This is a genomic window from Bacillus sp. FSL E2-8887 (genome assembly GCF_038007205.1).
GTDB classification, from domain to species: domain Bacteria; phylum Bacillota; class Bacilli; order Bacillales; family Bacillaceae_G; genus Bacillus_A; species Bacillus_A mycoides.
This window is the reverse complement of record NZ_JBBOWS010000001.1, coordinates 5,082,501-5,140,171: the sequence shown is the minus strand read 5'-3', so window position 1 is coordinate 5,140,171 and position 57,671 is coordinate 5,082,501. Positions and strand designations below refer to the sequence as shown.

54 protein-coding genes, 3 tRNA genes, 5 rRNA genes, 1 other RNA gene and 1 other annotated feature (2 of these 64 cut by a window edge) are annotated in these 57,671 nt (G+C 38.0%); of the genes, 5 read left to right on the top strand and 58 right to left on the bottom strand.

Annotation, left to right across the window (positions count from 1 at the left end):
• From ftsH to metG, 30 genes are all read right to left on the bottom strand, one after another.
• Positions 1-4, bottom strand: the start of a protein-coding gene (gene ftsH, locus NSQ08_RS26485; protein WP_002091565.1) for an ATP-dependent zinc metalloprotease FtsH. The gene continues 1,898 nt to the left of window position 1, outside the view; 4 of the gene's 1,902 nt are visible here — the first part of the coding sequence; it begins with the start codon at positions 2-4; its stop codon lies off the left edge, out of view.
• Between the two features lie 85 nt (positions 5-89).
• Positions 90-632, bottom strand: a complete 543-nt coding sequence (hpt, locus tag NSQ08_RS26480) for a hypoxanthine phosphoribosyltransferase (RefSeq protein ID WP_002124550.1) — start codon at positions 630-632, stop codon at positions 90-92.
• Positions 629-2,059: a tRNA lysidine(34) synthetase TilS gene (tilS, locus tag NSQ08_RS26475; protein WP_340779904.1), complete on the bottom strand. Its 1,431-nt coding sequence runs from the start codon at positions 2,057-2,059 to the stop codon at positions 629-631. Before tilS ends, hpt begins: the two co-directional genes overlap by 4 nt.
• A 203-nt stretch (positions 2,060-2,262) precedes the next feature.
• Positions 2,263-4,734 carry a stage II sporulation protein E gene (gene spoIIE / locus NSQ08_RS26470; RefSeq protein WP_002091571.1) on the bottom strand — a complete coding sequence of 824 codons (2,472 nt, stop codon included), beginning with the start codon at positions 4,732-4,734 and terminating at the stop codon, positions 2,263-2,265.
• Between the two features lie 261 nt (positions 4,735-4,995).
• Positions 4,996-5,067, bottom strand: a tRNA-Glu gene (locus NSQ08_RS26465).
• A 13-nt stretch (positions 5,068-5,080) separates the two neighbouring features.
• Positions 5,081-5,154, bottom strand: a tRNA-Met gene (locus NSQ08_RS26460).
• Between the two features lie 159 nt (positions 5,155-5,313).
• Positions 5,314-5,799, bottom strand: a complete 486-nt coding sequence (locus tag NSQ08_RS26455; protein ID WP_002009683.1) for a S1 domain-containing RNA-binding protein — start codon at positions 5,797-5,799, stop codon at positions 5,314-5,316.
• 87 nt (positions 5,800-5,886) lie between these two features.
• On the bottom strand, positions 5,887-6,246 hold the full coding sequence (gene divIC, locus NSQ08_RS26450; RefSeq protein ID WP_002091572.1) for a cell division protein DivIC: 360 nt from the start codon (positions 6,244-6,246) through the stop codon (positions 5,887-5,889).
• Entirely contained in the window at positions 6,243-6,896 is a 654-nt protein-coding gene (gene yabQ / locus NSQ08_RS26445; protein ID WP_002091573.1) for a spore cortex biosynthesis protein YabQ, read from the bottom strand. The genes divIC and yabQ overlap by 4 nt, the downstream gene beginning before the upstream one ends.
• The gene (yabP, locus tag NSQ08_RS26440) at positions 6,893-7,201 is read right to left on the bottom strand and encodes a sporulation protein YabP (RefSeq protein ID WP_001059101.1); all 309 of its coding nucleotides are present in this window, start codon (positions 7,199-7,201) and stop codon (positions 6,893-6,895) included. The genes yabQ and yabP overlap by 4 nt, the downstream gene beginning before the upstream one ends.
• 58 nt (positions 7,202-7,259) lie before the next feature.
• Positions 7,260-7,535, bottom strand: a complete 276-nt coding sequence (locus tag NSQ08_RS26435) for an RNA-binding S4 domain-containing protein (protein ID WP_002009677.1) — start codon at positions 7,533-7,535, stop codon at positions 7,260-7,262.
• A 14-nt stretch (positions 7,536-7,549) separates the two neighbouring features.
• On the bottom strand, positions 7,550-9,010 hold the full coding sequence (gene mazG, locus NSQ08_RS26430) for a nucleoside triphosphate pyrophosphohydrolase (protein WP_002009675.1): 1,461 nt from the start codon (positions 9,008-9,010) through the stop codon (positions 7,550-7,552).
• Between the two features lie 12 nt (positions 9,011-9,022).
• Positions 9,023-10,624 (bottom strand): putative polysaccharide biosynthesis protein, encoded by a 1,602-nt coding sequence (locus tag NSQ08_RS26425; RefSeq protein WP_340779893.1) that lies wholly within the window; start codon positions 10,622-10,624, stop codon positions 9,023-9,025.
• Positions 10,625-10,855: 231 nt separating this feature from the next.
• Positions 10,856-11,392: a stage V sporulation protein T gene (gene spoVT / locus NSQ08_RS26420; RefSeq protein ID WP_002009670.1), complete on the bottom strand. Its 537-nt coding sequence runs from the start codon at positions 11,390-11,392 to the stop codon at positions 10,856-10,858.
• A 135-nt stretch (positions 11,393-11,527) separates the two neighbouring features.
• Positions 11,528-15,058 carry a transcription-repair coupling factor gene (gene mfd, locus NSQ08_RS26415; RefSeq protein ID WP_016102352.1) on the bottom strand — a complete coding sequence of 1,177 codons (3,531 nt, stop codon included), beginning with the start codon at positions 15,056-15,058 and terminating at the stop codon, positions 11,528-11,530.
• 105 nt (positions 15,059-15,163) lie between these two features.
• On the bottom strand, positions 15,164-15,388 hold the full coding sequence (locus NSQ08_RS26410; protein ID WP_002091576.1) for an anti-sigma-F factor Fin family protein: 225 nt from the start codon (positions 15,386-15,388) through the stop codon (positions 15,164-15,166).
• Positions 15,389-15,458: 70 nt separating this feature from the next.
• The gene (pth, locus tag NSQ08_RS26405; protein ID WP_002144538.1) at positions 15,459-16,019 is read right to left on the bottom strand and encodes an aminoacyl-tRNA hydrolase; all 561 of its coding nucleotides are present in this window, start codon (positions 16,017-16,019) and stop codon (positions 15,459-15,461) included.
• A 72-nt stretch (positions 16,020-16,091) separates the two neighbouring features.
• Positions 16,092-17,045: a ribose-phosphate diphosphokinase gene (locus NSQ08_RS26400; protein ID WP_002091580.1), complete on the bottom strand. Its 954-nt coding sequence runs from the start codon at positions 17,043-17,045 to the stop codon at positions 16,092-16,094.
• An 18-nt stretch (positions 17,046-17,063) separates the two neighbouring features.
• Complete coding sequence (glmU, locus tag NSQ08_RS26395) at positions 17,064-18,443, bottom strand: bifunctional UDP-N-acetylglucosamine diphosphorylase/glucosamine-1-phosphate N-acetyltransferase GlmU (RefSeq protein ID WP_002166365.1); 1,380 nt, start codon at positions 18,441-18,443, stop codon at positions 17,064-17,066.
• Positions 18,444-18,767: 324 nt separating this feature from the next.
• On the bottom strand, positions 18,768-19,061 hold the full coding sequence (gene spoVG, locus NSQ08_RS26390; protein WP_000454042.1) for a septation regulator SpoVG: 294 nt from the start codon (positions 19,059-19,061) through the stop codon (positions 18,768-18,770).
• A gap of 152 nt (positions 19,062-19,213) precedes the next feature.
• The gene (locus NSQ08_RS26385; protein ID WP_000869819.1) at positions 19,214-19,588 is read right to left on the bottom strand and encodes a RidA family protein; all 375 of its coding nucleotides are present in this window, start codon (positions 19,586-19,588) and stop codon (positions 19,214-19,216) included.
• 123 nt (positions 19,589-19,711) lie between these two features.
• The gene (purR, locus tag NSQ08_RS26380; protein WP_002091587.1) at positions 19,712-20,560 is read right to left on the bottom strand and encodes a pur operon repressor; all 849 of its coding nucleotides are present in this window, start codon (positions 20,558-20,560) and stop codon (positions 19,712-19,714) included.
• A gap of 54 nt (positions 20,561-20,614) precedes the next feature.
• Positions 20,615-21,484, bottom strand: coding sequence for a 4-(cytidine 5'-diphospho)-2-C-methyl-D-erythritol kinase (gene ispE / locus NSQ08_RS26375; RefSeq protein ID WP_012260164.1), 870 nt, complete (start codon positions 21,482-21,484; stop codon positions 20,615-20,617).
• A gap of 196 nt (positions 21,485-21,680) precedes the next feature.
• Positions 21,681-21,860, bottom strand: coding sequence for an acid-soluble spore protein SspF (gene sspF, locus NSQ08_RS26370; protein ID WP_002094215.1), 180 nt, complete (start codon positions 21,858-21,860; stop codon positions 21,681-21,683).
• Between the two features lie 91 nt (positions 21,861-21,951).
• Positions 21,952-22,215: a biofilm formation stimulator Veg gene (gene veg, locus NSQ08_RS26365; RefSeq protein WP_002009653.1), complete on the bottom strand. Its 264-nt coding sequence runs from the start codon at positions 22,213-22,215 to the stop codon at positions 21,952-21,954.
• Between the two features lie 238 nt (positions 22,216-22,453).
• Positions 22,454-23,317 (bottom strand): sporulation peptidase YabG, encoded by an 864-nt coding sequence (gene yabG / locus NSQ08_RS26360; protein ID WP_002009651.1) that lies wholly within the window; start codon positions 23,315-23,317, stop codon positions 22,454-22,456.
• A 117-nt stretch (positions 23,318-23,434) separates the two neighbouring features.
• A complete protein-coding gene (gene rsmA / locus NSQ08_RS26355) occupies positions 23,435-24,313 on the bottom strand; it encodes a 16S rRNA (adenine(1518)-N(6)/adenine(1519)-N(6))-dimethyltransferase RsmA (RefSeq protein ID WP_002091590.1) in 879 nt (292 codons plus the stop codon).
• Positions 24,310-24,867 carry a ribonuclease M5 gene (gene rnmV / locus NSQ08_RS26350; protein ID WP_002029323.1) on the bottom strand — a complete coding sequence of 186 codons (558 nt, stop codon included), beginning with the start codon at positions 24,865-24,867 and terminating at the stop codon, positions 24,310-24,312. Before rnmV ends, rsmA begins: the two co-directional genes overlap by 4 nt.
• A gap of 260 nt (positions 24,868-25,127) precedes the next feature.
• Positions 25,128-25,895 (bottom strand): TatD family hydrolase, encoded by a 768-nt coding sequence (locus tag NSQ08_RS26345; protein ID WP_002009645.1) that lies wholly within the window; start codon positions 25,893-25,895, stop codon positions 25,128-25,130.
• Positions 25,896-26,060: 165 nt separating this feature from the next.
• The gene (metG, locus tag NSQ08_RS26340; RefSeq protein ID WP_002029324.1) at positions 26,061-28,043 is read right to left on the bottom strand and encodes a methionine--tRNA ligase; all 1,983 of its coding nucleotides are present in this window, start codon (positions 28,041-28,043) and stop codon (positions 26,061-26,063) included.
• A gap of 521 nt (positions 28,044-28,564) precedes the next feature.
• Here metG and NSQ08_RS26335 point away from each other — a divergent pair.
• The gene (locus NSQ08_RS26335; RefSeq protein WP_000843037.1) at positions 28,565-28,849 is read left to right on the top strand and encodes an AbrB/MazE/SpoVT family DNA-binding domain-containing protein; all 285 of its coding nucleotides are present in this window, start codon (positions 28,565-28,567) and stop codon (positions 28,847-28,849) included.
• A gap of 20 nt (positions 28,850-28,869) precedes the next feature.
• Here the strand turns inward: NSQ08_RS26335 and rsmI are convergent, their stop codons facing one another.
• The 19 genes from rsmI to tadA all read right to left on the bottom strand — a co-directional run bounded on the left by rsmI (position 28,870) and on the right by tadA (position 44,970).
• The gene (gene rsmI / locus NSQ08_RS26330; protein WP_113710296.1) at positions 28,870-29,745 is read right to left on the bottom strand and encodes a 16S rRNA (cytidine(1402)-2'-O)-methyltransferase; all 876 of its coding nucleotides are present in this window, start codon (positions 29,743-29,745) and stop codon (positions 28,870-28,872) included.
• Positions 29,714-30,004, bottom strand: coding sequence for a GIY-YIG nuclease family protein (locus NSQ08_RS26325; RefSeq protein WP_002130207.1), 291 nt, complete (start codon positions 30,002-30,004; stop codon positions 29,714-29,716). The genes rsmI and NSQ08_RS26325 overlap by 32 nt, the downstream gene beginning before the upstream one ends.
• Positions 29,991-30,731 (bottom strand): tRNA1(Val) (adenine(37)-N6)-methyltransferase, encoded by a 741-nt coding sequence (locus tag NSQ08_RS26320; protein WP_340779872.1) that lies wholly within the window; start codon positions 30,729-30,731, stop codon positions 29,991-29,993. Before NSQ08_RS26320 ends, NSQ08_RS26325 begins: the two co-directional genes overlap by 14 nt.
• 120 nt (positions 30,732-30,851) lie before the next feature.
• Positions 30,852-31,202: a DNA replication initiation control protein YabA gene (gene yabA / locus NSQ08_RS26315; protein ID WP_002009639.1), complete on the bottom strand. Its 351-nt coding sequence runs from the start codon at positions 31,200-31,202 to the stop codon at positions 30,852-30,854.
• A gap of 14 nt (positions 31,203-31,216) precedes the next feature.
• Positions 31,217-32,044 (bottom strand): PSP1 domain-containing protein, encoded by an 828-nt coding sequence (locus NSQ08_RS26310; protein WP_002009637.1) that lies wholly within the window; start codon positions 32,042-32,044, stop codon positions 31,217-31,219.
• Between the two features lie 5 nt (positions 32,045-32,049).
• Positions 32,050-33,033, bottom strand: coding sequence for a DNA polymerase III subunit delta' (gene holB, locus NSQ08_RS26305; RefSeq protein ID WP_113938530.1), 984 nt, complete (start codon positions 33,031-33,033; stop codon positions 32,050-32,052).
• 35 nt (positions 33,034-33,068) lie between these two features.
• On the bottom strand, positions 33,069-33,695 hold the full coding sequence (gene tmk / locus NSQ08_RS26300; protein ID WP_002009634.1) for a dTMP kinase: 627 nt from the start codon (positions 33,693-33,695) through the stop codon (positions 33,069-33,071).
• Between the two features lies 1 nt (position 33,696).
• Positions 33,697-35,118 (bottom strand): aminotransferase class I/II-fold pyridoxal phosphate-dependent enzyme, encoded by a 1,422-nt coding sequence (locus tag NSQ08_RS26295; protein WP_061689479.1) that lies wholly within the window; start codon positions 35,116-35,118, stop codon positions 33,697-33,699.
• Positions 35,119-35,197: 79 nt separating this feature from the next.
• Complete coding sequence (locus NSQ08_RS26290) at positions 35,198-35,377, bottom strand: sigma factor G inhibitor Gin (protein WP_002091596.1); 180 nt, start codon at positions 35,375-35,377, stop codon at positions 35,198-35,200.
• Between the two features lie 199 nt (positions 35,378-35,576).
• Positions 35,577-35,692, bottom strand: a 5S ribosomal RNA gene (gene rrf / locus NSQ08_RS26285).
• Between the two features lie 49 nt (positions 35,693-35,741).
• Positions 35,742-38,663, bottom strand: a 23S ribosomal RNA gene (locus NSQ08_RS26280).
• A 146-nt stretch (positions 38,664-38,809) separates the two neighbouring features.
• Positions 38,810-40,361 (bottom strand): 16S ribosomal RNA (locus NSQ08_RS26275).
• The 16S, 23S and 5S rRNA genes sit together here, the layout of an rRNA operon.
• Positions 40,362-40,580: 219 nt before the next feature.
• A complete protein-coding gene (locus NSQ08_RS26270; protein ID WP_002009632.1) occupies positions 40,581-40,850 on the bottom strand; it encodes a pro-sigmaK processing inhibitor BofA family protein in 270 nt (89 codons plus the stop codon).
• Between the two features lie 262 nt (positions 40,851-41,112).
• Positions 41,113-41,334: a YaaL family protein gene (locus NSQ08_RS26265; RefSeq protein WP_002009631.1), complete on the bottom strand. Its 222-nt coding sequence runs from the start codon at positions 41,332-41,334 to the stop codon at positions 41,113-41,115.
• 14 nt (positions 41,335-41,348) lie between these two features.
• Positions 41,349-41,945, bottom strand: a complete 597-nt coding sequence (gene recR / locus NSQ08_RS26260) for a recombination protein RecR (RefSeq protein ID WP_002009629.1) — start codon at positions 41,943-41,945, stop codon at positions 41,349-41,351.
• 14 nt (positions 41,946-41,959) lie between these two features.
• Entirely contained in the window at positions 41,960-42,286 is a 327-nt protein-coding gene (locus NSQ08_RS26255; RefSeq protein ID WP_170935248.1) for a YbaB/EbfC family nucleoid-associated protein, read from the bottom strand.
• A 25-nt stretch (positions 42,287-42,311) separates the two neighbouring features.
• Positions 42,312-44,000, bottom strand: coding sequence for a DNA polymerase III subunit gamma/tau (gene dnaX / locus NSQ08_RS26250; RefSeq protein ID WP_340779860.1), 1,689 nt, complete (start codon positions 43,998-44,000; stop codon positions 42,312-42,314).
• Between the two features lie 132 nt (positions 44,001-44,132).
• Positions 44,133-44,397, bottom strand: an RNA gene (ffs, locus tag NSQ08_RS26245) — signal recognition particle sRNA large type.
• A 78-nt stretch (positions 44,398-44,475) separates the two neighbouring features.
• Positions 44,476-44,970: a tRNA adenosine(34) deaminase TadA gene (tadA, locus tag NSQ08_RS26240; protein ID WP_002029304.1), complete on the bottom strand. Its 495-nt coding sequence runs from the start codon at positions 44,968-44,970 to the stop codon at positions 44,476-44,478.
• Positions 44,971-45,076: 106 nt separating this feature from the next.
• On the opposite strand from tadA, the gene NSQ08_RS26235 reads away from it, so the two are divergent.
• From NSQ08_RS26235 to NSQ08_RS26225, 3 genes are all read left to right on the top strand, one after another.
• Positions 45,077-45,616, top strand: coding sequence for an isochorismatase family cysteine hydrolase (locus NSQ08_RS26235; protein ID WP_002130738.1), 540 nt, complete (start codon positions 45,077-45,079; stop codon positions 45,614-45,616).
• Positions 45,617-45,739: 123 nt separating this feature from the next.
• Complete coding sequence (locus NSQ08_RS26230; protein ID WP_002009621.1) at positions 45,740-46,375, top strand: deoxynucleoside kinase; 636 nt, start codon at positions 45,740-45,742, stop codon at positions 46,373-46,375.
• A gap of 2 nt (positions 46,376-46,377) precedes the next feature.
• Positions 46,378-47,046 carry a deoxynucleoside kinase gene (locus NSQ08_RS26225; RefSeq protein ID WP_002009620.1) on the top strand — a complete coding sequence of 223 codons (669 nt, stop codon included), beginning with the start codon at positions 46,378-46,380 and terminating at the stop codon, positions 47,044-47,046.
• Positions 47,047-47,081: 35 nt separating this feature from the next.
• Here NSQ08_RS26225 and NSQ08_RS26220 read toward each other — a convergent pair whose 3' ends face one another.
• The 7 genes from NSQ08_RS26220 to guaB all read right to left on the bottom strand — a co-directional run bounded on the left by NSQ08_RS26220 (position 47,082) and on the right by guaB (position 54,036).
• Positions 47,082-47,477, bottom strand: a complete 396-nt coding sequence (locus tag NSQ08_RS26220) for a DUF3797 domain-containing protein (protein ID WP_002029297.1) — start codon at positions 47,475-47,477, stop codon at positions 47,082-47,084.
• 166 nt (positions 47,478-47,643) lie between these two features.
• Positions 47,644-47,736 (bottom strand) — tRNA-Ser (locus NSQ08_RS26215).
• 154 nt (positions 47,737-47,890) lie between these two features.
• Positions 47,891-49,165 (bottom strand): serine--tRNA ligase, encoded by a 1,275-nt coding sequence (serS, locus tag NSQ08_RS26210; RefSeq protein ID WP_002009617.1) that lies wholly within the window; start codon positions 49,163-49,165, stop codon positions 47,891-47,893.
• Positions 49,166-49,216: 51 nt separating this feature from the next.
• Positions 49,217-49,437: a binding site (T-box leader), on the bottom strand.
• Between the two features lie 54 nt (positions 49,438-49,491).
• Positions 49,492-50,082, bottom strand: coding sequence for a pyridoxal 5'-phosphate synthase glutaminase subunit PdxT (pdxT, locus tag NSQ08_RS26205; RefSeq protein ID WP_002009616.1), 591 nt, complete (start codon positions 50,080-50,082; stop codon positions 49,492-49,494).
• Positions 50,083-50,100: 18 nt separating this feature from the next.
• Complete coding sequence (gene pdxS, locus NSQ08_RS26200) at positions 50,101-50,988, bottom strand: pyridoxal 5'-phosphate synthase lyase subunit PdxS (RefSeq protein ID WP_002009615.1); 888 nt, start codon at positions 50,986-50,988, stop codon at positions 50,101-50,103.
• A gap of 160 nt (positions 50,989-51,148) precedes the next feature.
• On the bottom strand, positions 51,149-52,459 hold the full coding sequence (locus NSQ08_RS26195) for a D-alanyl-D-alanine carboxypeptidase family protein (RefSeq protein WP_340780266.1): 1,311 nt from the start codon (positions 52,457-52,459) through the stop codon (positions 51,149-51,151).
• A gap of 113 nt (positions 52,460-52,572) precedes the next feature.
• Positions 52,573-54,036, bottom strand: a complete 1,464-nt coding sequence (guaB, locus tag NSQ08_RS26190) for an IMP dehydrogenase (protein ID WP_002107266.1) — start codon at positions 54,034-54,036, stop codon at positions 52,573-52,575.
• Between the two features lie 115 nt (positions 54,037-54,151).
• On the opposite strand from guaB, the gene NSQ08_RS26185 reads away from it, so the two are divergent.
• Positions 54,152-55,153, top strand: a complete 1,002-nt coding sequence (locus NSQ08_RS26185; protein WP_002009610.1) for a YaaC family protein — start codon at positions 54,152-54,154, stop codon at positions 55,151-55,153.
• Positions 55,154-55,189: 36 nt separating this feature from the next.
• Here NSQ08_RS26185 and rrf (NSQ08_RS26180) read toward each other — a convergent pair.
• A 5S ribosomal RNA gene (rrf, locus tag NSQ08_RS26180) occupies positions 55,190-55,305 on the bottom strand.
• A 49-nt stretch (positions 55,306-55,354) separates the two neighbouring features.
• A 23S ribosomal RNA gene (locus NSQ08_RS26175) occupies positions 55,355-57,671 on the bottom strand (it continues 604 nt past the right edge of the window).

Here is a 57,671-nt window from a genome sequence, read left to right as displayed (position 1 = left end):
TCATTCCTAACCTCCTCTCACGGCATAAACACTATAGTAAATCGTAACATAAAAAAAATTTCCTATACAATTGTAACGCCTATATTTAATTAATTTGAGTAAACACTTGGTTTTAATACTCCTACATAAGGAAGATTACGGTACTGCTCTTTATAATCTAATCCATATCCTACAACAAATTCATGAGGAACAGTAAATCCAACATAATCTGCTTTCAGATCAACCTTACGGCCTGTTGGCTTATCTAATAAAGTAACAATTTTTACAGATTTCGCTTTACGATATTTAAACAGATCCACTAAATAGCTTAGTGTAAGACCGCTATCAATAATATCTTCAACGATTAAAATATCGCGACCTTCTACCGAAGTATCAAGATCTTTTAAGATTTTCACTTCGCCTGTCGAAACTGTAGAGTGACCGTAGCTAGATACAGCCATAAAATCCATTTCAAGATATGTATCTGTTCTCTTTAATAAATCTGCCATAAATGGCATTGCACCCTTTAGTACACCAATCGCAAGAGGTACTGTATTTTTGTAATCCTCTGCAATAACTGCACCTAGTTCGTGCACCTTTTCTTGTATTTGTTCTTCAGAAATTAATACTTTTTCGATATCTTGATTCATCATTTCATTATCCTCCCGGAAGACTCCTTGCTTTTGTAGTGAATAATCATGTATTTACCCTTCTTTGCTAGCTCTTTCGAAGTAGCAAACGCAGATCGTTTCAACAAGGGTACCCAAATAATATTTCCACTTGCGTCACAAACGATCGGCCATTCTTCTCTTTTTTCTTTTGGTACTTTTGCTTCGATAAAAACAGCTTTTATCTTTTTTGTACCATCCATACCTTGCATTGACATGCGATCTCCATTTTCCCTAGGCCGAATACGAAGTGGATACGATATATCATTATACTTAGCAACAAATACTGTTTCATTCATGTTACTCGGTATATCTTCGCTCACCTCTGTTACAAGTTTATCCCCATTCGGCAATATAATTGTCCCAGGTACTGATAAATCTTGCGAAAAAGGAGAAACAATTTCTTGTTTAAATCCAAAACCACATTCTTCGTATGTGCGAACAATTTTCAAACCACCTGGAAAATCTAGTGAACCTGAAGGTTGTGCCCGCTTAAAAAATTCAATCACCTTGTCAATATGTATAGAAGAAAGCGAAGATGGAATCTTATATTCATAAAGATAGTTTAATATTAGTTGAATCCCTCTTCTTTGTAAAGGCATAGACATGGATTCAAAGGCAGGAATTGATAAGCTAATTTGTTTATCGCTTTTTTTTGTAATTACTTTATTCATTTTCTCAAAAGCTAATTCCTGCAAATAAGCCTCATCCTCTTGCATCTGCACGCTAAATTTTTGAAATTTCTCATGCATTTGTGGATTTTCTTCTTTCAAATAAGGAAGGACATATTTACGTAATCGATTCCTTGTATATACTTCTTTTTTATTACTCGGATCTATACGCGGAATAACTTTTAATTTATTACAGTAATCAACAATTTCTTCCTTAGTTACCCCAAGTAACGGCCTAATTAAATATCCATTATGAAAAGATCGCTTCACTGCAATTCCTGCGTATCCTTTCGGAGTACTCCCTCGTACAAGGCGCATTAAAATCGTCTCTACTTGATCATCTCCATGGTGACCAAGAGCTACATATCTCGCATCATATTTCTTCATTATTCTTTCCAAAAATGCATATCTGCATTCTCTAGCTGCAACTTGTGCATTCATTCCATATTGCTGTTGATATTGCGACACATTAATCCTTAGCGTTTCACAAATAACTCCTAGCTCTTTGCAAAGACCCTGTACAAACTGTAAATCCTCATAAGATTCATTACCTCTAAACATATGGTCCACATGTGCTACTACAATTTCTAGCTGTTTTTCTGCCCTTTTTTCTAACAAATAATATAAAAGAGCCAAAGAGTCAGGACCACCAGAAACCCCTACAACAATTGTTGAATGTTTCTTTAATACATCATGCTGCTTTACAAAGTCATCTACTTTTTCAACAAATGCATCTTTCAACTTCGCAATCACCTTTCATTAAACAAGAACAACAACATTAGTTACCTTGTATATAATGGTACAACTTTTACAAACATTGTGCAAAAAAAAGATGTACAAAATCCATATTTTTATCTTACATCCCTCCTGTATATTTAACAAAGTAATCACATTACCTTTTTAATCAAAAAAACCTAGGCATCTACCTAGGTTTTTTGATTATTTTATTGCGCCTGCATTCCTACTATTGGAATCGTAGCCCACTTCGGCATATTTTTCTTTACTTTCGCCACCACAATAGTCATATCATCATTTATATAACCATCACCAGAGCGAATTACTTCTTCCATAATAATATCAGCGATTTCCTGTGGGTCCTCTGTTTGTAGTTCTTTAATTTTACGTTTTATCCATAATTCGTGATTCTCCACATGTTGCGCTCCCTCAAAGATGCCGTCACTCATCATGATAAGAAGATCACCCGTTTTTAATTGCTCACCAACCACATCAACTTCAACATCTTCAATGATTCCCATCGGCAAATTACTTGCCTCAATTTTCAAAATATTATTTCCGCGTTTAACAAAACTCGGCGTCGATCCAATCTTTAAAAACTTCGCACTCGCATCTCTTAAATCTACCATAGCCAAGTCAAGCGTTGTATACATCTCCTCTGTCGTCCTTAAAGAAAGAATCGAATTGATGGACTTAATCGCTATTTCTTCATCAATACCTGATTGAAGTATCTTTTGTAATAATTTTACCGTTTCCCTACTCTCCATATGAGCCCTTTGTCCATTTCCCATACCATCACTAATCGCAAGTGCATATTTACCAACGCTCAAATCCATCATCGCGTAGGAATCACCTGAAATAAACCCACCACCTTTTGCAGCTGTGGCCAATCCTGTATCAAGAGAATACGTCTTCGCTGAACCAAATGATATTAAACTGTGCCCATTTGGATATGAGGATTTCTCTTCATGCTTAACGACGATATTCTCTTTTAAAATATCTGAAAGCATTGGAGCAACCAACTTCTCACATTCCCCATGTTCATTAGATGCAGCCGGAATCAACATTTCAATATCAATACTTCCTCTATCTAAACAATAAATATCAACATGCTCCACTTCGACACCAAAATCACGAAACGCTTGTAAAATTTGCTCCTCCTGCGCTTGATGGTTCTCTCTTTCTCGTTGTATCTCCTTAGCGAAATCCTCCATCACTTTTGATACACCTAGTAATTGCTCCGCTACAATTCTACGATTTTCCTTCATTTGTTTTCTTAATTTCTGCCCCTCATAGAAGTGATCTAATTCACCTGCTACTAAATCCGTTACTTTCTTCCCTCTCACACAATGCTTGTCCCATTCACGAACTAACTTCCGATTATGCTGCAGCGTTCCTTCTTCTGTTTCACTCATTATTTGTTTCATATAATCGTATGTTTTATCAAAATTAACTACCCAACATTGATCCTTCTTAAAGCATGTTTGACATGTTTTTGCAGTAATTGTACTTAAAAATAAATCAGCTTCTGTTTCTTTATCTTCCTCCTCCACATACCCGTATACAGAAAAGCTATTAGACAAAGCAGCAAATACATTAGCAAATTGATTGATTTTGTTTGCTGTAACATCGCGCACTCTTCTTAAATATTGTTGTTGATCCTGTGAATGTTCCTGTGTACCCGGCATAAATTTAGCAATACGATCCATAACAAGCTTCGGTGTTAATAAGAAGAAAACAATCGCTACACCAGATTCAATTAAAGTTGTTACAATACTTGTTTGCTTGTCTACATATAATGTAATTAAGCTTGTACCAATTAATAAACCTAAACTAACTCCTATACGCTTCCCTTCTTTTAACAATCCCCCAAGCAATCCTGAAAAGGCAAGGAGACTAAGTTGAGACAAGCTCGCCACATTTGCTAAACTTAATATTAACCCAGTGACAACTCCTACCGTGGACCCTGTAGCTGCCCCTGCAATAAAGGCAAATACTAATACTAAATATCTAGTGAAAATATGTTGAATAGAAGCATCATAAACAAACCAATCTGTTGTGCCCGTTAAAACAGATGCTAGTAATATAATTAAACAAACAATTTCTTCTGTTTCTAACGCTTGTTGCTTCCCTTTCCTTTCCACTAAAAGCGGAACACTTTGTAAAAATATCATCGTTAATACGAAGCTAAGCCCCGCTTCGATCGTACTGACGAGCAGATCATACATGGTGACGGTTTGCTGTGCAAAATATACAACAACTAAATGTGCGGTTAATGCGGAGATAAATACTTGGAATGGTACAAGTCCAACAGTTTTACGTGTAAACCGACTAAAGAAGATATTATAAATAAAGAAGGTAAAGATAGATGCAAAAGTAAAAAATAAATTATCTATTGAAACTGAAAGTGCTCCCCCCATTAGGGCTAAGAACGCGAGCGGCATTTTATCTCGCTTCATAACATAAACAGCAGCAAAAAACGGCAATGCAAACGGTAAAATGTTTGTTAATATATATGCTCGTCCCAAAAGAAAACCAATAACAGCAATAATGAATCCCCATCTAAAGAAAACTTTTTCAAACTTCATTCGCAACTTACTCGTCCACTTTATTGTTCCAAGCTGACTTTCATTCATCGCCAATGCACTTGTATTCATAGTATTCCTTCCTGCTTTAGGCATATTTTTAACACCACCTGCATAGTTTAATTACTGTTATTATAAAAGATGATTATTGGTTTTTTTGTCAAAACAACAGTTTTGACTTTTATAATCGTTCGACTTTTTATTCGAAATAAATCTACATATATACATAGTATTTAATTTATTCAAAGAGAGTTGAAAGAATGTTCAGAAAATATAGGGTGATTTTGTAGAAGTATTGTACGTCTTAATTTATATTTAACAAAAAAAGACCATGCAAATTTGCATGATCTTTTTAGATGACCCGTACGGGATTCGAACCCGTGTTACCGCCGTGAAAGGGCGGTGTCTTAACCACTTGACCAACGGGCCGTTAAATTAAATATAGCGGCGGAGGGGATCGAACCCCCGACCTCACGGGTATGAACCGTACGCTCTAGCCAGCTGAGCTACACCGCCATGTCGTCGTATTTAACGGACAATTAGTATATTACATCAGATATATTTTAAAGTCAATACATCTCAAAAACTTTTTTAAAAATATATTCTCTCACATAAAAAAGTACCCGAGTAATTACTCTGGGTACCTCTCTATATGTTAAGAATTAAACGGACTCATTATCCGCGACGTGCGCCACGGCCACCACGTTTAGATTCTGTGTTACGCTTTAAAGAAGTTAAACGATCTTCACTATCTTTTAAAAAGCGTGCCATCTTTTGCTCAAATGTTTCTTTTGGAGCTCGTTCGTTACCGCCACCGCGGTTATCTCTGTTGGAAGAACGATTATTACGTTGTGGACGTCCAGAACGTTGTTGATCACCACCACGTTGGTATTCACCGCGTGGACGATCTCCTTCTGTTTTTTCACGTTCTTTCGCTTTCTTAATAGATAGGCCAATTTTGCCATCTTTTTCAACATTGATAACTTTTACTTCTACTTGGTCGCCTACTTTTAAGTGATCGTTAATATCTTTCACATAATTATCAGCAACTTCACTAATATGAACAAGACCTGTTAAGCCTTCTGGCAGCTCCACAAAAGCCCCAAAATTTGTAATACCTGTTACTTTACCCTGTAACTTGCTGCCTACCTCGATTGACATAAAAAAAATGCTCCTCCTTAGTGGTTAAAAAGTCAAATTTTACTTTATTATATATAATCCTAAAATACAGTGTCAATAAGACATACTCTACTTAGAAACAGGAAAAATTATCTCCCCTTTTCCGGAGAAGAAATAATCCCTTCTAGCAATCTTTAAAACGTACTCTTCATCATTCAACTTTTGAACTTCATCTTTTAGATTCTTTTCTTTTTTCGTTAATGAATCCAGTTCTTTTTTCATGTCCTTAACTTTTGCTTCTTTTGCTTTAATGGAACTGTTTTGTTGATAAAACGTCACACTAATACTAGCAATAATTGTAAAAGCAAAGACAAGAAAAACCGCTAAACGGCGATAAAGTCGCTTCCTGTTCTCATCCGTTTGTATTATATGTTCTTTAACAGGATTTGGACTCTGTTTGTCGATTGTTCTTTGTCTCAGTTCCCTCATTTTCGAGGTCCCCCTAACTTCTTTTTTATACGCACCCATAATTGGAAGATATGTCCCTTCAATTTTGCTACATATTGCAGGAACCCTACATGCTTCATTATAAAAAGTTTAACACGATTAGGGAGAAGTTTCCATATGAGCGAAGCAATAAACCGAACAGGCGAGAAAAAAACTTTCCATATGAAAAGTAATATCCAAATCACCATTTTCCATAACACATGTCCAATTGAAAGCAGTATACGAAATAAGAATAATATAAATGCAATAAATAGCTGTGCTATAATAATAACAGGTTTTATCATGAGTAGCTGTATAATTCGAACAAAAAATTGTGTTGTTTGTACAAAAATATAGATGAGAAAATTTAACATCTTCATGTATAGTGCTTTCAATAAACTTTGATATGCTGCAAAACCACATAGTAACGCCAAAAATACATATATACGTAGTTCGGCTTCATTTACACGCAGTAATACATAAAAAACGAATAATGCTTGGACAATCCAAAATAGTATATCATGTATAAATACAAGCCAACGTTTACGCTCTTGGCGTTTTAAAAACCGTTGGTATGTATCTAAAGAAGCACCAATCCAAGCACCCATTCCAATCATCGAAAGCATTGTATACAACTGAATTGTTAGGCTCATTTAAACAGCTTACTAAAGAAGCCTTTAGTTTTCTCCCCTTGGTTCTCATCAATATACAGCATTTCATGAACTTTCCCTTTAATTGATACAACACCCTTTTCTACATCTAAATTCTTCATTTGCAAATTTTGACCACGAATTGTTAAAAAACCCATTACAGTCTCGAGTAAAAACTCTTCGCTATCAAAACTTTCTACTTGCTTTACACCAGTAATGTCGATTACACGCCTGCCACGCATGATAATATCATGCTCTACAGAAACATTTTGTTGATTAGAAGACATAGGTGAGTAACCATTATTCACGAAAATCCCCCCATAGCTTTATACTAGCTAATAGTAATGTATGAAGGGCTAACCTATTTTAGAACAAGCCTTCTTCCGCTTTCACTTTTTCCTCACGAACGAGACTATACATGTTTGCTGCATCTTCTTTTTTAGTTGTTTCTTTCAATTCATTTACTTTCACAGTTACTATTTTTTGCCCGAAACGAATTGTTAATTCATCCTCTACCTTCACATCTGAACTCGCTTTTGCCACTTGGCCATTAATCGAAATTCTTCCTTGGTCAGACACTTCTTTTGCTAATGTTCTTCTTTTAATTAAACGTGATACTTTCAAAAATTTATCTAGACGCATATCAAATCCCCCTATTAACGCTCTGTTTGTTTTGCCTCTTCCCATAAAATATCTAACTGTTCTAATGATAAATCTTGCATTTCCTTATTCATTTCAGCTACTTTTGCTTCCATGTATAAAAAGCGATCCATAAATTTCTCATTAGTTGAACGTAACGCTTCTTCTGGATCTAATTTATAATGACGAGCTATATTCACAAATGCAAATAGTAAATCACCAAATTCACCTAGCATCTTTTTCTCATCCATGTTTACAACTTCTTGTTGGAATTCTTGCCATTCTTCTAAGGCCTTCTCTATCATCGGCTGCACATCAACCCAATCAAATCCAACCTTTCCAGCTTTCTTCTGAATTTCATAAGCACGCATTAGTTGTGGCAAGCTTTTTGGAATACCCGCTAAAACAGATTCTTTCACGAATCCCTTTTCTTGTTTTTTAATTTCTTCCCAATTTGCAATCACTTCATCAGCATTATTTACATCCGTATCCCCAAACACATGCGGATGACGACGAACCATTTTCTCAGCTAAAGTCCGAATAATATCATCTATAGAGAACCAACCTTCATCCTCTCCAATTTGGGCATGAAGCATAACTTGTAATAATATATCACCTAGTTCTTCTACTAAATGATCATCATCCTCTTCATCAATTGCTTCTAGCACTTCATACGCTTCTTCAATTAAGTATTTCTTTAAAGATTGATGAGTTTGCTTTTTATCCCATGGGCAACCATTCGGTCCACGAAGATCAGCAATAATTGCTCTAAGCACATCAAACTGCTGATATAAGGACGCACGTTCCTTAACTGGCGGTACATACACACTCGTTAAATTATTTAATTCTGTTTCGTGATCTAACATGTATAACGATACCTTTTTCACTTGCTCGAATGAAGTCCCTGCAGCTGTTACGATATACACTTCGTAATCATCTGGCAAAATCTCCATTAACGTTAGCTTCACATCTGAAGCAACGAATGCATCATACACTTGGCAAAAGATTAAATGTTGACGTAATTCTAATTGTCCTCTTTCAAATGATGTAGCATCAATTAATTGGAACCCTTCAATCGGATCAATTTTTAGACTTGCAAACATCGGATCAAGGAAACTTTGTCCACCTTCAATTCGCACTTCAATATTTGCTGCTTCTCCTTTTTCCAAAAGTAGCTGAACTGTTCTTTCTGCTACAAGCGGATGACCTGGAACAGCATAAATAATTTCTGCGCCTTTAGCTTGTTCTAGCAATGTATTCGCAATTGTTTCATATACGATTTCAAATGTATCATGTGCCTCATATACATTATCAAAGGCCGTATACTTTATAGCTTCTTTCTCCAATTCTTCTATAACTGGGTGCTCCTTCGTTCTAACAAACATATGGTCTGCTTCTTTTATCTTTCGATATACACCCATCGTTAACTGATCTAACTCACCAGCACCTAATCCTAAAATAGTAATGATTCCACTCACAACCAGTCACCTCTATCCACTCTTCTTCAATGAACCTTCTTTTTTCTCTTGTTTCATAACGGTTCCTAATTCTTCTTTTGTAAATACACGTAATTTTAAAATTAAAAACATATATGCTAATCCACCGATAGCTACACCTAACAGCGCTTCAAGCGTCGCAATTCCTCTATGTCCTGTATCAATTACTAATCCGGACATTCGTAACATACGCATAAAGATTATTAATACAAACCCCATACCGATACCACTAATAGCTACACCTAACATATTCCGCCTATCAATAAGCGGCTCCGATACAGCTCGCATAAGTAACACACTATTTAGCAAGGCAATTACAATAAGCGCAACTAAAGTTGCAATTGCAGCTCCCTTTACACCAAAATACGGCATTAATATATAGTTTAAAACTAACTTCAAACAACCTCCAAATACAACGAATATTGCTGGTTTTAATGTTTGTCCCACTCCTTGCAAAATGGAAGCAGTTGTAATTGACAATGAACTAAATAAAATAGATAAAGATAAAATCGATAACACATCTGATCCATCACTATTTTCAAACAACATAATATTTGTAGGTTGAATAATACAAGTTAATCCAATAGCAGCTGCAAATCCAATAACAAATGTTATTTTCATTGCTAACTTTACCTTTTCTTGAATAAATGAAAGATCTCCTCTTTCTTTCGCCGCTGTAATAATAGGAATAAGTGACAATGAGAAAGAAGTTGTCAAAACAGTACCTAATTGCATAAGCGGGATACTTCTATCATAAACACCTTTTAGTACCTTTGCATTTTCAACTTGCTCTCCCGCACGAATAAGCAAAGTATACAAGGAAATAGAATCCGCCATTTGTATAAAAATAAGGACTAAATTACTAACACAAATCGCTAATCCCTGCCAAAAAAGGATTCGAACAATCCCTTTTTTATTTCTAATTCCCTTCCATCTTTTGAAGAAAATAGCATGAAAATCATGACGCATATAAAGTAAAAGTACGATAATCCCAATAAGCCCGCCTGCAATTGAACCTAGCATGGCACCCGCACCAACTGTATATAAATCAAATCCATGAGCAATAAGGAATAGTGATAAAAATACAATAATAGAAACACGAATCGTTTGTTCAATTACTTGCGAAACAGCCGTCGGCATCATATTATTGAAACCTTGAAAATATCCTCTCGCTACAGATAAAAATGGCATTAGTAGGAATGAAAACGAAATAACACGTAATAATTTATCTAAATGTATATCGCCCATAGCCGATGCAATTGTTTCGGCCCCAAAGAATAATGTGAAAAACCCTATAAATCCAATTCCTAATAAAAACCAAAAAGATACACAAATAATTTCTTCTGCTTCTTTTTGTTTTCCTCGTTCTAATCTTTCTGCGACCATTTTTGAAATAATAATGGGAAACCCATAAGTAGCTAAAATCAAACAAAATCCATAAAACGGATAAATTTGTTGGTAAATATAAAAACCAACATCACCCGCTATATTTTGATATGGAATACGGTAAAAAGCGCTTAATACCTTCGTAACAAAACTTGCGATTGTTAATATAATAGCCCCACGCCAAAAGGCTTGGTACTTCTTCGCTTCCATACAAGAAAACTCCTTTTTCTATTCTCACCCCTCGTATTATATCACAAAGAAAAACTGGCTCTCCTTCATATTCCTTACATTCACTGACTTCTTTCAACAGCAAAAATATTCAATGAAAAAAGGTAGCAAAGCGCTACCTTCGTTCAATATACTTATATCTCCAAATAGTTAATTTCTCAAATAGAAATATCATAATTAGGAAAGATTGCTACTTATAGAAATTACACTTTGCTACTGCTCCATTTGTTTCGCTAAAAAGCTTGCAGCTGTATTTACTGATTTATGCTCTACTTCACTTATAATAGCCTCTTTAGAGAAGATAACGACAGCTCCGATTGGATCTCCATTTGCAATAATCGAGCCAATTGTATAAGAGCTCACTTTTTCTGTTACTCCATCAATAATTGAAATTTCGCTTTCATCTGTCATAATTACAGACTTACGCTCTTCCATTGTCTTCTCAATTAAATCGCCAACACTTTTATTTAAGTATTCTTTTTTAGATGCGCCTGCTACTGCGATAATAGAATCACGATCGCATACAAGCACATTATGTCCTAAGCTATCGTATAAAGCTTCCGTATATTCCTTTGCAAAATTACCTAGTTCACTAATTGGAGAATATTTTTTCAAAATCACTTCTCCATCGCGATCAACAAATATTTCTAGTGGATCTCCCTCACGAATACGTAAAGTTCTACGAATTTCCTTCGGAATTACTACCCTGCCTAAATCATCAATTCGACGTACGATTCCAGTTGCTTTCATTCTAATGCTGCCTCACTTTCTACTGATGATCAAAGTGGTGAATTTACCTGTTCATGTAAAAATCACCAACTATTAAACATAGTATTTTACACATTAGTTCTTCTATGCACGTCGAATTGTATTTTTTATCTTATATTAGGCATTTATTACTTCTTTTTTTACATCTGGCAAGCCTTTTAATAAATTTTCAGCAATTGTTAACCATTTCGACGTCTCTAATCCATTCGTTTTCATCACAATTTTCAATTGTGACCCCTCCATACCAAGACCGATCATACGGCCAAAACTACTTCCTAGCATGAATAATTTTCCACCATCTATATTTTGGCTCGCTTGTTCAGAAAACAGGAATGTTACTTCAAATTTATTTTGCTTAATTAACTCAATTTGTTCTTTCATTGCCAACACTTTAATGTTTGCAATTTGTAATAAATAACCAACTTCTTGTGGATAATCACCAAATCTGTCGATCATCTCTTCCTGCAACTCTTCAATATCTTCAATTGCAGAAATACCTCTAAATTGTTTATACATCATAATTTTTTGTTTACTGTCTGAAATGTACGCATCCGGTAAATATGCATCTACTTCTAAATCAATTTCAACATTAACGGTATTTTCAACTCCGTCTGTTCCTCTACGTTGCTCAATTGCATCTTTTAACATTTGAGAATATAGATCAAATCCGACAGAATCAATAAATCCATGTTGTTCTGCCCCTAACAAATTACCCGCACCACGAATTGATAAGTCTCTCATCGCAATTTTGAAACCAGATCCAAGCTCTGTAAACTCTTTAATTGCTTGCAGACGCCTCTCTGCAACTTCCGATAACACTTTATCACGTTTGTATGCAAAGTATGCATACGCGACGCGATTAGAACGCCCAACACGACCACGAAGCTGATACAACTGCGATAATCCCATACGATCTGCATCAAATACAATTAATGTATTTACATTCGGAATATCTACACCCGTCTCAATAATTGTTGTACTTACAAGAACATCATGCTGCCCTTCTAAAAACGATAGCATAACAGACTCTAATTCACCTTCATTCATTTTCCCATGTGCGTATGTTACACGAGCATCTGGAACTAACATCGAAATTTCATCTGCTTTTCTTTCAATATCCTCCACACGGTTATATAGGAAGTAAATTTGACCGCCTCTTGCTAACTCTCGCTCTATCGCTTCTCGCATTAACGCTGGATTATACTCTACTACATATGTTTGTACTGGGAAACGATTCTCTGGTGGTGTCTCAATAACAGATAAATCGCGCACACCAAGCATAGACATATGAAGTGTACGTGGAATCGGAGTTGCCGTTAATGTTAACACGTCAACATTTGCTTTCAATTGTTTAATTTTTTCTTTATGTGTAACGCCGAATCTTTGTTCTTCATCAATAATAAGAAGTCCTAAATCTTTATAAGTAACATCTTTAGATAAAATACGATGCGTTCCGATTACAATATCCACCGTTCCATCTTTTAAACCTTTAATCGTTTCATTTTGTTGTTTTCGTGTACGGAATCTACTTAGTAACCCTATATTAATCGGATAATCTTGAAAACGCTCTCGAATTGTTTCATAGTGTTGTTGTGCAAGGATTGTTGTTGGTACTAAAATCGCAACTTGTTTTTCATCCATAATTGCTTTAAATGCCGCACGAATAGCTACTTCAGTCTTTCCATATCCTACGTCACCACAAAGAAGCCTATCCATCGGACGTCCGCGTTCCATATCTTTCTTAATCTCTTCAATAGAACGTAATTGATCCTCTGTCTCTTGATATGGGAATAAAGATTCAAACTCTTGTTGCTCTGCCGTATCTGGTGTATATGCATAACCTTTCGAAGCTTCACGCTCGGCATATAATTTAATTAGGTCATCTGCAATGTCTTGTACAGATTTTTCAACTTTCGTTTTGACCTTCTTCCAATCATTTCCGCCTAATTTATAAACTTTTGGTTCCTTACCTTCAGACCCTACGTATTTTTGCACTTGATCAATTTGTTCAATTGGAACGTATAACTTATCATTACCTTGATATTTAATATTTAAATAATCTTTATGAACACCATTAATCTCTAATGTCTCAATACCTAAAAATTTACCTATACCATGATTTACATGAACTACATGGTCTCCAACTTTTAATTCCGAATAACTTTTAATACGTTCAGCGTTAGATAACTTTTGCTTACGTTGTGATTTTTTAACCTTCTTATGAAAAAGCTCCTTTTCAGTAATGACAACAAACTTTTGCATCGGCATTTCAAAGCCTGCATGTAAATCACCTACAGCAATTTGTAACCTTCCAGGCAATAAGATATCTGTCGCCTCTACAATGTCTGCATCAATATCATAATCACTTAAAATATGTTGTAGTTTTTTTACACGTTCATCATCTGTTCCAAGCACAACGGTCGTAAAATTACCTTCATTCCATCTATCAATTTCAGTTTTTAACAAATGCATCTGTCCGTGGAAATCTTGCATCGTTTTACATGTCACATTCACAATATTTTGAGGATGTGTGTGTGCTATATGGCGTAAGAATAACGTTAAATATACAAAACTTCTTTTTTTATTATGAAGAAACTCCTCAAACGAGTGGGAGAAAGATAAATCCTGAATAATTGTTCCTTCGCCAAGAAGTGAGATATACCATTCCGCTTCTTCTGTTTCAAGATGTGATGCTGTTTCTTGAATACGGGAAATCTCATCTAAAATCACAACACCATTTTCTGGTAAATAATCTATCAGACTAGCAGGTTCTTTATAGAAAATAGATAAATATTTAAACATTTGTTCTATACTCTGCCCGTTTTTCAACATTTCAATTTCATGACTAACCGTCTCAAGCACAGTAGTCTTTAATTTATCATCGGAAAGCTTTTGCATCGTCTTAGTCAAACCTTCTTCAAGATGCTTAATTCCCGATTTCAATTCTTCCTGTGAAAATAAAAACTCTGTTGCTGGACCGAACTTAACACTTTCCTTTTTATCTTGAGAACGCTGTTCATCCACATCAAACAATCGAATAGAATCGACTTCTGTATCGAAGAATTCAATACGAAACGGTAATTCTTCCGTTAATGGGTAAATATCTAATATTCCCCCGCGTAAACTGAACTCTCCTGGAGCTTCTACCATTGACTTACGCTCGTAGCCAATATGATGTAAAGTATGCAAGAGTGCATCTAAATCAATCTCTTGCCCTAGATTGATTTCAATTTGCCTTTGCTTCCATAATTCTTTTATTGGTAAAAACCTACGCAGCCCTGCAACTGGCGCTACAATAATCCCATTCTCTCCTGCAGCTAAGCGATTTAACACTTCAATACGCTGTGCCTTCAATTCTGGACTTGCAACACCAACCTCCGATGCTATCAATTCATTTACCGGATATAGCCAAACATCTTTTTCACCAAGTAACGCCACTAAATCTTCATGTACTTTTTGTGCTTGGTATAAATTGTGCGTCACGATAAGTTGTGATTGCTTTGTCTTTTTATATAAAGCTGCCATTAATAATGAACGAGAGGATGTTGCCATACCCGATACAAGTTGTTCTTTCAACCCATCTTCTAGCCCATTAATAACCGATTGTATTTCTTCATTTTTATAAAATTGCTCTAATAAACCTATCATTTTCAAAACTCCTCTCAACATAAAGAGCAAGTTACTATATTTTATGCAAATATTTTGGAAAAAGAAAACAGAAAAATGCTTTGGACATGCCAAAGCGACAACATTTTATTGCAGAAATTTTTCATATTCATAATACTCAGGATAAGATGCGAGCGTTTCTTGACACGATTCACAAATCGTTTTTATATATATATTTCCATTCTCATGAAAATGAATCATATCCACTACTTCTTGCTCTGTTAGTTGAAACAAAACGTCGCTATATACTTTTTCTGCGATAATGGAGCCCACATTACTTCCACAATGTCTACAGTAATAATAACCTTCCATACTAGCCTCCTAAATATCCAATTGCTACTAGTATGGGATAAAACAAAATAAAATATTCCAGATTGTGCGCTTAACTATTAAAAGTATTCATGATTTGGAGAAAAGGTTTATTTAACCATTCCTCACATGCATCTGCTGCATTTTCAATGGATTGATTAACGCCAGATATTTCTTCAGATGTAAAACGTCCTAATACGTAATCCACTACTTTCATCCCATTTTTCGGACGATCGATTCCCATGCGGATACGTTGAAATTCTTGTGTTCCTAAATGTGAAATTGTTGATTTCACACCATTATGTCCACCCGCACTACCTTTCATGCGAAGGCGTAATTTACCTACAGGAATATCTAAATCATCGTACATAACAATGAAGTCCTCGACATCAATTTTATAATAATCCATGAGTGGACGGATACTTTCCCCAGATAAATTCATATATGTAAGTGGCTTTAGTAAGATTACTTTTTCCCCATTAACAAAACCTGCGCCAAATACCCCTTTAAACTTTTGTTCATTCAAAGAAATACTCCAACGTTTTGCAAGTTCATCGATTGCCATAAATCCAATATTATGCCTTGTTAATTCATATTCTCTACCTGGGTTCCCAAGTCCTACTATTAATTTCATTCTTGTACCACTACTTTCTTTTTTCGATACGAAAAGACGTAACCAAGCTTGGTTACGTCTCATTCTATCCAATTAATTGAATAATACACTTACAGATTCTTCTTCGTATACACGAATGATTGCTTCTCCGATTAATGGAGCAACTGAAAGTTCATGTACTTTATCAATTTTCTTCTCTTCTGGTAATACGATAGAGTTCGTTACAACTAACTCTTTAATATTCGAATTTTGAATACGCTCAATTGCTGGACCAGATAATACTGGGTGTGTACAGCAAGCATATACTTCAGAAGCACCGTTCTCAACAAGAGCGTTTGCCGCTAATGTAATTGTACCAGCTGTATCAATGATGTCATCAATTAAAATTGCTGTTTTGCCTTCGATGTTACCGATAATGTTCATTACCTCAGATACATTCGGACGAGGACGACGCTTATCAATAATAGCGATTGGCGCTTTTAGGCGATCTGCCATTTTTCTAGCACGAGTTACACCACCGTGATCAGGAGATACGATTACGATATCTTTAAGGCCTTTTGCTTCAAAGTAGTCTGAAAGAATCGGTACACCCATTAAGTGGTCGATCGGGATATCAAAGAATCCTTGAATTTGCGGAGCATGTAAATCTAGAGTGATTACACGAGTTGCACCTGCTGTTTCAAGCAAGTTTGCTACAAGTTTCGATGTAATTGGTTCACGAGAACGCGCTTTACGGTCTTGACGCGCATAACCATAGTAAGGAATAACAATATTAATTGTTTTTGCAGATGCACGTTTTAATGCATCAATCATAATAAGTAATTCCATGATATGTTCGTTTACTGGGAAGCTTGTAGATTGAATAATGAATACATCGCAACCACGGATACTTTCTTCAATGTTAATTTGAACTTCTCCATCACTAAAACGATCAACAGAACATTTTCCTAGTCCTACTCCAATATGCTTTGCGATTTGCTCAGCAAGTTCCTTATTAGAGTTTAAAGAGAATACTTTCAAATTAGAATTTAGATATTGAGTCGACATCTAGATTAACCCTCCACATTATGATTTTTTCTTATTCAGCAATTGATCAACATAGTCTTCTTTGTTAACTTGACGTGCACGTGCTACTGATAATGCTTTTGATGGAACATTCTCTGTTATTGTAGAGCCTGCTGCCACATAAGCACCATCTTCAACTGTTACAGGCGCAACAAGGTTTGAATTACATCCAATAAATACCCCGTTACCAATTACAGTTTTAAATTTATTCTTGCCGTCGTAGTTCACCGTAATTGAACCACAACCAAGATTCACGTCTTCTCCAACTTGTGCATCCCCGATATAACTTAAGTGTGAAGCTTTACTTCTATTACCAAAAACAGTTTTTTTGATTTCTACGAAGTTTCCAACGCGCACTTCATCTCCAATAACTGAATCTGGGCGAATATGTGCAAATGGACCAACTGATACTTCTGTACCAAGTTTGCTGTCATGTACAGTAGATTGACGAATTACCGTACGATCTCCAATTTCACTATCGCGAATTACTGTATGCGGTCCAATTTCACAATCAGAACCAATTACAGTGTTCCCCTCAATAACCGTTCCTGGGTGAAGAACTGTATCACTACCAATAACTGCATCCGCAGAAATGTATGTGTTACTTGGATCAATAATTGTAACACCATTTACCATGTTCTTTCTGTTGATACGATTTTTCATAATAATTTCCGCTTGCGATAGAGCGACTCTGTCGTTAACACCTAACGTTTCATCGAAGTGCTCTGTTTGATAAGCTGATACAATATGACCTTCATTTTTTAAAATTTCAATAACGTCCGGAAGGTAATATTCGCCCTGTACATTATCATTTGAAACTTTAGAAAGTGAAGCAAATAAAGCTTTATTATCAAAACAATACGTACCTGTATTGATTTCTTTAATAGCTAATTCTTTTTCATTTGCATCCTTATGCTCAACAATCTTTTCAACATGACCATTCTCATTACGAACGATACGGCCATATCCAGCAGGCTCTTCTATGTACGCTGTTAGTACCGTCGCCATTGCTCCCGCTTCTTCGTGTTGCTGAAGCAATGCTTCCATCGTTTCAGCAGTTATTAGAGGTGTATCACCACAAATAACTAAAGTTGTTCCCTCTTCATTTGCAAGTACACTTGCAGCTTGATCAACAGCATGAGCTGTACCAAGTTGTTCTGCTTGTAATGCAAACTCACTTACGTTTCCTAGCTGTTCTTGTACCTTTTCAGCACCATGTCCAACGACTGTTACAAGTTTCTGCAATCCTAATTGAGATACTTCATTGACTACATGTTGTACCATTGGTTTTCCACATACAGGATGCAGCACTTTGTATAGCTTGGACTTCATACGTGTGCCTTTACCTGCAGCTAGAATCACTGCAAATCTGTTTGACATATAGACCCTCCATCGCAACCTATTTATCCATTAACGATATTATCCTAAATCATCATATATTTCAAGAAACACATTATAACTATTAAATTTTACCATAATTCTTATAAGATGTTTTACTCTTTAGTATCTTTTTTAAGGAATAAGCTATACTATTTTAAATGATTTTGAAAAAATTAGAAGTTTTTCATCTTTATTTTTTCAAAATATGAATTTTTATAATTAGAAACGTGTATTATTCAAAAAAAAACAAACTCCTGTAAATGCTTACAGGAGTTTGCTACAAAATTATAAGACTTTCTTTCAAAAGCCCTTTTCATTCGAATTTTACGAAGCGCCTGCTTCTTCAAACTCAACCTCTTCTAACTCGCCTAAACGATGATACTCTGTTAAAACCGCATCTTGAATTTTAGAGCGTGTATTAGAATTAATTGGATGTGCAATGTCACGGAATTCTCCATCTGGAGTACGTTTACTTGGCATTGCTACAAATAATCCATTATTACCATCAATTACACGAATATCATGAACAACAAATTCATGGTCTAGAGTAATAGAGGCAATTGCTCTCATGCGGCCTTCTGTGTTTACGCGGCGTAATCTTACGTCAGTCACTTCCATCTTGTGTTCACCACCCTTTTCTAAATAAGCGATATATTTGTATAAATTCCACAAAATTTCTATTTTTCCTTTAATTTTTTAAAAATTTTTAAGATAAAAATTTTTATTGTAGTTGAATATAAGGATTAGTAGAGGTTATCGCTTACAAAGAGTTACTTAACTAGGGCAATTACTTCGATTTCAACAGAAACATCTTTCGGTAATTTTGCTACTTGTACACAAGAACGCGCTGGTTTATGAGTAGAGAAATAAGAACCGTATACTTCATTAACAGCATTAAAATCATCCATATCCTTCAAGAATACTGTTGTTTTTACCACTGTATCAAATGAAGCACCTGCTTCTGCTAATACCGCTTGTAAATTTTCAAATACTTGCTCTGTTTGTACTGTTACATCTCCTGTTACAAGTTCTCCACTTGCCGTTAACGGAATTTGTCCTGAACTATAGAACATATTATTTACAATAATCCCTTGTGAATATGGTCCGATTGCCTGTGGTGCTTTGCTTGTTTGAACAACTTTCATACTTTTCACCCTTTTATTATTTATTTTTACTCTTTAAAAATAGTGTACCAAAGGCAGTTTGTCCATCTATTTTGTAATTTATAAATAGGAATAAAAAAAGGTAAAGCTATCTGCTTTACCTTTTTACTCAGCCTCTACAAGCCCTTTATCAAATGGTGCAAGTGCATAATTCCCCTTTTCCACTTGAATCGCTTTTTCTTTCACATCAACTTCTGACAGACGAATTAATGATACAAAGTTATTAATAAGTCTTTCTTCAATATCCGTAGACTCTACTAATACGCCAATCCCAACAACATTAGCTTTAAACTCTTCTAGCATGCTCATCATACCTTGAATGGTTCCGCCAGCTTTCATAAAGTCATCAATAATTAAAACATTGGACCCTTCTGGAAGGCTACGCTTTGCTAAAGTCATCGTTTGGATTCGCTTAGAGGAACCTGATACATAGTTAATACTAACAGTGGGTCCTTCTGTTACCTTATTATCTTTTCTCGCAATTACTACCGGTACATCTAAGTAGTTCGCTACTGCATAAGCAAGCGGAATTCCTTTTGTCGCTACCGTCATAACCGCATCAATTGGTTGCCTAGCAAAAACAGAAGCAAATAAACGACCTGCGCCATTAATCTGGCGAGGATTACTTAAAAGATCCGTCATATATAAGTAACCGCCAGGCAAAATACGGTCTGGGTTTTCAAATAAGCTACAAAGCTCGTTAATAATCAGATTTGCCTCTTCTTCACTTATATAAGGAATATATTTCACTCCTCCTGCTGCTCCTGGTACCGTTTGCAATGTGCCGACACCTTGTTGTTCAAACGTTTGCTTAATAATAACTAAATCTTCACTAATGGAAGATTTAGCCGATTGATACCTTTCAGCAAAAAAAGTGAGAGAAACTAGCTGACGAGGATTTTGTAACAAGTAATACGTCAGATCGACCAATCTTGTACTTCGTCTAATTTTCATACTCTCACCTCAAATCACGAATATTCTAAACAAATCATAACGTATTATACGTCTTTATTCAAGCGTTTCTCGCTCTCCTAATAAACGCACTGCATATACTTGCTCGCAAAATCCTTTTAACCCGTTATATATGCGGTGCATTCGCGAATCATGGTGTACAAGACCAAATACAGTTGGGCCACTTCCACTCATTAATACGGCATCTGCCCCAAAGCGTTTCATCTGTGATTTAATACGTGCAACCTCGGGATGCATCGCAAACGTCACATCTTCTAAAACGTTACCAACAGTATCACAAATTCCTTTATAATCGCCATGGTTAATGACTTCAACCATTTTATCTACATTTGGATGAGTAACACGATTTAATTTTAAATTTCCGTACACGTCAGCAGTAGATACACCAATGTGGGGCTTTGCTAAAACAACCCAACAAGAAGGCGGAGTCTTTATATGTTCAATTTCTTCTCCTCTTCCAGTGGCAATAGCAGTTCCACCATATACACAGAACGATACATCTGATCCAATTTCTGCGCCAAGCTTTGCTAATTCATCGATTGTTAGCCCTAAATTCCATAACTTATTAAGGCCACGTAATGTCGCTGCTGCATCACTACTTCCACCTGCTAATCCAGCGGCTACTGGAATCGTTTTTTCAATAGTAATAGACACACCTTTTTTTACATTAAACTTCACTTTTAATAATTTCGCTGCTTGATAAGCTAAATTGCGTTGGTCGTCTGGGACATACCGATTATGGGACAAAATTTCAATACGGTCTTCTGCTAATTCCGTTAGCTCTAAACGATCTGCCAAGTCGATTGTTGTCATAATCATTTTCACTTCATGATATCCATCTTGTCTTTTTCCCAGTACATCTAACGACAGATTAATCTTTGCTGGTGCTTTCACTAGTAGCTTCAATCTATTCACCCACTCTATGTACTCAATCTTTTATCGTTTATTTTACCATAAATTTATAGTAAGACGATGACACTTCCCTAATTATATCGAAAAGCATTCAGAATGAAACTACTTATGTCAAATGATGGCACCTTTTAGCGTGCAAAAAGCCGAGGAATCTCTCCTCGGCTACCGTAGCATAGAAAGTATCTTACAACTACTGGTTTCGTTTCATTAATTGCTGTTCTGCAATTTCTATAGCACGTTTCACCATATTACCAGCATCTTTCGCACGAATTCCGCCCCATCCTTCTTTCTGAACAACATCATAAAATCCAAGCTCTTTTGCAAGCTCTTCTTTAAATTGATTTGACATGACTCCTCTTCGTCTACTCAATGCAGAGTCCCTCCTTATTTTGCTACGGTATAATTAGTATGCAAAATAATATAGCTTTTCATTTATGGGAATATATGTAACAAAAAATACATTAATTATAAAATACTTCATTTTGAGATTCATCGTAAAATGTTAGCTCTACTGTCTCTGTTAAAACATCTGCATAACTATAAGATACACGTTGCAATGCATCTTCTTGCTGGTCTAATTGTACAACAAACACAGAACGATACGTTTCTGCAAGTACACCTGATTGCTCCACAGTTTTTCTTCTCCCACTATTTGCCTTTAACATAAGTCGCTGTCCAAGATGGTGATCTAATTCGCTTTTAATTTCATCTAAACGTTTTGACATATACTTTGCTACACCTCGCTGTAATTTAGATTGAACACTTAAAACACGATATATCTATCCCAATTATTAACCGCAATTCACAGACAATATCATTATAAAAGCATCATGCGTTCAAATAGATAGAAGAAATACTATATTCTAAAAGTATCATTGTATAGTCTGCACGTTCTTGCCGCTTTTTATCCAGACTCATTTAAATCATTTCCACATAAAAAAGCAAGATACGTATGTACCTTGCTCATTCGTCATAATGTTGAAAGGGCAATCCTGTTCGTAAAATCCCTCTTGTTTCAATTCCGCCTAGTCCCTTTTCGCCAGTAATTGTATTACGCACAACGTCCCATACATTTACTCTTTCCATAAATGAAGTGAAACTAATTTTGCCAACTACATATACAGGATCTAGAGCATGAATATTAATTCTAGACGGTGAACTAGCAAAATTAGCACCTGCCCGAATCAACGCCTCAAAGTGTGATTGACAAGCCCCAGCAAAAATAACGAGTTGATCTAGCGATGGATACTTTTTCCGCACTTCTCGAACGGCCTGTACAAAATGTCTAGAATGTCTATATGCTGCTAAATCTCCCATAACTCCTTTTGACTTTGTATATGCATCATGTCCTGTAATAACTAAAATGTCTGGGCGAAAATGATCTATTAAGTCTACTACCTTTTCATGCATCTCCGTTTCCTTACAATGAATACCTTGAACAGGAACGCCTATTTTATTATATAAATCTAAGCACTTGCGCAAATATAAAGGATCTCCATCTATATGCAATACACGTCCTGGCATTTGAAAATAATTCACTTCACTTGTATATCCACCAGTTGAATTATGTTCATGTCTTTGTTTCATCAACACGTAATCTTGCTGAAACAACCGGTAAGTACGCTCCATCGTTTCTTTTTCACGCTTCACTCTATTTTTATGTTCTCGTTGATCTATACTAACTAAATCTGCAAGTGGTGCATCCGCCACAAGTCTAATTTCCTCTCCAAATAATATTGCCATATCGCCTTTTATTTCTATAATACGAAAAAGAATATCCCTATTATGAGAATATCGTTCAACTAATTCTCCAACATGTAAATCCATTCTCCTACCTCCAAACTCCAAACTCGTTAGGCCATCTTACCTGTTTTTAAAGTATGAATTTAGGAAAGGAAAGGTGACAAAAGGGACAGCTCAAGTTGAACTGTCCCTTTCATATTCTTATGACAATTTATGAAGAATTAATGCATTACTTAATGTTGCAAACTCTTCGATAGATAGCGTTTCGCCTCTTCGCTTCGGATCAATTCCTACTTCTGTCAAAATTCGATCCAACAGCTCTTTATCTTTCGGGAAACCATTTAAATTATTTGATAAATTATTCATTAAAGTTTTACGACGCTGTGCGAAACTCGCTCGTACTACTTCAAAGAAGAAAGTTTCATCTGTCACTTCTACAACTGGTTTAGGACGCTTTAGAAGACGGATAATCGCAGAATCAACATTTGGTTGTGGCACAAACACTGTACGCGGTACAGTCATAACTGTTTCTACCTCTGTATAATACTGAATGGCAATTGATAAAGAACCATACTCTTTCGTTCCTGGTTTAGCAGCTAAACGATCCCCAACTTCTTTTTGCATCATAACAACAAATCCACGAACCGGTAATTTTTCTTCAAGCAATTTAAATAAAATTGGCGTTGTAATATAGTATGGTAAGTTAGCTACTACCATTACATCTTGCCCTTCTTCAAATTGCTCACTAAACACTTCATGTACATCTGCTTTTAGTACATCTTTATTTATAACTGTAACGTTGCTATATGGAGCTAACGTCTCGTCTAAAATTGGTAATAATCTCTGATCAATTTCAAAAGCCACTACTTTTTTAGCACGCTTTGCCAATTGCTCTGTTAACGCACCGATACCTGGTCCAATTTCAATTGCGCCACTTTCTGAACCGATTTCTGCGTGATCAACGATACGATTTAATACATTCGTATCAATTAAAAAATTTTGTCCTAAACTTTTTTTGAATGAAAATCCATACTTTTCAACAATGTCTTTCGTACGATTTGGTGTTGCGATATCCTTCATTTTTTTTCCTCCTGTATTACTTGCTTATAAGCTTCTGCAAATGATTCCTTTGAAACCTGAAACATTTGTAAACGTTTATGTAACTGTTTTGCGTTTGTATAACCAATCTTTAATAGCTTACCCACTCTTTCTCTGCGACTCTTTGCCATTTCTCCGCCCACTAAGCCCGCATCGACTAGATCACTCCAACTAATTTCACTTGTGTAAGCTTCCATTTCTTCATGTATATTCTCTAAAGCACGGCGAATCGACTCATTAGAAGCATGTTCGATTCCAACACCTTTTTTCCTTTTAGCAAGTGCTTCTTCCTTCGTTAAAAAAGCATGCTTACATCCAGGAACCTTGTCAGAAATAATTTTTCGAATACGCTCTCCAGGATAATCCGGATCTGTGAAAATAATAACGCCTCGTTTTTGCTGCGCTAATTTAACTTGCTCAATAACGTGATCACCGATTGCTGAACCGTTCGTTTCGATTGTATCCGCATCAACAGCACGTTTAATCGCAACTGTATCATCTTTACCTTCTACAACGATAATCTCTTTAATTTTCATGCTTGCCTCCACACTCTTTTCATCTCTACTTAGTAAAACAAAAAAATGCCGACTTTTCCATTATTATTTTCCCAATCGTACATTTTAAAAAGTAGAAGAGAAAAATCTTTGTTCACTATCCTTATTGTAACACTTCTATCTCCATCTTAATTTATCCACAATATTTCTACACTTATGTTATGAGTAAATAGTTTGTTCTTATCACTTCTACTATCTCTCTTCTCAAAAAACAAAAAAAGAATGGGACTCCCCATTCTTTTTTATTCAACACCAAATAAGGACTTGGCATTCTTTGTTGTTACTTGTGCTACTTCGTCATAAGAAATTCCTTTTAAATTCGCAATTTCTTCTGCTACCAGTTTTACATAACTAGGTTCATTTCGTTTCCCTCGAAATGGGTGTGGTGTTAAATACGGGCAATCTGTCTCTATCAATAATTTTTCTAACGGAATCTCCATAGCAACTTCTTTCGGTTTCTTGGCATTTTTAAATGTTACTGGCCCACCTAATGAAATTAAAAAGTTCATATCGACACATCGCTGCGCTACTTCTACACTACCGCTAAAGCAATGCATAATGCCCCCTACTTCAGCTGCATTCTCTTCCTCTAGGATATCAACAATATCTTGAGTTGCATCGCGGTTATGTATAATAATCGGTAATTTCACCTTTTTCGCTAATGCAATTTGTTTACGGAATACTTCCTTCTGTATTTCTTTTGGAGACTTATCCCAGTGATAATCTAATCCCATTTCCCCAATTGCAACTACTTTAGGATGAGCCGCTAATTCTTCTAACCAAGCTAAATGTTCTTCTTTCATATCGATTGCATCAACAGGATGCCATCCAACTGCAGCGTAAATAAAATCATAAGCCTCTGCTAATTCAATTGCTTTCTTTATCGTTACTTCATCAAATCCAACAACAACTGTATATGTAACTCCCGCTTCTTTCATTCTCGCGATAACTTCTTGTAAATCTTCTTCAAATTGCTCTGCATTTAAATGTGAATGTGTATCAAACAACATAATAAATAACTCCTTTTATATTGAAATCAATTCTCTCATAGAAAAACTACACTCTTTCTAACTTAACGATAACAATACTTCAATTTTAATGCAAAAAACGGAATGTAAAAAGAAAAAAGACGCTTCACCAATGTTACACGTGAAACATCTCTTTTCTTGTCTCAATTACTTGATTTTTGTACCATTTGGTAAATTCTGGTCAATTGATGCTAATGACAATACGCCATTCTCTTCACCTGCTAAAATCATACCTTGTGATAATTCACCACGTAATTTTACAGGTTTTAAATTCGTTACACAAATAACCTTTTTACCTTTTAGTTCTTCTGGGGAATAGAATTTAGCAATCCCAGAAACCACTTGGCGCTTCTCTGTACCTAAATCAAGCTGAATTTTTAACAACTTATCTGCTTTTTTCACAGGTTCAGCGGATATTACTTCAGCTACTCGTAATTCTACTTTAAAGAAATCATCAATTGTAATTTCTTCTGCCTTTGGTTCTTCTGCTTTTTTCTCTTCTACTTTAGGAGCAGAACCTTGCATTTGTTCTTTAATATACCCCACTTCTACTTCCATTTCCAAACGAGGGAAGATTGGGTTTCCTTTTTCTACTTTTGTTCCAGCTGGAATACATCCAATTGTAGATAGGCTTTCCCAAGATTTATGCGCCTCTTCAGTAAGTCCAAGTTGAGCAAACATCTTACTTGGTGCTACTGTTAGGAATGGCATAAGCATAATACCTGTTTGACGAAGTACCTCAGCTAAGTGGGCCATTACAGACGCAAGTTTTTCGCGATCATTCTCATCCTTCGCTAATACCCACGGCTGCGTTTCATCAATATATTTGTTCGTACGGCTAACTAATTGCCAAATGGAACTTAGCGCTACAGAGAATTCCATATTCTCCATTGCCTCTTCTACTTTTTTCAATGTATCTTTGGCAAATGTCACTAACGTTTCATCGAACTCAGTTACATTTGCTTTAAATGCAGGGATTTCCCCGTTAAAGTATTTATCAATCATAGCTACTGTACGATTTAATAAGTTACCTAAATCATTCGCTAAATCAAAGTTGATTCGTTCAACAAATCCTTCTGGTGTGAATACTCCATCAGATCCAAATGGAACTTCGCGAAGTAAGTAGTAACGCAATGCATCTAATCCGTAACGATCAATTAGTGTAACTGGATCTACTACGTTTCCTTTTGACTTACTCATTTTTCCATCCTTCATTAAAATCCAGCCATGAGCAAAGACTTTCTTCGGAAGTGGTAAATCTAAAGCCATTAAAATAATTGGCCAATAAATTGTGTGGAAACGAACGATTTCTTTCCCAACTAAATGGACATCTGCTGGCCAGAATTTTTTATACTTCTCTTCATTTTCTGTTCCATATCCTAATGCAGTAATGTAATTAGACAACGCATCTACCCATACGTAAATAACATGTTTTGGGTTACCTGGAACACGAACTCCCCAGTCAAATGAAGTACGAGAAACAGCTAAATCTTCTAATCCTGGTTTAATGAAGTTATTAATCATTTCATTTTTACGGGACTCCGGCTGAATGAAATGAGGGTTATCTTCATAGAACTTTAATAGTCGGTCTACATATTTACCCATTCTAAAGAAATAAGACTCTTCGCGAACAAGTTCTACAGCGTGACCACTATCTGGGCTTTTTCCACCAACTACTTTGTCACCTTCCATAATTGGATCTACTAATTGATGCGCTGTATAGAATGTTTCATCTTGTACAGAATACCAACCTTCATATTCATCAAGATAAATATCGCCTTGATCTACTAGCTGCTTGAAGATTTTCTCAACAACATCTTTATGACGATCTTCAGTTGTACGAATAAAATCATCATAAGAGATATCCATCTTCTCCCAAAGTTCTTTAATCCCTGATACAATGTTATCCACATATGCCTGTGGTGTAACATTTAGTTCTTCTGCTTTCTTTTGGATCTTCTGTCCATGCTCATCAGTTCCTGTTAAATAATGAACATTGTATCCTTGCATACGCTTATATCGTGCCATCGCATCTCCTGCTACTGTCGTATAAGCATGTCCAATGTGTAACTTTCCACTTGGATAATAAATTGGGGTAGTAATATAAAAGGACTTATTTTCCTCTTTCATCGTTTTGGACCTCCCGAATAACCTCATATGTATTTATAAACAGTATATCAAAAACTCATATATAAAGTGAAACTTTAATCCGTGGAGAGGGTTCATCCCCCATGGATTATTAGCCCACACCAATCGGGCTTTTACGAGCAGCCCGACTCCCACTTAACTTCTTTGCTCCGGCTAAATTTTAAAGTGGGAGTCTTACTGCTCGCAAATAGCGGGATAAAAACGAGTTAATGCTCGATATCTTTATCATCTATTACTCATATTCAAAAAAATATACAATATATTTCCCGAAAAGTATAAACATTACAAAAAAAAAATACAAAACAATTGTAGAAATGACTTACATTCTATCATATATAAGAAGTATAAAAATCTATAAATCTTTTTTAAAAATATAGAATTTAATAATTGACGGAAATGTAAATGATTGGTATCATATGTCCATAGGGTATTTTGTCGAAAAATGACGAATCAAAAAAATAGACTCGAAACTTATAAACTATTTATTTAGGAGGAAAAGAATTATGAAATCTACTGGTATCGTTCGTAAAGTTGATGAATTAGGTCGTGTAGTAATTCCAATCGAATTACGCCGTACTTTAGGTATTGCAGAAAAGGATGCTCTTGAAATCTACGTTGATGATGAAAAAATCATCTTAAAGAAATATAAACCAAACATGACTTGCCAAGTAACTGGTGAAGTATCTGATGGTAACCTATCTTTAGCTGAAGGTAAAATTATCTTAAGTAAAGAAGGCGCTGAACAAGTCTTAAACGAACTTCAAGATTATATCGAAACAGCAAAATAAGCTTCTCAATTATGAGAAGCTTATTTTTTATCCACATGATAGATTTGATATACGTCTCGTTTCGACAAATCTCGGTCTTTAGCGACTGTTTTTATCGCTTCTTTTGAATTCATACCTTTTTCATTTATATAATGTTCAATATGATTATATACTGAAATAGATTCCCACCATTGTTCTTCTGGAGTAGGTTCTTCTGTTGAACCTGCTACTAAAATACAAAACTCACCACGAACTTCATTTTGCTTCGTCCACTCAATCGCTTCTTCAATTGTTCCACGAATAAACTCTTCAAATTTTTTCGTTAGCTCACGACATAATACGATTTCCCTATTTCCTAATACTTCTTGCATAGAGATTAAAGTATCATCTAAACGATGTGGCGCCTCATAAAACATCATTGTAGTTGGAATATAGCGTAGTTTTTCTAATTCAAGCTTACGTCCCTTTTTATTTCTTTGCAGGAAACCATAGAAATAAAAATGTTTTGTCTCAAGTCCTGATGCAATCAATGCTGTAAGGGCTGCATTTGCCCCAGGAAGCGGGATAACATGATATTGTTCTGCTACAGCCTCTACAACGATATCATAACCAGGATCTGAAATACATGGCATACCAGCATCGCTCACAATGGCTACAGTCTTACCTTCTTCTAACTTATCTAAAATTTTCCGTCCACTTACTCCTTTATTATGCTCATGATAACTCATAACTGGTGTTTCAATTTCAAAGTAATTACAAAGTTTCTTCGTTTGCCTTGTATCTTCCGCTGCAATAATGTCTGCCTCTTTTAAAATTCGGATTGCACGAAATGTCATATCCTCTAAATTTCCGATTGGAGTCGGTACTAAATATAAAACTCCCTTTTCATTTTGCTGAAAGCTTTTTTGCTGCCACATAGCGTTCTCCTTTTTGCATATATTCTTCTTTTTTTTTCCTCGTTAACTGCTTAAAGTGATACTCAGCTTGCATAGCCGTTCGTTTATCCTCATGATCCTCTACATATTTTAAAACAACTGGAAGTCTAGCGCGTGTATATCTAGCACCTTTTCCACTATTATGGGTCTGAATCCGTTTTTCTATATGATTCGTGTATCCAGCATAATAACTTCCATCAGAACACTCCACCACATAAAAACAATGCTTATTCTTCTCCATATAAAATTGAACGAAGCTCCTTTGTATATTCATTATTTTCTTCATATACAAAAAGAGGTGGTAAGATTTTTAAATCTGCATTTCCATCCTTAATTCCTTCAATTAACAATGTATTCGCTTCTTTACCAGCCTTAGGATAAACAAATCGCACACGTTTCGGTTCAATTTTGTATTTACGCATTAATGTGACGATGTCGAGCAAACGACCTGGACGATGTACAAATGCTACTTTCCCACCCTGTTTCACTAGCTGACTACTTGCGTATACAACATCTTCTAGTGTGCACATAATTTCATGACGAGCTATCGCTAAATGTTCATTCATATTCTTCTCAGAAGTTTGTGGTGTTTGAAAATAAGGAGGATTACATGTTACAACATCATATTGATGACGTCCAAGTTTCTCCGGCATATCTTTCAAATCTCCATGGATTAAATGAATTCTTTCTGCTAAATTATTGTATTGAACGCTTCTTATTCCCATATCATATAAGCGCTCTTGAATTTCTACACCTGTAATTTTCCCTTTTGTCCTTGTACTTAATAAAAGAGGGATAACTGCGTTACCTGTACACAAATCAAGTAAATTACCTTTTTGAATTGGCACCCAAGCAAACTCTGCAAGTAAAACAGCATCCAAAGAAAAATTAAATACTGATGGACTTTGTACAATCTTCATATCTTGCGCTAATAAGTAATCTAAACGCTCATCTTCATATAAATTCATATATTGCTCCCTTTCTTACACTTAACCTACCCTATTTCATCTTCTATTAATGTAAAAATAAATTTCATTCTACTCTCATGTATAAAAAATTACCTTTCCAATTATATTGGAAAGGTAATCTCACTTTTTATTTAAAAATGACAGACAGAATAAACAATCTCCCTCTTTACGTACACTTCCATAATGTAGATTGCAAATATGAAAACCTTCTTGATATAGTCTCGCTAGATTATCGTAGCCTTCACCAATATCTGTCTTCGCCTTCATTTCTTTGCGTTTTTGAGTTTTTTGTTTTTCCTTGTTCTGCACTTCTTCAAAACGATGTCGCAAATTTTCATTTTCCATTTTTATATGTTGGTTTTCTTCCAATAATTCTGCAAGATGTTGTTTTAATTCTCCCAACTGTTTGTATAAATGTCCAATTTGCTCTTCCATACTAGAAACCGATGCAAAAATATCCTTTTTCTCCACAAGCACCCACCTCATTAATCTGTGGTTTGACTCGAAACGACCCCTTTATTCATTAATTCATCTAACGTATATTCTACTATCCGTTCCTTGTCTACTAGTTCCACTTGAATTAATCTTTCTAAAATATTTAATCCGATAACACGGCCAGTACCGTGCGGTGTTTGTATACGTTGATCTAAATCAGGAAGTTGTTCCTTTGCTGCCTCATATTCATCATTCTCATATTTTAAGCAACACATTAAGCGACCACATAAACCAGAGATTTTTGCAGGATTTAATGATAAATTTTGATCCTTTGCCATTTTAATGGATACAGGTTCAAAATCTCCTAAAAAAGTAGAACAACAAAGCATACGACCACATGGACCAATACCACCAAGCATTTTTGCTTCGTCACGAACGCCGATCTGTCTCAGCTCAATTCTTGTCCTAAAAATTGCCGCTAAGTCTTTCACTAGTTCCCGGAAATCAATCCGACCATCCGCAGTAAAGTAAAAAATAATCTTATTACGATCGAACGTATACTCTACATCTACAAGCTTCATATCAAGATTATGTTCTCCTACCTTTTGTTGACAAACTTGATATGCTTCTTTCGCAGCATGCCTATTCTCTTCAACAATGGTACGATCATTTTCATTTGCAATACGAATAACTTTTTTTAGCGGTAATACAACGTCATTTTCATCAACTTGCTTTTTGGTAATAACTACTTTTCCGTACTCAATACCTCTTACCGTTTCTACAATTACAAACTCATTTTCTGAGATATCGAACTGATTCGGATCAAAGTAATATACCTTTCCGGCCTTCTTAAAGCGAACACCTACTACATCATACAAAACGGTCATCCCTCCTGCAACCGCAACACTAACTGTTCGAACACAAGCTGCGCATTTACATTAGCGTTGATTCTATTTTTTGCCTCTAATATATTAAAGAGAGCTGATACAATGCGCTTCTGAGCATAAGAAAAGGATTCAAACATCTCTTTCTGCTCATGAAAAACAAGACGATCTTCTTCTCCAAGTTGAACATATAATAAATCCTTATAAATAAGGAGTAACATATCTAAGCCTTGCTGTAATTGTTCTTTCTCTCCAAAGTGCTTCCCCCATTTTTCTTGTACAAAAAAAATAGAGGCCTTATCTTTTTCGAGCGCTTCACATAATTTTATCACTAAAGCTCTCGCTTGTGCAAACCATTCATCATTACACATTAATAAAGCTTCTTCAAAACTATTTGTAAGCTGCGCAGCAAGTGTAGATAAGGAAACTGTAATACCTTCTTCCTCTAACCTCTTAATTAAAGATTCTGTAGGCAACGGCCTAAACGTAACAACTTGACAACGCGATAAGATTGTATTTAAAATCTGATGACTTTGTTCAGTAAGTAAAATAGCTGTTGTATCACTACTTGGTTCTTCTAAAAACTTTAAGAGCGTATTCGCTGCATTTGCTGTCATACGATCTGCATGCTCAATAATATATACTTTTTTATTTGCTTCTAATCCTGTTTTTGAAAACTCTTCTTGTAAATCATGAATTTGCTGTTTTTTAATAGATAATCCATCGGGTTTTACAATATGTAAGTTTGGGTAGTTACCTGAATCAATTCGGCGACAATTCGTACATACATGACAAGGCTCTACACCATTTCTTTGTGAACAGAGAAAACTTTTTGCCATTTGAATTGCTGTGGCGAACTTCCCAGTCCCTTTCCCTCCCTCTAACAAGTAAGCGTGGGATATACGCTCTTTTGCAATGCTATTCATCAACATTTTGACACCGATGGGCTGTATAACAGAAAGCTGCTCCCACGTATTTATCATACTGCATACCTCACTTATTTCATTCTTTCCTTCTATTATAACAATTTATCTTCTATAATCTGAACAACTTCTTCTATAAGTTTTTTCATTGGTTGATCAGCATTTACTAATACAATGCGATTAGAGAAACGCTCTACAACTTGTAAATACCCTTCACGCACACGTTTATGGAAAGAGATATCTTCCATATCTAGTCGATTTACTTCACGTCCTGCATCTTTTCCAATTCGTGCTAAACCTACCTCTGGCTCAATATCTAAATAGATTGTTAAACTAGGCATACAATCTTCCGTTGCGAAACGATTAATTTCAAATACTTTATCCATACCTAAGCCCCTTGCATATCCTTGATATGCTAAAGAGCTATCTATAAAACGATCACATAGTACAAGATAGTTTTCCTCAAGTGCTGGCATAACTTTTTCCACTAAATGTTGTCTACGTGCAGCAGCATATAAGAGCGCCTCTGTACGTGCTTCCATCATCGTATACTCTTGTTTATGTAAAATTGTTCTAATATCTTCAGAAATTGCAATACCACCCGGTTCTCTGGTCGCCATTACCTTTTGTTCCTTTTGCTCAAAATATGGTAATAAACTTTTAATTAATGTTGTTTTACCCGAACCTTCTGGCCCTTCAATTGTTACAAATAATCCCTTCATCCTAAAACCTACTTTCTATATCATACACGTTCATATATTTCGTACTACCTTGAAAACGAGCCCCCGTTTTCTCTAAATGAGTAATTTGCTTTGTATGTTCTTGAGTAATTCTCTCTCCATACATGATCAATGGAATTCCAGGTGGATACGGAATCACCATTTCTGCAGCTATCATACCAACGGCTTCTTCTATAGATACTAACTTCGTTTCGTATCTCTCTAATTGTTTATACGTATACGGTAAAGGGGAAATCTCCCCTTTATAAGTATAACGAATTGATGCTGTCTTGTCTTTTACCTTATATTGCTGCATAGCTAATCGAATGATCTCTATAGCTTTCATATACCCCTCATTTACTTGTAACGGTAATATAAGTAGGACGTTATATGGATCTGCCATTTCCGTATATATACCGACTTTTTCAAATACAGACTGTAATTCATACCCCGATAACTGACAGCGAGTTTGCACCGTAACTTTTAATTCATCTTGCGATGGATATTGCAAAATGGCTATTTGTGGGATAGATCGCAATCCTTCTTTAAATCGGCGTAAAAACTCAACGATTTCATCATGACCCTCTTCCTTTATAACTGCTATTGCAAAACGTGCTATATCAAGAGAAGCCATAATTGGATACGATGGGCTACTAGATTGTAGCATACTTAAATAGGAGGAAACTTTTTCTTCGCTCACCAAACGGCTATTTATATGTAAATAAGATCCCATTGTCATCGCAGGTAATGTTTTATGTGCGGAATGAACCACAATATCCGCACCATAAACTAATGCTGACTTCGGGAAGGGGTCCCCTATACAAAAATGCGCCCCATGGGCTTCATCTACTAGAACAGGAATTTTATGTGCATGTGCGTAAGCGATACTTGCCTCTAAATCAATTCCCATACCATAGTAATTAGGATGTGTTAAAATAAGTGCTTTTGCATTTGGATACTTTGTAATTGCCTCCTTAATAATTTCATCATGAACACCTACTGGTACGTTATGTACTTCATCAATCCATGGATTTAAAAAGACCGGATTAGCCCCTGCTAATTTCAAACCATTAATGATCGATTTATGACAATTTCTTTGTACGAGGACAATATCATGTTCGCCGCAGCAAGACAAAATCATTGCTAAATTTCCAACTGTTGAACCATTAATTAAAAAATAACTTTTGTGCACGCCATATACTTCAGCTAATAATTGCTGTGCTTCATCTATACATTCAAACGGGCTATGTAAATCATCTAATCCTGTTAACTCTGTTACATCAATTGATAATATGTCCTTAAACCCCCCTGAAGCTTTCTGAGGGAAGTTTAAACCATTCTTATGACCTGGAACATGAAAAGATAGTAGTCGCCTTTCTTTAAATTCCATTAGCGCCTCATATAAAGGCATACGATTTTGATTCATATATATATCTTCCTTATTATTCATTCTGTATCTATTATACAGATATTAGGGCAAAAAAAATAATAGGCATAATGCCTATTTAAAAATATGATACTTCTAATTTTCGCAGTTGTTTTAAATAATGTATATACTTCGGGTCATTTGTCTCAGTATTCACCAGATTTCTTTCGCACTCGTAACATATTAAATTATTATATACATATATTCCTTCCCCTCTTTTTGTCTCACAAACGATGCAAATTTCACTTGGTAATTTCATAATCTTTCCTCCCTTTTTAAATAAACATATTATATACCTCTATTCCTTAACAAATTCCCGGAAAATATACATCAATTTTTTATATAATATGATTTATTCTTGGGCAACGTGTTTGTATTACTTATGTATTCCCTTTACTTCTTTCATGTACTGTTTAAAAACAAAAAAACACAAGTCAAAAGACTTGTGTTTTTATCTTGCTTGGCGACGTCCTACTCTCACAGGGACAAGGTCCCAACTACCATCGGCGCTAGAGAGCTTAACTTCCGTGTTCGGTATGGGAACGGGTGTGACCTCTCTGCCATCATCACCAAACTATGAAGGTATATTCCTTCAAAACTAGATAACATTTGCTTCATATTATATGGTTAAGTCCTCGATCTATTAGTATTCGTCAGCTCCACATGTCACCATGCTTCCACCTCGAACCTATCAACCTGATCATCTTTCAGGGATCTTACTAGCTTACGCTATGGGAAATCTCATCTTGAGGGGGGCTTCATGCTTAGATGCTTTCAGCACTTATCCCTTCCGCACATAGCTACCCAGCTATGCCCTTGGCAGAACAACTGGTACACCAGCGGTGCGTCCATCCCGGTCCTCTCGTACTAAGGACAGCTCCTCTCAAATTTCCTGCGCCCACGACGGATAGGGACCGAACTGTCTCACGACGTTCTGAACCCAGCTCGCGTACCGCTTTAATGGGCGAACAGCCCAACCCTTGGGACCGACTACAGCCCCAGGATGCGATGAGCCGACATCGAGGTGCCAAACCTCCCCGTCGATGTGGACTCTTGGGGGAGATAAGCCTGTTATCCCCGGGGTAGCTTTTATCCGTTGAGCGATGGCCCTTCCATGCGGAACCACCGGATCACTAAGCCCGACTTTCGTCCCTGCTCGACTTGTAGGTCTCGCAGTCAAGCTCCCTTATGCCTTTGCACTCTACGAATGATTTCCAACCATTCTGAGGGAACCTTTGGGCGCCTCCGTTACACTTTAGGAGGCGACCGCCCCAGTCAAACTGCCCACCTGACACTGTCTCCCGGGTCGATGAGACCCGTAGGTTAGAATTTCAATACAGTCAGGGCGGTATCCCACCAGCGCCTCCACCGAAGCTAGCGCTCCGGTTTCAATGGCTCCCGCCTATCCTGTACAAACTGTACCAAAATTCAATATCAGGCTACAGTAAAGCTCCACGGGGTCTTTCCGTCCTGTCGCGGGTAACCTGCATCTTCACAGGTACTATAATTTCACCGAGTCTCTGGTTGAGACAGTGCCCAAATCGTTACACCTTTCGTGCGGGTCGGAACTTACCCGACAAGGAATTTCGCTACCTTAGGACCGTTATAGTTACGGCCGCCGTTTACTGGGGCTTCAGTTCAGAGCTTCGCTTACGCTAACCCCTCTCCTTAACCTTCCAGCACCGGGCAGGTGTCAGCCCCTATACTTCGCCTTACGGCTTCGCAGAGACCTGTGTTTTTGCTAAACAGTCGCTTGGGCCTATTCACTGCGGCTTTCCGTTAAGAAAGCACCCCTTCTCCCGAAGTTACGGGGTCATTTTGCCGAGTTCCTTAACCAGAGTTCTCTCGCACACCTTAGGATTCTCTCCTCGCCTACCTGTGTCGGTTTGCGGTACAGGCACCTTTTATCTCGCTAGAAGCTTTTCTTGGCAGCGGGGAATCAAAGACTTCGCTCCATAAGGAGCTTCCCCATCACAGCTCAGCCTTCACGATAAGCGGATTTGCCTACTTATCAGCCTAACTGCTTGGACGTGCACAACCAATCGCACGCTTCTTCTATCCTTCTGCGTCCCTCCATTGCTCAAACGATAAAGAGGTGGTACAGGAATATCAACCTGTTGTCCATCGCCTACGCCTGTCGGCCTCGGCTTAGGTCCTGACTAACCCTGAGCGGACGAGCCTTCCTCAGGAAACCTTAGGCATTCGGTGGACGGGATTCTCACCCGTCTTTCGCTACTCATACCGGCATTCTCACTTCTAAGCGCTCCACCAGTCCTTCCGGTCTGACTTCACTGCACTTAGAACGCTCCCCTACCACTGATACCATTGGTATCAATTCGCAGCTTCGGTGGTGTATTTAGCCCCGGTACATTTTCGGCGCAGAGTCACTCGACTAGTGAGCTATTACGCACTCTTTAAATGGTGGCTGCTTCTGAGCCAACATCCTAGTTGTCTAAGCAACTCCACATCCTTTTCCACTTAATACACACTTTGGGACCTTAGCTGGCGATCTGGGCTGTTTCCCTCTTGACTACGGATCTTATCACTCGCAGTCTGACTCCTAAGGATAAGTCATTGGCATTCGGAGTTTGACTGAATTCGGTAATCCGATGAGGACCCCTAGTTCAATCAGTGCTCTACCTCCAAGACTCTTACACTTAAGGCTAGCCCTAAAGCTATTTCGGGGAGAACCAGCTATCTCCAGGTTCGATTGGAATTTCTCCGCTACCCACACCTCATCCCCGCACTTTTCAACGTGCGTGGGTTCGGGCCTCCATTCAGTGTTACCTGAACTTCACCCTGGACATGGGTAGATCACCTGGTTTCGGGTCTACGACCACGTACTAAACGCCCTATTCAGACTCGCTTTCGCTGCGGCTCCGCCTCTTCAGCTTAACCTCGCACGGGATCGTAACTCGCCGGTTCATTCTACAAAAGGCACGCCATCACCCATTAACGGGCTCTGACTATTTGTAGGCACACGGTTTCAGGATCTCTTTCACTCCCCTTCCGGGGTGCTTTTCACCTTTCCCTCACGGTACTGGTTCACTATCGATCACTAGGGAGTATTTAGCCTTGGGAGATGGTCCTCCCAGATTCCGACGGAATTTCACGTGTTCCGCCGTACTCAGGATACATTCAAGAGAGAACGAAGTTTCGACTACGGGGTTATTACCCTCTGTGACGGACCTTTCCAGGTCGCTTCGTCTACCTCGTTCCTTTGTAACTCCGTATAGAATGTCCTACAACCCCAAGAGGCAAGCCTCTTGGTTTGGGCTAGATTCCGTTTCGCTCGCCGCTACTCAGGAAATCGCATTTGCTTTCTCTTCCTCCAGGTACTTAGATGTTTCAGTTCCCTGGGTCTGTCTTCCATACCCTATGTATTCAGGTAAGGATACCATACCATTACGTATAGTGGGTTTCCCCATTCGGAAATCTTCGGATCAAAGCTTACTTACAGCTCCCCGAAGCATATCGGCGTTAGTCCCGTCCTTCATCGACTCCTAGTGTCAAGGCATCCACCGTGCGCCCTTTCTAACTTAACCAAACTAAAATTAAAAAAATATGAGCTACACTGTTATCTAGTTTTCAAAGAACATACATTTAAACTTGAGAGATAGTTCTCTCAAAACTGAACGAAACAAAACAAGTCAACGTTTATTGATGAACTGCGTTCATCAATTCTCCATAGAAAGGAGGTGATCCAGCCGCACCTTCCGATACGGCTACCTTGTTACGACTTCACCCCAATCATCTGTCCCACCTTAGGCGGCTGGCTCCATAAAGGTTACCCCACCGACTTCGGGTGTTACAAACTCTCGTGGTGTGACGGGCGGTGTGTACAAGGCCCGGGAACGTATTCACCGCGGCATGCTGATCCGCGATTACTAGCGATTCCAGCTTCATGTAGGCGAGTTGCAGCCTACAATCCGAACTGAGAACGGTTTTATGAGATTAGCTCCACCTCGCGGTCTTGCAGCTCTTTGTACCGTCCATTGTAGCACGTGTGTAGCCCAGGTCATAAGGGGCATGATGATTTGACGTCATCCCCACCTTCCTCCGGTTTGTCACCGGCAGTCACCTTAGAGTGCCCAACTTAATGATGGCAACTAAGATCAAGGGTTGCGCTCGTTGCGGGACTTAACCCAACATCTCACGACACGAGCTGACGACAACCATGCACCACCTGTCACTCTGCTCCCGAAGGAGAAGCTCTATCTCTAGAGTTTTCAGAGGATGTCAAGACCTGGTAAGGTTCTTCGCGTTGCTTCGAATTAAACCACATGCTCCACCGCTTGTGCGGGCCCCCGTCAATTCCTTTGAGTTTCAGCCTTGCGGCCGTACTCCCCAGGCGGAGTGCTTAATGCGTTAACTTCAGCACTAAAGGGCGGAAACCCTCTAACACTTAGCACTCATCGTTTACGGCGTGGACTACCAGGGTATCTAATCCTGTTTGCTCCCCACGCTTTCGCGCCTCAGTGTCAGTTACAGACCAGAAAGTCGCCTTCGCCACTGGTGTTCCTCCATATCTCTACGCATTTCACCGCTACACATGGAATTCCACTTTCCTCTTCTGCACTCAAGTCTCCCAGTTTCCAATGACCCTCCACGGTTGAGCCGTGGGCTTTCACATCAGACTTAAGAAACCACCTGCGCGCGCTTTACGCCCAATAATTCCGGATAACGCTTGCCACCTACGTATTACCGCGGCTGCTGGCACGTAGTTAGCCGTGGCTTTCTGGTTAGGTACCGTCAAGGTGCCAGCTTATTCAACTAGCACTTGTTCTTCCCTAACAACAGAGTTTTACGACCCGAAAGCCTTCATCACTCACGCGGCGTTGCTCCGTCAGACTTTCGTCCATTGCGGAAGATTCCCTACTGCTGCCTCCCGTAGGAGTCTGGGCCGTGTCTCAGTCCCAGTGTGGCCGATCACCCTCTCAGGTCGGCTACGCATCGTCGCCTTGGTGAGCCGTTACCTCACCAACTAGCTAATGCGACGCGGGTCCATCCATAAGTGACAGCCGAAGCCGCCTTTCAATTTCGAACTATGCAGTTCAAAATATTATCCGGTATTAGCCCCGGTTTCCCGGAGTTATCCCAGTCTTATGGGTAGGTTACCCACGTGTTACTCACCCGTCCGCCGCTAACTTCATAAGAGCAAGCTCTTAATCCATTCGCTCGACTTGCATGTATTAGGCACGCCGCCAGCGTTCATCCTGAGCCAGGATCAAACTCTCCAATAAAGTTAGTTTGTCTAGCATCTAAAAATAAAAATTGACGTTTCACGTTGTTTGTTTCGTTTAGTTTTCAAAGTTCAATGCCGCGTTTCAGCGACTTTTATAATTTAACATTTTGACTTGAATCTGTCAACAACTTTTTTCTTTCGTTCCTGACGACGCTTATTAATTTATCATATTACTAATCGATAAGTCAACGCTTTTTTAAAAAATGCCAAAATAAATTTATCTTGGCATTATATATAGCTTAATAATCACTAATGCAGCAACACCTGGCACCCCTAATAAACTTGATACTGTAGCTGTGCCCATGTTAATTGGAATATGAAAATCGAAGTATGTCCCTGCAACATTCACAATAAATAGTAACGCTATACCTAAAGTGACATGAAAGAGCGCTTTCCCTATAAAACGTATTGGTTTAGCAGAAACACCAAAAACAAGAAAAATAAAAACTAAAGAAAGAATGCCAACAATAATAATTGTAGAATTCATTTTTTCCTCCTTATGAATGACCTATACATATCCATTTGTATGGGACAAGACAAGAAAAAAGAACATCTATAACATAACTCCTACCACTTCATCTTTATAACCTTTAATCAGTAATCTTTCTTCTAAGCACTAGCAATTAGATACAACTAATTCCATTCCCATTTTTTCTTTCTCCTCTTTATATCCCAAAAATAAAGTAGCCCTATTACTCACAAATAAATCGATAAAAAGTAAAAGGTCCCGCTTTAAAAAGCAGGACCTTTTACCATTGTTCCATTTTCACAGGACGACGTTTTGCTTCTTTTAACAAGAAAAAATATTTCGCCTCTGCTATTTTTAAAGAACAAAGTACATCTTGAGACGGCTCAACACTTTGTTCAACCAGTCTCTTCTGACGTAGCCATTCATTCTTTACCTTTTCTAATAATACAATTAACTTATCGTCATACTCTTTACGCAACTTACCCTTTTTTTGAAAGAACATTTTCCCTTCTCCTCTTATATCTCTCTACGGCCTTCTAAAGCTTTCGATAGTGTTACTTCATCTGCATATTCTAAATCTCCACCAACTGGCAGACCATGTGCAATACGAGTTACTTTAATTCCTGTTGGCTTTAAGAGGCGGGATATGTACATCGCTGTGGCTTCCCCTTCAATATTAGGGTTTGTTGCTAATATCACTTCTTGTACTGTTTCATCTTGCAGTCTCTTTAATAACTGCGGGATATTAATATCCTCTGGTCCAATTCCTTCCATTGGAGAAATGGCACCACGCAAAACATGATATACACCTTGATATTCTTTCATTTTTTCCATCGCAATTACATCTTTCGGCTCTTGTACTACACAAACAACCGATTGATCCCTATGCGAATCGTCACAAATATAACAAGGATCGCGGTCAGTGATATGTCCGCACACAGAACAATACGCTAAATCTCGCTTTGCATTCACAAGTGCTTTCGCAAAACCTAGTACATCATCCTCTTTCATATCTAACACGAAGAATGCCAATCGAACCGCTGTTTTCGGTCCAATTCCTGGCAACTTCATAAAACTATCGATTAATTTTGATATCGGTTCTGGATAATGCATATATCAATATCCTCCTAGAACATTCCACCTGGTAAGTTCATGCCTTTTGTAAATTTGCCCATTGTAGAGTTTGAAAGTTCATCAACCTTTTTAAGTGCATCATTCGTTGCAGCTAATACTAAGTCTTGTAACATTTCGATATCTTCTGGATCTACAACTTCTTCTTTAATTTTCACTTCAAGAACTTGCTTATGACCATTTGCAATAACAGTAACCATTCCGCCGCCAGCTGTACCTTCAACTGTTTTTTCGCCAAGCTCTTCTTGCGCCTTCGCCATGTCCTTTTGCATCTTTTGCATTTGTTTCATCATATTATTCATATTTCCCATTCCGCCACGCATCATAATTAATTCCTCCTCATTATTATTACTCTTTTATTTCAATAAGTTCTTGCCCTACTAATTTTACAGCCTCTTCTATAAGAGGATCTTCTTTTTGTTCTTGGCTTTCTTCAGAATCCCCGCCTTCGCGTTGTAAAAAGTCTTCACGAATTTTACCCCATTCACTTTTTGGGATAGCAATCATATTTAACCTTTTACTTAACAATTCAAAAAGGGTTTGTTCCAATGTATCCATCGCTTCTCGATTTTCACTAGCCATTTTGCAATGAATCTCATATTGAAATGCTAACACATAGGTATCATCCGAAGCCGCAACTGGTTCACTATTTTCTAATAAAACAGCAAATGCTACTTTGTTATGTGACTTGAGCCTTCCTAATAATTCGCCCCATACAGCTTTTAACTGTTCTAAATCTTGACGCTTCGCTTGCTTTAACACTTCATTCACACGTCCAACAGGAATTTTCATACTTCCTGTTCGTACCGGTTTTGGTGTTGCCCGCGTCTCTCTTACTTCCTGCTGCACACCAGCTGGCACGCCATTCTTTTTAACTTGCTCTAACTCTTTCTCCAACTGCTGCATCCTGTTCATAATCGCTTGTAAACGATCTGCGCCGTTTGCTTGCATCATAAACTGCTGACACAGTTGCACCATAACAACTTCCAAGAATATTCTTGGATGGTTTGTCCACTTCATCTCCTGTTGTCCCTTACTAAGGGTATGAATAATTTCATAGATTACTTCCGGTTGCATTTCTTCACTTAACGTACGGAATTGATCATCTACAATTACCCGTTCCAACATATGTTCTAATTGTGGTGAAGTTTGATATAAAAGCATATCACGATAGTAGTAAATGAAATCCTCCATAAAGCGAACTGGATCTTTCCCTTTACTCATCATCTCATCTATAATACGTAACGCTCTTGATACATCATTTTCACGTATACATTCTACCAGGTCACCCAAATATCGCTGAGATACAGATCCTGTTACAGCTAAAACATCTTCACTCGTCACCGTTTCATCACTATAAGAAATAGCTTGATCAATAAGACTGAGCGCATCACGCATACCACCTTCGGCGGCACGCGCTACGATTTGTAACGCTTCATCTTCTACTTGCGTACCTTCATTTGTCACGACCGTCGATAATCTCTCAACGATATCATTTACTGATATCTTTCGAAACTCAAAACGCTGACAACGCGAAATAATTGTAGCTGGAATTTTATGCGGTTCTGTTGTCGCCAGAATAAAAATAACATGTCCTGGCGGCTCTTCTAAAGTTTTCAAAAGCGCATTAAAGGCACCCATAGAAAGCATGTGAACTTCATCAATAATGTATACTTTATATCCTACAGCACTTGGAGCATATTTTACTTTATCTCTTATATCTCGAATTTCATCTACACCGTTATTTGAAGCCGCATCAATTTCTAATACATCTGAAATAGACCCTTGTGTAATTCCTAAACAAGAAGGACATTCATTACAAGGTTCAGCTACCGGGGCGTGTTCACAGTTAATTGCCTTTGCAAATACTTTTGCAATTGTCGTTTTCCCTGTTCCCCTCGGACCCGAAAACAAATAAGCATGTGAAGCTTTCTCTTGAAGAAGGGCATTTTGCAACGTTTTTGTCACGTGCTTTTGACCGACTACATCTTCGAATTTTTGCGGTCTCCATGTTCGGTATAACGCTTGGTATGACACGAAAATACGGCCTCCCTCAAAGGTTATTATCTTATTTATTATAACCCATTCTGTTTATAGATTCCAAAAGTTATTTTCCATACAAAAAACTCACCTTTATATAAAGGTGAGTTTTGTATACATATATAACTGCCGTGCACCTTCTGTCGATTACGTACCATAAGCGTTACTCAAGCAGTTAGCTCGGTTCAGGCACTCCTGCGGCACACGAGAAAACCCGCTTATTGCTGCTTCCTTCCGGACCTGACAAGGTTCACGGGGTCCCGTTGCGCAGGACCCAAACGTCAACACCACTTACTTAAGGCAGACCTTACAGCAACATAACCTCGAGAAGGGATTCAGCCTCGCTAGAGCGGATTGCGAGTATAGGGCACCGCTACCTCCCCGCTTAGCACGGCAAAGTTAAAACCAATATTCGGTTGCCTTGGATAAGGCATTATCAGTATAACTTGTTTTTTTACAAAATGCAAATACGTTAGTTACCATTACTTTTCTCTAGTTTTTTCACTTCTTTTCTTTTCTTACGAAGCTCCCTAAAAAAAATCGTTAACAACGTACCACATTCTTCTTCAAGTACACCAGGCACTACTTCACACTGATGATTAAAACGCTCATCAGTTAAAAGATTCATCAACGTACCTGCACATCCACCTTTCGGATCGCTCGCACCATATACAACCCGTTTTATACGCGATAAAACAATTCCCCCTGCACACATTGGGCAAGGTTCTAATGTTACATATAACGTTGCATCTTCTAAACGCCATGTCCCTAATTTTTTGCAAGCTTCATCAATAGCTAAGAGTTCGGCGTGAGCTATTGATCTCTGTTCAGTTTCTCTTAAGTTATGTGCGACACTAATCACTTCACCATCTAGCACAATTACAGCACCAATTGGTACCTCTTGTATCGCCTCCGCCTTCTTCGCTTCCTCTATTGCTAACTGCATAAAATATATATCTCGCTCCATAATATAGTCCTTTCACCAAAAATAAAATACACTTTTTCATTTCTTGCAGGTGGGATAACTTTTACAAATTCAATCCAACCTAAAGAAGAAAGAGAGGGAATTACATATGAAAAATACCGCCTTACTCATTATCGATATGATTAATGATTTTCAATTCTCCCACGGACCCATCCTGGCACAGAAATGTGAAATTATAAAGAACCCCATTTTACAATTAAAGGACACCATGAAATCGTTGGGCTATCCAATAATTTATGTCAATGATCACTATCAACTTTGGAGATCTGATATTGATCAACTTATCACCCATTGTACAAATGAGTATAGTAAAAATATTATCGAGGCCATTGCTCCGCATACTGACGATTACATTTTTATTAAACCACATTACTCTGCTTTTTATGAAACACCTTTGAATTCTTTATTAGGTTATTTAAAAATCGAAAATCTCATTTTAACAGGAATTGCCGGGAACATATGCATCCTTTTTACAGCTAATGATGCCCATATGAGAAATTATACACTTTATGTACCACGGGATTGCATCGCTTCTAATAACGAGCAAGATAATGAACATGCTTTAAAAATAATGGAAGCCACATTAAAGGCAAATATTGTACCGTCATCCCAAATAAAATTTAATTAATACATATCTATTTTCTAACTTTTTATATCAAATTAGTCCGCTCGCTCCCCTCTTGTGCTACAATAATTCTGTTTTGTGTTTTTAGTAGTCACGGTAAATCACTGATTGAAAGGAGGAAACAGCGTGACCGGAGTACCATTTATCACGGTTGAAGGACCAATTGGTGTTGGAAAAACTTCACTTGCGAAGGAACTTTCAACTCACATGCAACTCCACTTACTAAAAGAGATTGTTGATGAAAATCCTTTTTTAGGAAAATTCTACGAAGACATCGACGAATGGAGTTTTCAAACAGAGATGTTCTTTCTTTGTAATAGATACAAACAACTAGAGGATATTAACATAAAGTATTTGAATCAAAGAAAGCCTGTAGTAGCAGATTATCATATATTTAAAAATTTAATTTTTGCATCCCGTACATTAAAAGATTCTCAATATGACAAGTACATGCAAATTTATCGCATTCTTACGCAAGATATGCCTGTGCCAAATGTCATCGTTTATTTAACAGCGAGCCTAGAAACATTACAAAAACGAATTGCCATGCGCGGAAGAGAATTCGAAAAAAATATGGATCCAAATTACTTGCTACAGCTTACAAAAGATTACGAAACAGCAATGGATGCTTTCAAAAAGGACCATCCAGATATTCCAGTATTGAAATTTAATGGAGACGATATGGATTTTGTAAGAAATCCTGATGATTTAAATGTCATCTTATCAGCTCTTCAAAATACTCTCTTGAAGGAGTCGAAATAACAATGAATTTAAGGCAAAAATATGATATACCAAATGATGCAGTTATCACTATTGCTGGGACAGTAGGTGTCGGTAAATCAACTATGACAACTGCATTGGCTAACGCTTTAGGTTATCGTACATCTTTTGAAAAAGTAGATTCCAACCCATATTTGGACAAGTTCTATGCCGATTTCACACGCTGGAGCTTTCACTTACAAGTGTACTTTTTAGCAGAACGATTTAAAGAACAAAAAAGAATTTTCGAATATGGTGGCGGTTTTGTTCAAGACCGTTCTATCTATGAGGACACTGGTATTTTCGCAAAAATGCATTACGAAAAGGGTACAATGACTGAAACTGATTATGAAACATACAAAGGTTTATTTGATGCTATGGTCATGACTCCTTACTTCCCTCATCCAGACTTATTAATTTACCTAGAAGGTTCTTTTGATGATATTGTCGATCGTATTCAAGAACGAGGACGTCCCATGGAGCAGCAAACACCAATTGAATATTGGAAAGAGATGCATGGACGTTACGATAACTGGATTAATAACTTTAATTCATGCCCTGTTTTACGATTAAACATTAATGAATACGATATTTTAAAAGATGGCGATTCAATCGAACCAATCATTAAAAAAATTGGACATTTTTTAAAACAAACACGTAAACTTGTAAAATAAAAAACCCGTGCATATGCACGGGTTTTCCTATGAAATTACTTTTTCTTTTTTGTCGGAGCAATAATTTCACTCTCTGGCTTTCCAGCATTAATACGCTGACGAACAGTACTCGTACTAATATCATATGTTTCAGCAATCTCTTTAACAGTCAATTCTTTCCCATTAATTACTGCTGTTAGTAATTTCCCTGTACGTTTTGGAGTTACTTCTTTTTGCACAGCTGGTTTTTCAGCTTCTTTTGGTACCTCTACTTTTTTTGCAACCTGTTTTACATCACAAGTGCAACCACAAAGTTTACGGAATGTATCATCACTTATAATGCGCGACACATTTGCACCACTGTTTAAAATTCTATTGTTCTTACAGACAGGACATTGTACATAATATAAAGTTTTTCCATCTAAAGGAAACGTTTGTATAATAAGATCCATGTTAACTCCTTTCATATCTATGAAGATAATCATCGGAATATGAGTGTGTAATAAGGACACTATATCCTTACATCATACTTTATGATTGGTTTTAAAATAAAAACTCGTTACGTGTTGGTAACGAGTTCTCCAATCTCCACTTATATGCGCTGTTGTCAATTATATCTGGAGGAGGTAGAGGGATTCGAACCCCCGCGCGACTCTCGCCGCCTGTCGGTTTTCAAGACCGATCCCTTCAGCCAGACTTGGGTATACCTCCATATTGACATCAAATATAATATCAAAAGAAAAACAGTTAGTCAACCCTACTATAATAAATTATGAGGAAAGGAAAATTTTACTTCCCCTCTCCTTTATGACACTGCTGACAACGTCCATAATTACCAATCACTCATACCGATGAATGTTTTAACTTATTTAATAACTGTTTTTCCTCCCATATAAGGGCGAAGAACTTCTGGAATTATAATTGTACCATCTTCTTGTTGGTAGTTCTCTAAAATAGCTGCCACTGTACGTCCAATTGCAAGACCAGATCCATTTAGTGTATGAACATGTTCCGGTTTGCCATTTGGCTCACGACGGAAACGGATATTCGCGCGTCTCGCTTGGAATGCCTCAAAATTACTACAAGAAGAAATTTCACGATATGTACCATAGCTTGGAATCCATACTTCAATATCGTATTTCTTCGCTGCTGTAAATCCTAAATCTCCTGTACACATGCTCATAACGCGATATGGCAACTCTAATAATTGTAACACGCGCTCTGCATCATTTGTTAATTTTTCTAACTCTTCGTAAGAATCTTCTGGTTTCACGAACTTCACAAGTTCAACTTTATTAAATTGGTGTTGACGAATTAAACCACGTGTATCACGACCAGCTGAACCTGCTTCAGAACGGAAGCATGAGCTAAACGCAGCATATCGTATCGGCAATTGCTCTTTACTCACAATCTCATCACGATGCATATTCGTTACAGGTACTTCAGCTGTTGGGATTAGGAAATAATCTTCACTTTCAATACGGAATGCATCTTCTTCAAACTTCGGAAGTTGTCCTGTTCCTGTCATACTTGCACGGTTTACCATATAAGGAGGCAATACTTCCTCATATCCATGCTCATCAGTATGAAGGTCAAGCATAAAGCTAATCAAAGCACGTTCTAATCTTGCACCAGCACCTTTGTAAAATACAAATCGGCTTCCTGTTACTTTCCCAGCACGTTCAAAATCTAAAATCCCTAAATCAGTAGCAAGGTCCCAATGTGGTTTTGGCTCATAAGTAAATTCTTTCACTTCTCCCCAAGTACGTGCTACTACGTTATCATCCTCTGTTTCGCCTATTGGGGCAGATTCATGAGGGATATTTGGGATAGATAGCATTAATCTTTCTAAATCTTCTTCAACTGTACGAAGCTCATTATCAAGATCTTTTACTTTTTCCCCAACTTCACGCATTTCTAGAATTAGAGCCTCCGCATCTTTCTTTTCACGCTTTAATACTGAAATTTGTTGAGATACTTCGTTACGTTTACTTTTTAGTTCTTCTGTTTGAACAAGTAGCTCTCTTCTTCTCGTATCAAGTTCTTCAAAGCGACCAAAATCCGTTAAATCTTCGCCTCTATGCTGTAATTTTGCTTTTACTTCTTCAAAATTCGTACGTAAAAATTTAATATCAAGCATTATATACTCCTCCTTTTATTTTATAAAACACAAAAAACTCCCGTCCCTATACAAAGGGACGGGAGTTAACCCGCGTTGCCACCCTAGTTGAAAGCATTACCGCTTTCCTCTCAAGTAGAAATAACGGCTCTTCACCGGGAATGTTTACTAATCAAAAGATATTCCACATTCCATTCCAGGATGGATTCACAAACTGTTTCTATCGATTTCCACCAACCATCGACTCTCTATAAGAAACAACATTTGTTACTACTTCCTATCAACACGCTTATTTTATAAAATTGTTATCATCAATTTACTATAATCTTATACAAGTTGCAAGTTACTTATACAACTTTTTTCATTTTCGCTTCTTTTACCATTTCTACAAAGTATGCTGTTACACGATGATCATCCGTTAATTCCGGATGGAAAGAAGCAGCTAAAAACGGCCCTTGCCTTACCGCTACCATTCGCTCGCCATGCATAGAAAGTACTTCAACATCATCAGCTACATTTACAACATACGGAGCACGGATAAATACACCAACAAAGTCTTCTCCCACACCTTTAATTGAAAGTGCAGCTTCAAAACTATCTTTTTGGCGTCCGAACGCATTGCGCTCAACCGTAATATCCATAGCACCAATATGTGCTTCTTCATAGCCAATAAGTGTTTTCGCAAGAAGAATCATTCCTGCACATGTACCAAACATTGGTTTACCAGACTTCGCAAATGTACGAAGAGGCTCCATGAAAGCATACTTATCAATAAGACGGCGCATTGTTGTACTTTCACCGCCTGGTAAAATAAGACCATCAATCTCTTCAAGTTGCTCTATACGCTTTACAACAACAGCTTCTGCACCACTTGCCTCAACTGATTTTACATGCTCACGAACTGCACCTTGAAGACCTAGTACACCGATTTTCACCATTTTAAAGATCTCCTTTAATTACCATCCACGCTCTTGCATGCGTTGTTCTGGTAATAACGTTGAAATTTCGATACCTTTCATTGCATTACCTAATCCTTTAGAAAGGCTTGCAATTAGTTCGTAATCTTCATAATGAGTCGTTGCTTCAACGATTGCACGTGCAAATTTCTCTGGGTTCTCTGATTTGAAGATACCAGATCCAACAAATACACCATCAGCACCAAGTTGCATCATTAACGCTGCATCTGCTGGTGTTGCTACACCACCTGCTGCAAAGTTTACAACTGGCAGGCGACCAAGGCGTTTAATTTCAAGTAGTACTTCATAAGGAGCACCAGTATTTTTTGCATATGTCATTAACTCATCTTCACGTAGACTTGCAACTTGACGGATTTCTGCATTGACTTGGCGCATATGACGCACTGCCTCTACAATGTTTCCTGTTCCAGGTTCACCTTTTGTACGAAGCATAGCTGCACCTTCTGCAATACGACGTGCAGCTTCTCCGATATCGCGGCAACCACATACAAACGGAACTGTGTAATCACGTTTATTTAAATGGTATACTTCATCAGCAGGAGTCAATACTTCACTCTCATCGATATAGTCTACCCCTAATGATTCTAATACACGTGCTTCTACAAGGTGACCGATACGACATTTTGCCATAACCGGAATTGATACAGCACCCATAACTTCTTCAACAATTGTTGGATCTGCCATACGAGAAACGCCACCTGCTGCACGAATATCTGCAGGTACACGCTCTAATGCCATAACAGCAACTGCGCCTGCCTCTTCTGCAATCCTTGCTTGCTCAGCGTTAACTACGTCCATAATAACGCCGCCTTTTTGCATTTCTGCCATTCCACGTTTTACACGTTCTGTCCCTGTTACATTTGTCATGTACAAAAACCCCCCTAGGTGAATTGCTTTCCCCCGTTAAAGAAGAAAATTAAGAATACTCTTACATTCTACCACTAACTATCTGATGCTTGTCCACTACTTTTTCATAAAGTCGGTATGAAAAATAGGAATAAGAAAAAGCTCCTACAATGAGGAGCTTTTAAAACCAACCTTTTACTGTATCAACAGCACTATTCCACATACCACTAAAGAAAGAACCAATTCCGCGCATAGAACGTGTGAACCAGCCTGCCTCTTCTACTTCAGATTTTGTTACAAGGTCTACTTGTAATGATTTTCCTGATAAAAATCCAGGATCATTACTATCTTTAGACGTTACAACCATTTGTCCAAGTGCAACTCCCTTTTTCAGAGGTGCTTCTTGTCCCTTATTTCCTTCTTTAAATTCTGTTTTATAAACGTCTTTACTTCCCTTTGGCACCGGAAGTGAAACAGCTTGCTTCGTTTGAACTGCTACATCTTTATCTTTCGCATTTTCAACTCTTACTGTTTCTTTTCCTTTGACCGAAGAACCTTTTTCATACATTTTCTTCATTTCAAAGTTAGCAAAGCCATAATCATATAATTTCTTTGTCTCATCAAATCTTGCCGTGTGAGATTTTGTTTTAATAACTACAGAAATGAAACGCATACCATTTCTTTCAATCGTACCAGTGAAACAATCTCCTGCTTCTGGAGTTGATCCTGTTTTCAGACCATCTACGCCTTCGTATTCCTTAATTAACCCCTTTAACATCCAGTTCCAGTTAGGCATTTCAATCCGATCCGGAGTACCTTCACGGAATACTTTTTTTGAAATTTTTGCTATGTCTAATGTTTTAGGGAAATCTTGAATAAGACGTTGTGCTAAAATTGCTACATCTCTCGCAGACATTTTATTTTCTTCATCTGGAGTTGTCCCTTCAGGATGGTGTCCTTTTAAATCTTTGTTCGTTAAGCCCGTAGAATTTACAAACTTATAATTTTTTAATCCAAACTCTTTCGATTTATCATTCATCATTTTTACAAAGTCTACTTCTTTTCCAGCAACTGCTTCAGCTAACGCTATCGTTGCACCATTAGCAGAATAAATTGCCATTGCTTCGTATAGCTCTTTTACTGTATAAGATTCACCATTTCGTAGAGGCACATTCGATAATGAACGATCTTGCGAAATGTTATACGCATATTCGGAAACCTTAACTTTTTGATCCCATTTTAGTTTCCCTTTCGCAATAGCCTCGTTCACTAGGTATTCACTCATCATTTTTGTCATACTAGCAATTGATAATAACTCATCTGCATTTTTTTGATATAAAATCTTCCCAGAATTCGCTTCTACTAAAATTGCCGCACCTGCTTCAATGTTTAAAGCGGCTCCTGTTTCTGCTGATGCATTGCTATATGGTACAAGCATGCTACAAGCTATTGTAAGCACTGTTACCAACGCAATGAATCTTTTGCAAAACATACCTTTCACTTTTGCTACCCCCAATATCTATGTACTCACATAACCGTTATTCTAACATAATCAAAAAAAAATAGACAGAGATATCAAATCTCTGTCTATTTGTATATAAGACATTACAATGAGTAGTTTGGAGCCTCTTTTGTAATCTGTACGTGATGAGGATGGCTTTCACGTAAACCTGCACCTGACATACGAATGAACTGTGCATTCTCACGTAAGAATTCTAAATTCTGCGCTCCGCAATATCCCATACCTGCACGTAATCCACCAACTAATTGATGAACTGTATCTGCTAAAGGTCCTTTATATGGTACGCGTCCTTCAATACCTTCAGGAACAAGTTTTTTGTTTCCTTCTTGGAAGTAACGATCTTTACTTCCTTTTTCCATCGCTCCAACAGAACCCATACCACGATATACTTTAAATTGGCGACCTTGGTAAATTTCAGTTTCTCCAGGGCTTTCAGCAACACCAGCAAACATACTACCTAGCATAACAACGTGTGCTCCTGCTGCTAAAGCTTTAACCATATCACCAGAGTACTTAACACCGCCATCAGCAATAACTGGAATACCGTGTTTACGAGCTTCTGTTGCACAATCATAAACTGCTGTTAATTGTGGTACACCAACACCAGCTACAACACGCGTTGTACAAATAGAACCTGGTCCAATACCAACTTTAACTACGTTTGCACCAGCCTCAATTAATGCTTTCGTTGCTTCAGCTGTAGCAACATTTCCAGCGATAATATTTAGTGCTGGATATTTCGCACGAACTTCTTTTACTTTTTCAATAACACCTTTAGAATGCCCATGAGCTGTATCAAGTACAATTGCATCTACGCTAGCTTTTACTAATGCATCGATACGAAGCATAGCATCAGCCGTTACACCAACAGCTGCTCCAACTAATAAGCGTCCTTGCTTATCTTTAGCAGAGTTTGGGAATTCAATTACTTTTTCAATATCTTTTATTGTAATAAGCCCTTGTAATACACCGTTATTATCAACAAGAGGGAGCTTTTCAATTTTATACTTTTGCAGGATTTTTTCAGCTTCTTCCAGTGTAGTACCAACTGGAGCTGTAATTAACTGTTCTTTTGTCATTACGTCAGAAATTTTGATTGAGTAGTCTTGGATGAAACGCATATCACGGTTTGTAATAATACCAACTAATTTTCGCTCATCTAAATTATTTACAACTGGTACACCTGAGATACGATATTTTCCCATAAGATGTTCTGCATCATATACTTGATGTTCTGGAGTTAAGAAGAAAGGATCTGAAATAACGCCGCTTTCAGAGCGCTTTACTTTATCAACTTGCTCTGCTTGTTGCTCAATAGACATATTCTTATGAATAATTCCTAAACCGCCTTGGCGAGCCATTGCAATAGCCATGTCAGCTTCTGTTACTGTATCCATTCCTGCACTAATTAACGGGATGTTTAGCTGTAAGCTTTCAGATAAAACTGTTTTAACACTTACTTCTCTTGGTAATATATCTGACCTCGCTGGTACAAGTAATACATCATCAAAAGTCAAACCTTCTTTAACAAATTTAGATTCCCACATAATTGTTCCCCCCATGATACCAGAAATTATTATTAGTAGCTTATCAATTGGTTAAAATACTGTCAAGGACGTATATATATGTTAGAATTTTTAGACAATAAAAGGAGCGTAATATATGCATCAAACACATTGTACTTGGCAGCAATTAAGTTTCTTTTTTTCATCTCAAAATGTACAACGTTATCTTGCCCGTTGTTATGAAAAATCCTCCATACAAGATGCTGAAAAAAAAAGTTTTGAAAACTGTTATCCCTTTATTTACTACTTAGAACACGGGAAAAATTATTATGAATTATATAAGGTGGCCCCCTTTTCGATTCAGCCGATGTTGTTATTTTATGGAATTAGCCAACTGTTTAAAGCTTGCTTGTTAACTATTGATCCTAACTACCCAGAATCAACTACTGTTTTAGCTCATGGCGTTACGACTCGTAAACGGAAAAAACAGGGGTATCAATTTTTAGAAGATGAGGTGAAAATACAGAAAAACGGATTGTTTACTCACGTTGCAGAACAACTGTTTCACATGAAACACTTAGAAGCGGAGAAGTTTAATATGTTAGAGCTAATGGGGAATATTCCTGAATTACAAAATTTGTTGCGCTATAGTCAAAAAGTATCAACTTTATATAAGATCGATTCAACAAATAAAAATGAGCTCTCCTTTTCAGTCAATATATTAGATCGACTACATATGACTAAAGAGCGATTTTCTCGTTACATCGAAACAACTTGTAAGCATTTATCAATACAACACGTACCTGAGAAAAATAATGAATTAAATTTGTTTTTTTCGGCACCTATTCAATCATGGAATCCTATGTATAGTACACCTTTATACTATGAGCATCTTACTGACACTTATTATTTACCACTTACGACTGACCCTAGAAACTCTAAGCCAGTGTTGCCTGAGCTTCTTGTTCATTATTTATTACTCTATAATTTAAGTATGATTTCTAGGTATGAAACGGATTGGTGGTATGACTTACTTGGAAGTTATGGATCTGAAGATTATCCGTTTATTTATCAATTCCTCAATATTTCTGCTCAAAAAATCCCTTACTATATTTCAGCATTTTTACTAACGGAATCCAACCTATTTCATGGGAAATAAAAAAAACACGAGTCAAATGACTCGTGTTTTTATCTTGCTTGGCGACGTCCTACTCTCACAGGGACAAGGTCCCAACTACCATCGGCGCTAGAGAGCTTAACTTCCGTGTTCGGTATGGGAACGGGTGTGACCTCTCTGCCATCATCACCAAACTATGAAGGTATATTCCTTCAAAACTAGATAACATTTGCTTCATATTATATGGTTAAGTCCTCGATCTATTAGTATTCGTCAGCTCCACATGTCACCATGCTTCCACCTCGAACCTATCAACCTGATCATCTTTCAGGGATCTTACTAGCTTACGCTATGGGAAATCTCATCTTGAGGGGGCTTCATGCTTAGATGCTTTCAGCACTTATCCCTTCCGCACATAGCTACCCAGCTATGCCCTTGGCAGAACAACTGGTACACCAGCGGTGCGTCCATCCCGGTCCTCTCGTACTAAGGACAGCTCCTCTCAAATTTCCTGCGCCCACGACGGATAGGGACCGAACTGTCTCACGACGTTCTGAACCCAGCTCGCGTACCGCTTTAATGGGCGAACAGCCCAACCCTTGGGACCGACTACAACCCCAGGATGCGATGAGCCGACATCGAGGTGCCAAACCTCCCCGTCGATGTGGACTCTTGGGGGAGATAAGCCTGTTATCCCCGGGGTAGCTTTTATCCGTTGAGCGATGGCCCTTCCATGCGGAACCACCGGATCACTAAGCCCGACTTTCGTCCCTGCTCGACTTGTAGGTCTCGCAGTCAAGCTCCCTTATGCCTTTGCACTCTACGAATGATTTCCAACCATTCTGAGGGAACCTTTGGGCGCCTCCGTTACACTTTAGGAGGCGACCGCCCCAGTCAAACTGCCCACCTGACACTGTCTCCCGGGTCGATAAGACCCGTAGGTTAGAATTTCAATACAGTCAGGGCGGTATCCCACCAGCGCCTCCACCGAAGCTAGCGCTCCGGTTTCAATGGCTCCCGCCTATCCTGTACAAACTGTACCAAAATTCAATATCAGGCTACAGTAAAGCTCCACGGGGTCTTTCCGTCCTGTCGCGGGTAACCTGCATCTTCACAGGTACTATAATTTCACCGAGTCTCTGGTTGAGACAGTGCCCAAATCGTTACACCTTTCGTGCGGGTCGGAACTTACCCGACAAGGAATTTCGCTACCTTAGGACCGTTATAGTTACGGCCGCCGTTTACTGGGGCTTCAGTTCAGAGCTTCGCTTACGCTAACCCCTCTCCTTAACCTTCCAGCACCGGGCAGGTGTCAGCCCCTATACTTCGCCTTACGGCTTCGCAGAGACCTGTGTTTTTGCTAAACAGTCGCTTGGGCCTATTCACTGCGGCTTTCCGTTAAGAAAGCACCCCTTCTCCCGAAGTTACGGGGTCATTTTGCCGAGTTCCTTAACCAGAGTTCTCTCGCACACCTTAGGATTCTCTCCTCGCCTACCTGTGTCGGTTTGCGGTACAGGCACCTTTTATCTCGCTAGAAGCTTTTCTTGGCAGCGGGGAATCAAAGACTTCGCTCCATAAGGAGCTTCCCCATCACAGCTCAGCCTTCACGATAAGCGGATTTGCCTACTTATCAGCCTAACTGCTTGGACGTGCACAACCAATCGCACGCTTCTTCTATCCTTCTGCGTCCCTCCATTGCTCAAACGATAAAGAGGTGGTACAGGAATATCAACCTGTTGTCCATCGCCTACGCCTGTCGGCCTCGGCTTAGGTCCTGACTAACCCTGAGCGGACGAGCCTTCCTCAGGAAACCTTAGGCATTCGGTGGACGGGATTCTCACCCGTCTTTCGCTACTCATACCGGCATTCTCACTTCTAAGCGCTCCACCAGTCCTTCCGGTCTGACTTCACTGCACTTAGAACGCTCCCCTACCACTGATACCATTGGTATCAATTCGCAGCTTCGGTGGTGTATTTAGCCCCGGTACATTTTCGGCGCAGAGTCACTCGACTAGTGAGCTATTACGCACTCTTTAAATGGTGGCTGCTTCTGAGCCAACATCCTAGTTGTCTAAGCAACTCCACATCCTTTTCCACTTAATACACACTTTGGGACCTTAGCTGGCGATCTGGGCTGTTTCCCTCTTGACTACGGATCTTATCACTCGCAGTCTGACTCCTAAGGATAAGTCATTGGCATTCGGAGTTTGACTGAATTCGGTAATCCGATGAGGACCCCTAGTTCAATCAGTGCTCTACCTCCAAGACTCTTACACTTAAGGCTAGCCCTAAAGCTATTTCGGGGAGAACCAGCTATCTCCAGGTTCGATTGGAATTTCTCCGCTACCCACACCTCATCCCCGCACTTTTCAACGTGCGTGGGTTCGGGCCTCCATTCAGTGTTACCTGAACTTCACCCTGGACATGGGTAGATCACCTGGTTTCGGGTCTACGACCACGTACTAAACGCCCTATTCAGACTCGCTTTCGCTGCGGCTCCGCCTCTTCAGCTTAACCTCGCACGGGATCGTAACTCGCCGGTTCATTCTACAAAAGGCAC

What these genes read in the sequence shown, in the direction of transcription:
- hpt (WP_002124550.1), bottom strand. Translation starts at nt 632, where the DNA reads ATGATGAATCAAGATATCGAAAAAGTATTAATTTCTGAAGAACAAATA.
- spoIIE (WP_002091571.1), bottom strand. Translation starts at nt 4,734, where the DNA reads ATGCCTAAAGCAGGAAGGAATACTATGAATACAAGTGCATTGGCGATG.
- NSQ08_RS26455 (WP_002009683.1), bottom strand. Translation starts at nt 5,799, where the DNA reads ATGTCAATCGAGGTAGGCAGCAAGTTACAGGGTAAAGTAACAGGTATT.
- divIC (WP_002091572.1), bottom strand. Translation starts at nt 6,246, where the DNA reads ATGAGGGAACTGAGACAAAGAACAATCGACAAACAGAGTCCAAATCCT.
- yabQ (WP_002091573.1), bottom strand. Translation starts at nt 6,896, where the DNA reads ATGAGCCTAACAATTCAGTTGTATACAATGCTTTCGATGATTGGAATG.
- NSQ08_RS26435 (WP_002009677.1), bottom strand. Translation starts at nt 7,535, where the DNA reads ATGCGTCTAGATAAATTTTTGAAAGTATCACGTTTAATTAAAAGAAGA.
- NSQ08_RS26425 (WP_340779893.1), bottom strand. Translation starts at nt 10,624, where the DNA reads ATGGAAGCGAAGAAGTACCAAGCCTTTTGGCGTGGGGCTATTATATTA.
- spoVT (WP_002009670.1), bottom strand. Translation starts at nt 11,392, where the DNA reads ATGAAAGCAACTGGAATCGTACGTCGAATTGATGATTTAGGCAGGGTA.
- mfd (WP_016102352.1), bottom strand. Translation starts at nt 15,058, where the DNA reads ATGATAGGTTTATTAGAGCAATTTTATAAAAATGAAGAAATACAATCG.
- NSQ08_RS26410 (WP_002091576.1), bottom strand. Translation starts at nt 15,388, where the DNA reads ATGGAAGGTTATTATTACTGTAGACATTGTGGAAGTAATGTGGGCTCC.
- pth (WP_002144538.1), bottom strand. Translation starts at nt 16,019, where the DNA reads ATGAAATTAATAGTAGGACTTGGGAACCCAGGTAGAGAATATGAATTA.
- NSQ08_RS26400 (WP_002091580.1), bottom strand. Translation starts at nt 17,045, where the DNA reads ATGTCGACTCAATATCTAAATTCTAATTTGAAAGTATTCTCTTTAAAC.
- glmU (WP_002166365.1), bottom strand. Translation starts at nt 18,443, where the DNA reads ATGTCAAACAGATTTGCAGTGATTCTAGCTGCAGGTAAAGGCACACGT.
- spoVG (WP_000454042.1), bottom strand. Translation starts at nt 19,061, where the DNA reads ATGGAAGTGACTGACGTAAGATTACGCCGCGTAAACACAGAAGGCCGC.
- NSQ08_RS26385 (WP_000869819.1), bottom strand. Translation starts at nt 19,588, where the DNA reads ATGAAAGTTGTTCAAACAAGCAAAGCACCACAGGCAATCGGACCATAT.
- purR (WP_002091587.1), bottom strand. Translation starts at nt 20,560, where the DNA reads ATGAAAATTAGACGAAGTACAAGATTGGTCGATCTGACGTATTACTTG.
- veg (WP_002009653.1), bottom strand. Translation starts at nt 22,215, where the DNA reads ATGTCAAAACGTTTAGATGAAATTAAAAGCGAATTAGATCACCATCTT.
- yabG (WP_002009651.1), bottom strand. Translation starts at nt 23,317, where the DNA reads ATGGATTTACATGTTGGAGAATTAGTTGAACGATATTCTCATAATAGG.
- rsmA (WP_002091590.1), bottom strand. Translation starts at nt 24,313, where the DNA reads ATGAAGGATATCGCAACACCAAATCGTACGAAAGACATTGTTGAAAAG.
- rnmV (WP_002029323.1), bottom strand. Translation starts at nt 24,867, where the DNA reads ATGAAAATTAAAGAGATTATCGTTGTAGAAGGTAAAGATGATACAGTT.
- NSQ08_RS26345 (WP_002009645.1), bottom strand. Translation starts at nt 25,895, where the DNA reads ATGTTGTTTGATACACATTCACATTTAAATGCAGAGCAATTTGAAGAA.
- metG (WP_002029324.1), bottom strand. Translation starts at nt 28,043, where the DNA reads ATGAAAGAGGAAAATAAGTCCTTTTATATTACTACCCCAATTTATTAT.
- NSQ08_RS26335 (WP_000843037.1), top strand. Translation starts at nt 28,565, where the DNA reads ATGAAATCTACTGGTATCGTTCGTAAAGTTGATGAATTAGGTCGTGTA.
- rsmI (WP_113710296.1), bottom strand. Translation starts at nt 29,745, where the DNA reads ATGTGGCAGCAAAAAAGCTTTCAGCAAAATGAAAAGGGAGTTTTATAT.
- NSQ08_RS26325 (WP_002130207.1), bottom strand. Translation starts at nt 30,004, where the DNA reads ATGGAGAAGAATAAGCATTGTTTTTATGTGGTGGAGTGTTCTGATGGA.
- NSQ08_RS26320 (WP_340779872.1), bottom strand. Translation starts at nt 30,731, where the DNA reads ATGAATTTATATGAAGATGAGCGTTTAGATTACTTATTAGCGCAAGAT.
- holB (WP_113938530.1), bottom strand. Translation starts at nt 33,033, where the DNA reads ATGATAAATACGTGGGAGCAGCTTTCTGTTATACAGCCCATCGGTGTC.
- tmk (WP_002009634.1), bottom strand. Translation starts at nt 33,695, where the DNA reads ATGAAGGGATTATTTGTAACAATTGAAGGGCCAGAAGGTTCGGGTAAA.
- NSQ08_RS26295 (WP_061689479.1), bottom strand. Translation starts at nt 35,118, where the DNA reads ATGAATCAAAATCGTATGCCTTTATATGAGGCGCTAATGGAATTTAAA.
- NSQ08_RS26290 (WP_002091596.1), bottom strand. Translation starts at nt 35,377, where the DNA reads ATGAAATTACCAAGTGAAATTTGCATCGTTTGTGAGACAAAAAGAGGG.
- NSQ08_RS26270 (WP_002009632.1), bottom strand. Translation starts at nt 40,850, where the DNA reads ATGAATTCTACAATTATTATTGTTGGCATTCTTTCTTTAGTTTTTATT.
- NSQ08_RS26265 (WP_002009631.1), bottom strand. Translation starts at nt 41,334, where the DNA reads ATGTTCTTTCAAAAAAAGGGTAAGTTGCGTAAAGAGTATGACGATAAG.
- recR (WP_002009629.1), bottom strand. Translation starts at nt 41,945, where the DNA reads ATGCATTATCCAGAACCGATATCAAAATTAATCGATAGTTTTATGAAG.
- NSQ08_RS26255 (WP_170935248.1), bottom strand. Translation starts at nt 42,286, where the DNA reads ATGCGTGGCGGAATGGGAAATATGAATAATATGATGAAACAAATGCAA.
- tadA (WP_002029304.1), bottom strand. Translation starts at nt 44,970, where the DNA reads ATGGAGCGAGATATATATTTTATGCAGTTAGCAATAGAGGAAGCGAAG.
- NSQ08_RS26235 (WP_002130738.1), top strand. Translation starts at nt 45,077, where the DNA reads ATGAAAAATACCGCCTTACTCATTATCGATATGATTAATGATTTTCAA.
- NSQ08_RS26225 (WP_002009620.1), top strand. Translation starts at nt 46,378, where the DNA reads ATGAATTTAAGGCAAAAATATGATATACCAAATGATGCAGTTATCACT.
- NSQ08_RS26220 (WP_002029297.1), bottom strand. Translation starts at nt 47,477, where the DNA reads ATGGATCTTATTATACAAACGTTTCCTTTAGATGGAAAAACTTTATAT.
- serS (WP_002009617.1), bottom strand. Translation starts at nt 49,165, where the DNA reads ATGCTTGATATTAAATTTTTACGTACGAATTTTGAAGAAGTAAAAGCA.
- pdxT (WP_002009616.1), bottom strand. Translation starts at nt 50,082, where the DNA reads ATGGTGAAAATCGGTGTACTAGGTCTTCAAGGTGCAGTTCGTGAGCAT.
- pdxS (WP_002009615.1), bottom strand. Translation starts at nt 50,988, where the DNA reads ATGACAAATGTAACAGGGACAGAACGTGTAAAACGTGGAATGGCAGAA.
- NSQ08_RS26195 (WP_340780266.1), bottom strand. Translation starts at nt 52,459, where the DNA reads ATGTTTTGCAAAAGATTCATTGCGTTGGTAACAGTGCTTACAATAGCT.
- guaB (WP_002107266.1), bottom strand. Translation starts at nt 54,036, where the DNA reads ATGTGGGAATCTAAATTTGTTAAAGAAGGTTTGACTTTTGATGATGTA.
- NSQ08_RS26185 (WP_002009610.1), top strand. Translation starts at nt 54,152, where the DNA reads ATGCATCAAACACATTGTACTTGGCAGCAATTAAGTTTCTTTTTTTCA.